The sequence below is a fragment of the uncultured Sphingobacterium sp. genome (assembly GCF_964277905.1).
Classification (GTDB): Bacteria; Bacteroidota; Bacteroidia; order Sphingobacteriales; family Sphingobacteriaceae; genus Sphingobacterium; species Sphingobacterium siyangense.
This window is the reverse complement of record NZ_CAXYKD010000043.1, coordinates 173,014-230,684: the sequence shown is the minus strand read 5'-3', so window position 1 is coordinate 230,684 and position 57,671 is coordinate 173,014. Positions and strand designations below refer to the sequence as shown.

The following is a 57,671-nucleotide window of genomic DNA, read 5'->3' as shown; positions in this document are numbered from 1 at the left end:
AAAGCTACTTCTAAACCATATTGCAGGGCTAACTGTTCCACAAAAACCTTTGTTTCATTATACGCTGTCCTCAAATTCACTGAAACTTCAGGAACATGATTTACAAAAATATTGACTGCAAAAGGCTTCTTTACATATGCAGCGGTTGAACGAATAAGCGCACTACAGCGTTCTGCTGGTAGATCACCCAACGATAGCGACCCGAGCGCTCCGGCATGCGATGCTGCAATGACCATTTCTGGTGTGGTAACACCAAACATGGGTGCCTGGATAATCGGATAATCAATGCCTATTAATTGTGTAATTTGATTTGACCATTTCATATCGGAAGTAATTAATATGCTTAAGATTCAACTAAAATAGCTTTCATGTGATTGTTCTAATTTAAGCTATTTTAAAACAAATTATACTATAAAACTAGAAAATCATCCTGCATTTCGGTTCCAAATAAGCGATTTATACCGTATATTTATTCTATAGTATTACGTAACAAACAATTTTATGAAAATCGCTTTCTTTTCGACAAAACCATACGACAAATTATTCTTTGAGCAAGAAAACAGCACCTATGGCTTTCAGTTCAATTTTTATGAAACGCATTTAGGTCCACACATTGTCAATGCTATTGAAGATGAGAAGGTAGTCTGCGCATTTGTCAATGATAAACTCAACAGACAAGTTATTGAAGTACTTGCTCAAAAAGGTGTTGAGCTGATCGCCTTACGCTGCGCTGGCTTTAATAACGTTGATCTGGAAGCTGCCAGGGAATTTGGGATAAAAGTTTGTCGGGTGCCCGCCTATTCCCCTGAAGCGGTCGCTGAACACACCATGGCCATGTTATTGACATTGAATCGTAAAACACATAAAGCCTATAATCGCGTACGGGAGCAAAATTTTGCATTGAATGGACTTTTGGGATTTAATCTCCATCAGAAAAAAATTGGCGTTATTGGTACTGGAAAAATTGGAAAGGCTTTTATCAAAATCGCATTGGGATTTGGGGCAAATGTAATTGCCTATGATTTATACCCAGACCAGCAGCTTACAGCACAAGGTGTTAATTACAGATCGTTGGATGAAGTCTTCAAAGAATCAGATATTATTTCTCTTCATTGCCCGCTTACTCCCGAGAACCACTATCTCATTAATAAGGAGTCATTGGACAAGATGAAAGATGGGGTGACAATTATTAATACAAGCAGAGGCAATCTAATCAATACCAATGATGCTATTAAAGCGCTTAAAGAACGAAAAATTGGCTTATTAGGTATTGACGTTTATGAACAAGAGGAAAAGCTGTTTTTTAAAGACTTATCGACAACAATTATTGAAGATGAAACAATACAATTATTGATGAGTTATCCGAATGTTTTGGTTACGGCGCACCAAGCTTTTTTCACAACAGAAGCATTAACAGAAATTTCTCAAAGAACGCTTCGGAGCATCTCCGACCTATCAACCAAAGGGATCACTGACGCAGAAGTCTTGTTATAGCAAGACTTAATATCAAATTTATTTCGGATAAAACAATGAAAAACCATGTTTTGAAAGGATTTCTCTTGGCAATCGGGGCGGCTATTCTTTGGGGTGTATCGGGTACTTTTGGCCAATTTCTTTTTCAAAAAAGGGCAGTTAACGTAGAATGGCTTATTACGGTAAGAATGCTTGTGACAGGCATTGTATTATTACTTTTGGCCGGAATACACAAGAAAAATGAGATTTGGCAGATTTGGCATCATCGTAAAGATAGTTTAGCACTTCTTCTATTCAGTATTTTTGGTGTATTAGCCGTCCAATATACTTATTTTGCCGCCATAAATTATTCCAACGCTGCTACCGCAACAGTGCTACAATATACAGGTCCGGTCCTGATCGCAATCTATATGGCGTTGAACAAGAGAAAATTCCCTTCGAAAGTTGCCTGCCTGGCCATACTTTTAGCTATACTGGGCACATTTCTTTTAGTCACACATGGGAGTTTTGGTTCCCTGTCGATTTCTCCGCTCGCATTATTTTTTGGTTTAATGTCAGCTGTTACGCTTGCTTTTTATACACTACAACCAATCCACTTGTTAAACAAGTATAATGCGGCAATAGTTATCGGTTGGGGAATGCTATTGGGAGGTCTCGTTTTTTGCTTTGTCAAACCTCCTTGGGAAGTTGATGGAATCTGGGATATATATACCTATAGCTACACTGCTTTTATTGTTGTTTTCGGTACACTAATCCCTTTTTATGCTTATCTAACAGCAGTTAAGCTTATTGGTGGACAAAAGACAAGTCTTCTAGCTTCTGCCGAACCCTTATCGGCAGCCCTATTAGCTGTTTTGTGGTTAAATACACCATTTAGAGAAACAGACTGGATCGGCACTTTTTGTATCATCGGTACAATTGTCTTATTGGGCATCACAAAAAATGAGGAACGAAAAGAGATAAGCTAAATGCCTATCCCCTTTCGCGCTTGTAATCTGACCACCACTCATCAAGTCTTTCAATGACGGGTAGTAAAGTTTTTCCTAATTCGCTAAGTTTATATTCCACGCGTGGTGGAGATTCAGCGTAAATCTGTCTACATAAAATACCATCGCGTTCGAGCTCACGGAGCTGAACAGTCAATGTCGTTTGCGCCAGATCTTCCATTTCCCGTCGTAGCTCACCAAATCTTTTGGGGCATTGTTTAGCAACAGCCTTAATGAGCAAAACTTTCCATTTTCCACCTATTATCTTAAAAATTCCATTGACATCACAGCAGGAGCCAAAATTTTCACTTTTTTTTTCATTCATAATCACCTCATACTGACCATTAGTTCATAAAAACATACCAAGTACATAATTTATAACTACTTGATTGTAGAAAATATCCAAGCTATTTTTAACCATAAAATTATCAAAAACTTTCTATATGCGCTTTCAAATTAAAGATTTACTTCATATTTTCCTCCTTTCAACTGGTATATTTCTATTTGTCATAGATCTCTTTATTATTAATGTTTCCCTTCCCACAATTCAACATGGACTACATCTACGAGACAGTGATACGCAATGGATTATAATACTTTATATTATTGGGTATGCAAGTCTTCTAATCAATGCTGGGAATGCCGGAAATCATTATGGAAAGAAGAAATTATATTTAATTGGGATGGCTTGTTTTACTGTAGCCTCCCTTGTATGTGGCTTAGCCAATAATCTTTACATTTTATTGGCCGGAAGATTGATCCAGGGGATTAGCTCTGGACTTATGGTTCCACAGGGCATCGCATTGATCACGTTACTTTTTGAAAATCCGGAGAAGCGATCTATGGCTTTGGGCATCTATGGAAGCATAGCAGGTATTGCCTCAGTAATAGGTCAATTATTAGGCGGAATTCTTCCGGATCAGACTTGGATACATGAAAGTTGGCGTCTTATTTTTTTGATCAATGTTCCCATTGGGGTACTTGCCTGCTTTGCTGTCTATCGCTATACATTCAATGATCAAGTTACTGGAAAATCTAAGATCTCTTTTATCCCTATGATAACGTTGTTTATCCTTTTAATGGGAATAATTTTTCCTTTAATCATGGGACCTGAGTTGAAATGGCCATTCTGGTCATTACTGCTATTGGGAGCAGCAATTGTTCTCGTCCTGTTCTTTCTAAAAAAACAACGTAAATTAGAACAAACGGGCCGTTCTAGTCTACTCAATTTCTCCTTATTTAATAATCGGGTTTTCAATTTAGGCCTTCTAGCGGCTTTAGCCTATTATATGGTCCAAGATGCTTATTTTATTATTAACTCCAATTACCTTCAAAATCAAAAGAATTATACGGCAACAATGACAGGAATTGCCTTTGTTTTTCAGGGTATTGGTTACGTATTGGCAAGTGTTATTGTCAGCAAGTTAATACAGCGCCACGGAAAGATCATTGTCCTATATGGATTAGGAATAATGATTTTGGGTTTGCTGTCTCATCTTTTAGTTTTCAATACGATGATCATAGATAGCAAACAAATACACGCGCTCTTCTTTTTTTATGGTATTGGCTGCGGTAGTGTACTGCCGGCATTAATGACACTTGCGTTAAAAGACCTTAACGAAAAACTAATCTCCGTAGGATCAGCCATCTATCTTACTGTACAACAGTTATCTATATGCTTGGGAATCGCTTTTATTGTCGGTATATTCCTCCATCTGAAAGAGACTAAATTTCTTATTTTGCAGAACATCTCATCTGCCTATGGCTACTCGATCGTACTATCGGTCATATTACTCTTATTTGTCGTATGTACAATAGCTTATTTACCCTCAAAAAAGTAAAATAGCAGGTAATTCGTTCATGATTTCGCTGGGTCTATCATACTTTCTCTCAGGATTAATGTAGCTAATTTGCTGCCTCATACTTGTCTACTAAAGCGTAGTCGTAAGGAATACGAATGCTCAGCGGGCTGGCTTCCCATAAGTCTGAACCGCTGGGCAAATAAAAATCATAGGCATTACGCAGGAAATTCTCCCCATTGGGAGCTTCTTGCCAGTTTTTCTTCTCCCTATTGTAAAGTAATATCATACAACTCACGCAGGTGCCCTTATCTTTCATGGTCGAATTTTCATAACACTTCCCTATTTTTACAGTTAATTTTTGCTGAATAATAACATCAGTCAACCGCCCATTAGTAAGGTGAATTAGAGCGATCTGTGCATCTTCATCCGTTGGTGAATGTTTTGCTGCTTTTAATTGATTGAACTGAGCCCGATGTATTCGCGCTATTTCGGCCTGCCTCACATCCAATGGTAAGAGATTTGTATCTACGGGATGGAGGTCTTCAACATCACCCACCCGGGTAACACCAGCACTTAATACAATATTTTGTTTGGATGTATCAGTATCAGCGGCAGCTGAGCCTTCATTTTTATCGAATAGCTGCGTAAGTTCTGAGATATGATGCCCTATTTGATTAAAACCCACAACGTAATTTAAGATAACGAAAGCCAACAGAGCAAGGACTGAAAAGATAAAAAGTGCCTTCCAAATACTAGTTCGCCCACGCTCATTTGTTTCTACTTCCAAAAAAGAAGATCCTTTGTGATCTGCTTCTTGAGAATCGCCGCGATGTTCAACCAGATCATAATCAGCCAAAAACAGGTCTTTACCATCAAAAAGATCAATATGGTCTTCTTTAAACATCTCTACAATATCCCGAGCAGTTTTATACTTTACATTTGCCTGGATGGCAATCAGGTCAATAGCAGCATTTACATCACCCTGTTTAATGAATTCACGAATAGTTTCTTTATCAATTTCGATCGTATTGACGAGAATATTTTTGGTCATATCTTTTAATTTTCTATGAATTAGAATGCTTTGCTACCTACGCAAAGTAAAAGCATTCTACTTCAAAAATGAGATTAATAAATGAGAGATCAATGAAAATTTCTTCCCCCATGAAAAATATCCGCAGCATGATCTCCGTCTGTGGTCAGATCTTTTAACAAACCTGACATATCAAAGCATCGTTGCGCTATTACATGAATAACTTCACCTTCAACTTGGATTTTACCCGCAACCATAAGGAGTTTTGCCCGAAGGATTTCTTTACGATATTTTTCAAATACATTACTCCAAACGACAATATTTGAAAAACCAGTATCATCTTCAATAGTGATAAATAAAACACCTTTGGAGGTTCCTGGTCGTTGTCTAACAGTAATCAACCCGCATACTTTCACAGGCATATCATTTTGTATCAAGCCCAATTTTGCTGTGGGCACTACATGGAGAAGATCGAGCTTTCCGCGCAAGAAACTTACTGGATGTGCTTTAATGGATAGCGAGGTCCTTGCGTAATCAGCCACAACATGCTGGCTTTTTGTTAGCAATGGTAATTCAATTTGCCCCTCCATGATACTTTCAGATGCTTGGCCTTCAAATAATGCAATCGGCCGATCACCCAATGCTGTAATTTCCCAAAGCGCTTGCCGACGATCAATACCTAATGATGTAAAGGCATCTCCATCAGCCAATTTCTCCAACGCAATAAGAGATAGTCCAACATCCATCATACCAGTAATGGATGAATAGGCAGACTGCCGACCTTGAGTCAACACAACGGCCTCTTCCCTTGAAAATCCTTTGATCTGACGTAAACCCAATCGAAGAGCATGTGGTTTTCCAATTTCTCCCTCTAAGGTGTTGTCCCATGAAGAATGATTGATATCAATAGGACGTACTTTTACGCCATGTTTCTGCGCATCAATAACAATTTGAGCAGGTTGATAAAAGCCCATGGGCTGACTATTGAGTAAGGATGCCGCAAAAATATCAGGATAATAATACTTAAGCCATGAGGACACATACACCAGTAAGGCAAAAGACGCTGCGTGACTCTCTGGAAAACCGTAACTGCCAAAACCTTCCAGTTGCTTAAAAACTCTATTGGCAAATTCTTCCGTATAGTTTTTCTTTACCATACCATCGACCATTTTTTTGTGAAAAGCAGATACCTGTCCTTTTGCTTTGAATGTAGCCATGCTACGCCGCAATTCGTCGGCTTCCGCAGGAGTAAATCCGGCAGCGACTATGGCAATTTCCATGGCCTGCTCCTGAAAGAGAGGAACCCCCAAGGTTTTTTTAAGAATGGTTTGGATCTCAGTGCTGGGATAATCAACAGCTTCCTCTTTATTTCGACGGCGCAAATAGGGATGCACCATATCGCCTTGTATCGGTCCAGGCCGAACGATAGCTACTTCAATGACCAGATCATAAAACTCTCGTGGTTTTAATCGCGGCAACATCGACATCTGGGCCCGGCTTTCGATCTGGAATACACCTAGAGTATCTGCATGGCAGATCATATCGTAAACCTTTGGATCGTCTTCTGCCCCAATATCAGCCAGAGTAAGCTCTTTTCCATAATGCTTTTTAGCGAGATCAAAAGCTTTGCGAATACAGGTCAACATCCCCAAAGCAAGTACATCAACTTTTAGAAAGCCGAGTGCTTCAAGATCATCTTTATTCCATTCGAGATTTGTCCGATTATCCATGCGGGCATTTATTAAAGGACAAAGCTCATGCAAATTACCTTGCGTAATAACAAATCCGCCTGTATGCTGCCCCAATTGACGTGGAAAACCAATATACTGATGTGTCAATTCGAGAACTTTTCGCAAATGTTGGTCTTCAGGATTAAAGCCCTGTTCAACCAAACGTTCCAAATTGATATAATCGTCCCAATGGCTGCTCACAACCCCTGCTAAACGTCCTACAGCATCCATGGAAAGTCCCATGGCCTTGCCAACATCACGTATAGCCCCTTTGGAGCGTACCTGTGTGACAGTTGCTACAATAGCAGCACGATTGCGGCCATATTTCTCATAAATATACTGGATGACTTCCTCACGGCGCTCATGTTCAAAGTCGACGTCTATATCTGGTGGTTCATCTCGTGCATCGGACATAAATCGCGCAAATAAAAGCCTGTATTTTGACGGGTCAACAGAAGTAATACCTAAGCAGTAACATACGGTTGAATTTGCTGCAGATCCACGCCCTTGGCATAAAATTCCCTTTTCCTTCGCAAATCGAACATAATCATACACCGTCAAAAAATAAGAAGCATAGTTTTTGCGTTCGATAAAATCAAGTTCCATTTGAATCGTTTCGCGAATTGCATCCGGGATATCTCCGTTAAATCGTTTACTGGCACCTTCCCAAGTTAAATAACTTAATTCTTCCTGTGTGGTCCGACCATGAGATGATAATTCATCTGGATAGATGTATTTCAAATCATCTAAGGAAAAACGACAAGCATTGGCAATTTTTACACTCTGTTCTACAGCTTCAGGGTACAGTCTAAACAAGCGTTCAACTTCAGTTATTGATTTTAGATAGCGCTCTGCATTGGGATATAAATTAAATCCAGCCGTATGTATTGTGCATTTTTCACGAATACAGGTTAAAATATCCTGCAATTCACGCCTTTCGGGCACATGATAATATACATCACCAAGTACAACAAGAGGAATGGCAAGGTGTTCACCCAACTGATTAATTCTGAACAATAATTTAGCATCATCACCACGATAGAGTTTTTTTATTCCTAGATTAAGACAACCCTGGAGACGCTGTTGACATTCCTGTACAAACGCTATAAATGACTGCTCCAGCTCAAAACCGACCACTAATTTTTCAGGTGGACAAATAATGAATACAATCCCCTCAGCATGTTGAAACACATCATTTTTGTACAATTCGCATTTTCCTTTTTCCGTCCTTAGATTTCCCACAGTTAACAATGTTGAAAGCCGCCCGTAAGCCTCTTTATCTGTCGGGTATGCCAATAAACTTGGTCCATCCTGTAAATCTAGACGACAAGCAGGAATCAGTCGTATACCGGCTTTTTTTGCAGCCATATGTGCACGGACTATTCCAGCAAGGCTATTGCGGTCAGTTACTGCAACAGAATTATATCCCAATCGCGCCGCTTGCTCGATCAGCTCTTCCGGATGAGAGGCACCTTCGAGAAAACTAAAATTACTTGTTATCTGTAATTCACAATATACCATACACTAACTTTATGCAAAAAAACCATGTATAAACCATTGATCTGCCTGTCCGTCATAATGCCCGGCGCGATATAGCCAAAAGCGCCGACCTTGCAGATCTTCCACGGCATAGTAATCCCGATGTTCACCAGGATCAATCCACCATTCGCGTTCAATACGTTCGGGGCCATCTGCTTTCCTTATAGTATAGGTATCTCCCTTATAACGGAACAGTATGGGTGGATAGTCGGGTATGGGTGCTGTGACTATAATACGTTCAGGGATCTTCAATAGTCGTGTTGGACGTGGCCTTGCAGTTTGCCAGTCAACAGCTGCAACCTCATCCATTTTAGTCGCTATTTTCATGGATCGTTCCGGCCAGTAGTGCGCAGATGGCACATAGCGTGAAATCTCACAATTGGCGTCCCTACTTTTCAAGCGATCTAAAAGTTCGGTAACCGTCGGGTTTTTGAGACCAATTCTATTGTTCCAAAGATTTTCCTGAACTGGATCTGCCGTCTCAACTTTGGATACGCCCAAGGTAAATAATTCAATTCCCAATGCCGGTTCAATTTGCGGAATCTTTAGGACAAATAATTGAAGGATATGTTTAACCTGAGCAGTAGCACGATTAGTCTCAATAGTAATGGTCTCTATTTTTCCATCCACGCGATGACAATTCAATTCGGCTGCACGTAATCCTTTACCCTCCCCCGACAAACGCTTACACAACTTGTTTAATAAATCTTCCAAAGCCAGTTCAATACCATTTGCTGTACAGATAGGCTCCAAACAAGGTAAACGCTCTTCATACGGTAAGATGGGTTTTATAGAAATAACAAATTCATCTTCCAATCCCATGGCCTGGTCCAGTCGGAGCAGTAAACTATCGCCAAACCTTCTACGCAACACTGAACGTGGCATTTTTGAAAAACTTCCGATTGACCGTAATCCAAGAGATTGTAGGCGCTTCAATTGAACATCTTCCAATCGTAATGCAGCAGGACTTAATGGAAGAAGCGTTTCCGACTGCGCCTGTTCATTTATAATGATATCTTCGTGTCCAAAATGTGCTACCGCCCATGCGGCCCCAATGGTATCAGCAATCCCCATACGTACCTCATAACCATGTTGTCTAAATTTCGAGACAATACTTGTTAAGTAGGCCGCCTCCCCGCCCCAAAGATGAGCACAACCACTAATATCCAAGATGATACCGTCGGGCGTATCTAATGCCACTTGTGGTGTGTACCTGATGCACCACTCTGCTATCGAATGGAGTAACTTTTCAGCCAATCCAGCTTGCTCATTGATTATTTTAAGTGATGGAATAAATGCCCGTGCATCCGCTATGGCCATACCTGAATGCACCCCCACTTGCTCCGCTAATAAGTTACTCCCACTGACGATTAATCTTCCTTGAGCGGCGATGGACAATACAAAGGGAATATTTTGCAAATGTGGTTTGCAAACAGTGAGCCAATCTGTTTTCAGATGAGGAAACCAAAGTGAGGCAAATCTTTTTTTCATGACTAGCCAAGATTTTGGTAGTTATAATTCCAGTCTTTTACCTGTATCTCCTTTTTAGAAAATGTTTTAAACCCTTGTGGAGACCAGGTTATTTGCTCTTTAGCTGGACTACCATTCCTTACTTTGAGCAGCTCTACATCCCAACAGGGATAGCCAATACCAGGTAATCCATCATCCGATTGACTAGGTAAAGAAGTGACTTTCCAACGTGCCGCACAACTTGTCGCCAACAAGATCTTTGGGTTATGTTGAAGTATAAACCCTGTAACTCGGCTTTTTTCTACGGCAAGTTGAAGGCGCCTTGACTGAACAAAATCCAGCTGATGTATTTCGGCCAATACAGCTGTTATGCCATGACATTTCAATGCTTCTTCCATCGCCCATAACACATCCTTCTCCCGTTGCATAGAAACAAAAACAATCGATGCTGGATCGACCCCAAATGATCTGATTGCCGCTGGAAATACTGTTTGAATGGAGCCTATCCAAATACAAATCCCATCAGCTTGCATTAGTTTTCCAAGAAGACCACCAATAAACCCACAGGATGCAGCACTATCCATGCGGTTAAAGCTCACAAACTCGTGTATTACCCCTTTAGGAAAAACTCCATTCGGAAAAGCTTTCTCCAATGGCCCCAAACCCATCGTGCTTTCATCATTTGACCTTTGAGGTACCCCTTGCCAGGCAAGCAAGTCCTTTTTAAGTTTGCTGATCAAAGCCTGTTTATCTTCTAACATCATAGCCCCTCGTATTTAATATTACACACAAATATAATACTAATTATTTTAGCAATAAAAGAGAATACTATATTTTTTAGCACAAACAGCAGAACTTCGAATCGTAGGGCCTTTGTTTCTTCAAGCCTTATATATCATTCAAGAATTGCTGGATAACATCTTTTTTTCTTGTCGCAACAGGAATCATTTTACCATCGGACATTTCTATCTGGCCATCCTTGAAATACTTTTTTATATAGTTTGCATTGATTAAATAAGATTGATGACAACGAATAAATTCGGATTCAGGAAGCATAGTTTCAAAATGTTTGAGGACTTTCGAAACCATCATCGGTTTATTGTCTTTAATATAAAATGTGGTATACCCCTTATCTCCATGGCAATAAAGAATATCATCGATATTCACAATCTGGGTGTATTCAAATGTACGTAGTGCTATTTTCTTTGGTCTAACTGGTGACTTCAGATAGCTTTCGGCCATACTTAATTGTATACTATTGAATCTAAACTCTGTATTTTTCTTATAGCATTTTTCAATAGCCTCTATAAATTGTTCCGGAACCAAAGGCTTTAATAAATAGGCAATAGCGCCAATATTAAGGGCTTCTATAGCATATTGGTTAAATGCGGTTATAAAGATTGTATTTATGTCCAATTTCAGCTCGGAGAGGAAAGATAAGCTTGATCCATCTTTCAATTGAATATCAGCTAAAATAAGATCTGGATTAGATACAAGTAACTCACGTTCTGCCTGGGCGATTGATGGACTATAACCAACGATCTGAACATAAGGAATAGCATCCAATAAAGACTTAATGTACAAATAGATATTATACTCATCTTCAAGAATATAAACTTTCATAATTTCACGTATTTAATTAAAATATAAAACGAGTGGGATATAGAGTTCTACGCGATATCCACTTTTATCTTCTCTATAATTGGGCTTTATTTCAATCCTTGCTTTTTGCTGAGGATCATTAAACAAAAGCTCGAGGCGCTCTTTCGTGATAACTTGTGAAAGAGAGGTCTTGTGTGCATTATTTTTCTGATAAGATTGCATTCCCCAACCATTGTCACTGATAACAATATGCAATTGATCTGCTTCCTGATTAAAGAGAATTTGCAATTGTCCACGATAATTCAAATTTTTGAAAGCATGTTCAATAGCGTTTTCAACAAAAGGCTGAATCAACATAGGGGGAATCATGACATCATCAACATCCAAGTTACCGCTCTCAATTTCAAAATCAAATACATCTTGATAGCGCATCTGCTGTAAAAGTATATAATTCTTTAATGATTTAATTTCTTGATCCAAAGAAATATACTCTTCCCTATTTAATTCGAGTATATCACGAATTTGACGGGACAATAAGATGAGGTACTGATTTGCCTTTGCTTTTTGCTCACTACTGATCAAACCTTGCAAATTAGCTATAGCATTATAAATAAAATGGGGATTAAGCTGGTTTTGTCGGGTCTTCTGCTCTAAAATTAATTGTCTATTTTCGGCAATAATACGCTGATTAATATTTTTCAATAGCTTTTGTTTATTCCGGTAATAAATGAAGAATGCAATGCTAAAGATCAGCGCAAATAAAATAACAAAAATCCAGCGCTGTTGGACCATAATCTTATGGTTGAATGCATTTGTTGTTTTTAAAAGCTTAATAGCCTGATCCTTTTTTTCAGTTTCATACCGTGTATTGATCTCATTGATACGTTCATTTTCAATACTTTTTGTACTATTTTTATAATCCTGATAGGCCGAATCCAAGGTAAAATAAGCCCGTTCATAATCTCCTTTTAATGCGTGCGCTACTTGTAGATTCTGATAATAGAATAATTTATTTTGCTTGCCTTTATGTGTTTTGATAAACTGCAATCCAGCATTAAAATAATAGATTGCCGAGTCAACTTGATGATTATTCAAAAAATTTTTTGCCAAATTCGCATACGCATAGGCATTGAGCGCCTTGCTTGAAGATAAATAATTAAAATATTTTTGGGATGCCTCTACCGCTTTTCGACTATTCCCTATGCTAAAGAAATATTGTGCCTGTAAATTATACATGCGCATAATAATAGCAGAATCAGCCGTTTTATTTGCGTAATATTTGCAGCTGTCCAGTGTTGCTTTTAACTTCTCAAAATCATGCAACTCAATATACTGCATAAATTTGATCTCCTGATACGCTTGCGCAACATGGGCGTCGGATCTGTTGGGATGATAATGATACCATGACTCGTTATCTTTGAGCGCCTGGTTATAGTCAGCTCGACGATAATTTGCATTAGCCAATAAATTGAAAAAAAGAAAGCTAAACCTACTCTTATTTCCTAACGCATATTCTTTAGCATCGATAATTTGTTCCATGATGCCAATAGTGGTCACATCATTAAAACCAAAATTAGCCCTTATTTTAAAGTAATCTTTCAGAACAAGCAAATCCGGAGACAGTTTTCTCCCATCAAGGTTTTTCAGCGCGATTTCTATTGAATCTATTTTATCGTCCAACAAATAGTTGTACGCCAAAAAAATCCAATTATAACCAGAATTATTAAAATACTTATCCTGAGCAAACTCCGCTATCTTCTTTGCTATAATAGATTGATCCCTAAAATCTTGTAAAGCGAGAAATTTTAATAACGTATCCTGATAGGTTAAATCAAGTGAGTTATCTTCGATATGCGTTTTATTTTTAGACGCCTGTTGGCTACTTTGATGACAAGAGAGTAACTGTGCCATGAGCACGAGAGATAAAAAACAAAAAGTAAATCTTGTCAAATTTCGTATCATCAGAATATAACTATCTGTTTAAATTTACATGAAGGTGCCTATATTTTTTCATAACCTCGTTCATTAACTATGATAAGCTTTAACAAGATGTAAGCAGCTATTAAAGAAATATGCAAGGTGCTGTCCATATCATGTTATCAATTGCCGAATATCGGAATATTATCAAAAAAACAAGATATACTTTCATAAGTATTTAACCCGGCTGATACTTATACTAATATTCTTCTCCAATAAAAACACAGATCGAAACCATTGAACTTGCTTATAGGTAATTTCCTTTTACTCCCCACAAACATACAAATTGGTCAAACAACGAAAACTTCATATTTAATAATCGCAGTATATGACTCAATATTTGCATCAATAAAGAGAATTTCGTGTTTTTTCATCAAAATGTGTAACGAAATGTCCCTACCACATACCTATACTATGGAGCATCACGCTAAAACGTCATATGGTAAATAATCTAATCTTAACTTACATAAACTGGAATATAGATAGTGACATCTTTGTTATTCCAATCATTGAACACCCTATTCGCTGGTACGGACTATTTTGGTTATTGGGCATTGTATTATGCTATAAGGTATTAGGTTCATTATTTAAGAAAGAAGGTCGGCCAACCGAGTTCTTAGATCAGCTAACCATTTATATCGTTTTAGGTACTGTTATTGGTGCTAGATTGGGGCACGTATTGTTTTACGACCCCAGTTATTACCTGGATCATCCCTTAAAAATAATGGCCATTTGGGAAGGTGGGCTGGCAAGCCATGGCGGAGGTATAGGTATCCTGATTGCGATCTATTTATTTGCAAAAAAACAGCAGCTTCCTTTTCTTTGGGTTGCAGATCGGGTTGCTTTGGTCGTCCCTATAGCAGGGGCTTGCATTCGCCTGGGCAACTTAATGAACTCTGAAATGATTGGCACAGCAAGTAGTTTACCTTGGGCCTTTGTGTTTACCCGTATCGATACGGTACCCCGGCATCCGGCACAGCTTTATGAAGCATTATTTTGTCTCCTATTATTCGTATTGTTATATCGTTTGTGGAAAGAAAAAGAGCTTCAACGTAACAATGGAAACTATTTCGCCTTACTGTTGGTTTTGCTGTTTTCGTTCCGGTTTTTGGATGAGTTTTTGAAAATCAATCAAGAGCATTTTGAAGACTCCTTATTCATCAATATGGGACAGCTGCTTAGTATACCATTTATTATTATTGGAGCTGGTCTATTTATTTTCAACCGTTTTCAAGAAAGAATACCCAAATTTAAGTAAGGGGATGCGCAGTACTTCCAAAGATCATCACCGATGACATGGCCACTAGGAACAGAAATTTTATCATGATTTTTTTAATAAACCATGTTGAAAAGCATATTTTACTAATTCCGCAGTGTTCTTCACTCTTGTTTTATCGATCAAGCTCTGCCGATATCCTTCAACAGTTCGCTTACTCAAAAAGATTTTATCTGCAATTTCTAGATTTGTAAACCCGTCCGCGATCAATTCCAATACGTCTAGCTCACGTTCGCTTATTTCCAAATCTAGGATAGTATTCGAGCCAGCATCCGTATAAACTTGACCCGAAGAAACTTGTTCAAGTAAGGCTAAGCTAATTTCTTCACTCATATACCGCCCGCCCTCAGCGACATGTTTTAATCCAAAAAGTAATTCATTATAACCTACATTTTTCAACAGGTAGCCTGAAAGACCATGCTCAAACCCTTCAACCACATAATGAATTTGACTAAGCATGGATAATATCACAACTTTGACCAGCGGATATTTTTGACTGATGATTTTTAAGAGCTCCATCCCGTCCATATGCTCCATACTTATATCAGTTAAGACAATATCGGGAGCTAGACCATTCGCCAATTTAGACAGGGCTTCCATACCATCAGATGCCTCGCCTATCACCGCAAATTCTCCATCGGATTCTAAAAGTAGTTTAATACCATTCCGTACGACCATGTGATCTTCAACCAATAGTATTTTAACCGTATTCATCTTCTTTAGCATTTAAATATAAACGTTCAATTCTATTTTCTTCCAACCATATACGACAATGATGGTGTATTGTATTTTCCGATTTGAAATAAAAAAGAAGCAGATTGCATAAACAAAATAAAGATACGAATTTCTATTCACTGTACTATTGATCTCATGACTCCATATTAAACAGCCTCTAGGATGATTAACAGATCAAAAAGCAGGTATTGCTAATGACCGACAACTGCTATCATTTATCGATAAAGAGAAAACTTATGAGAAAAGGAACAATATTTGTACGCTATTAAATCAAGCTATACATGATATCGCTTTAATCAACGCTTAATTTTTGATATGTTATGATTTGTTCAGATAAAGATATTTTAGCCGTTCTCTCCTCTTCATTGGATGCTTGCGCAATTTATGATAGCGCAGATCTCCGTATTTCTTATGCAAGCACTAACATGTTAAAATTGTGGAATTGTGATCACAGCGCGATTGGGCAATATCTTGAGAATTGTCTTCAACAAGAGGAATTAACGCCTTATATCCCTCTCTTGAAAAACGTTTGGGGAAATGAAAATACACAGCTGATCGACAAGATAAAGATTAAACTCAAAAGCGAACAACAGTCTTCACTCCGATATACGCACACGTTTGAATATCATCCGCTCATCAATGAAAAGGGTGAAATTTATGGCATATTTAATCAAATTAGACTGCTACCTGAAAATGAAGACAACCATCCACTTACACAAGAAAAAAATACCATTGAACGAAAACTGCTACAAGATTTATTAACTCAAAAATATACAGTAGCAGGAAATCACTACAAAATCCCCACGAATAATTACACCTTATCACCTAAACATACCGAAGATCTCAATGAAAAACTCAAGGGGGCACTAAAGAAAATCATAGAGAGTGAAGAACATTATCATTTTGCATTACAGTCGGCCGAGATGGGAACATGGAACTTAAATTGCAAAAATTACCTAGTCAATTGGGATGAACGGACTCGAGAACTCTTTGGTTTTGCGAAAGGTGAATATGTTCCATACAATGAGGTCCTCAAATATATTCATCCAGAAGATAGGAATAGAATCGATCAAGAAGTCAAAAAATCACTGACTTTTCAAAACAAAGGTGTATATGACGTACAATTTAGAACCATTGGAGCACAAGATCTTCAATTACGGTGGTTGCACTGTAAAGGAAGAGTATACTTTGACCAAGACCAACAGCCCGAATGGTTTGCAGGCACCGCTATAGATATTACCACCCCGCATCAAGAACATGAAAAACTTGAAGCAATTAATCAACTTATCGCCAAAAGAGATCAACAGTTCAGAATGATTGTTGAAGCCGCCGGTATTGGTATCTTTTCTATTGACATGGAAACCAAGAAAATGGAACTCAATGATCGCTGCCGTGAATTATTTGGCTTCCACCAGCATGACAACATAAAAGAAGCTGACTTTTTCGCCCAAATTCTACCTCAGTATAGAAATATCATTCAGCATGTTTTTCAGGAAGTAACACGCAAGCAATCGCCTTTCGATTGTCAATGTGAGATAAAAGATAAAAAAACAGGTAAGATAAAATGGTTAAGGTCAATAGGCGGAAGTCAATTGGAATCGGATACAACAAGACACATGATCTATGGCGCCATAATAGACAACACCAATGACAAGGAAGAAGAAAGGAAAAAGCTCGATTTTATTAGTATCGCAAGTCATGAACTCAAAACACCTTTGACCTCACTCATTGCCTATATCCAATTACTACAAGCCAAAGAAGGTACATTGAGCAGCGAAAAGCGCATGCAATATCTCCACCAATCGAATGAGCAAGCAACGCGTATGCGCGGCTTAATCGACGGCTTTCTAAATGTTACTCAACTAAATGAGGGTAAGTTGGTACTTCGCAAAAAGACATTTAACGTTTGTTCTTTACTCGATTATATTCAAAATATCTATTCTTTAAAATCTGTCAAGCACTTCATTCATTATTCAGGAGCAATAGATTCGAATTTGGAGATTATCGCCGATCGTGATAAAATCGAACAAGTGTTAATCAACTTCATGGATAATGCTATTAAATATTCGCCCAGTAATTCAACAATTACCATGCATGTAGCGATACATTCAGGTTATTTTGAAGTCGAGATCAAAGACCAAGGAAAAGGCATCAATCATAAGGATCAAAAACAAATATTCAATAAATTCTATCGTGTAAATGACGATGCGGATCGTTATGCATCGGGATTTGGCATAGGACTGTTTATTTGCAAAGAAATTATTCAAAAACATCAAGGAGAAATTGGGGTCGACAGCCAGATCGGCCAAGGGTCAACCTTTTGGTTTAAAATTCCGGTCAGTGTATAAATAACAGCGCTAATTACCACCGATAAAATTTTCGACGGAAAAAAAAAGCAACAGTTGCGAATCAAATCACAACTGTTGCTGAAATATGAATTCGTCACCTATTTCTTTTTCAAATCGGCTCCGGCAATATCTTCCCATCGATAATAATGGAATGTTTTATCGTCACTCATAACAACAAACAAGCCATGTTTGAAGGTTTCATTTAAATTAAAAGAGGTAGTTTCTGAACCGTCACTTTGTGTTGCCATAACTGGCACAGTCTTCAGATATTTATGTTCGAAAGGATTGCTTTTGGTTCCTTCCCGACTAAAAACCTGAAAACGATTTGCACCCTGGTCCGACACCAAGATATATCCAGTACTGTCGGTCACTTTATAAATCGAAATACCTTCATGATCTTCTTTAAAACCTGCTGTAGCAAACAATGCCAACTGTTGGTTTCCCTTTGCTGGATCCGCATAGTATTGTTTTACGCCAGTCTGTTCGTCCGAATAGTAAATATATCCAAGCTCATTGTCCACCGCTATTGCCTCAATCTCTTTCTTTCCACTAAATGAACCAAATTTGCGAACCAGTGTAGCTTTTACTGAACCAGAGCCATTATCCTCCAATAAATATTGTCCCAAATAGCCTTCTTTTGGTCCATTTTTTCGTCCAACAATAGCATAGATTTCTCCTTTTGGAGAAGTATATAGGGCAATCCCCATTAGATCTCTGAATTCAGGTTCAGTTTCACCAACAAACATATCTAATCCCCCTTGATCGATCGGCTTCATGTCAGGTAGTGAAAAAATACGCAATTTATGGGTCATACGCTCTGTTGTGACAGCGATATCAACAGGTTCCCCCCCCAATACCAATCCGTAAGCTACATCGACATTGTTTGGCCGTTTTAAATTGGAAACCACTTTTTCTTTGACCGTTTTACCCTGTAAATCGTACACGAATAAAGCTCCATCGGCATCTTTATCCGTTGCTATAATCAGACTCTTGCTCGGATCGTTCTTATTAATCCAAATTGCAGGATCATCCGAATCATAACGTACAGCATCGGTCACAATAACAGGTTTAACTGAGTTTACCGTATTTGTTTGCGCATTTTTGCATGCTATTTGAAGCAGGGTTGATGCTCCCAAAGTTAGTGTTAGTATTGTTTTTAAATTTGTCATTATATGAAGTAAATTAGAATTTGGAACCAAATGCCCCAACATAAGCTGCAGGCTGAGGAGAATTATATGTTAGGCCGTTTGACATCACCAGGCCGCTCGTAAAATGGGGTTTAAAAGCCAAAGTACCGGCCTTTAATGCAGGTGAATTCCCCTGAAGATGAAAATCCCAGGTTGAATCAAATACGTAATTGTCAACTGATGTTTCTAAAGGATAAGAAACAAATTTAGGATTATTCTCCCCTGCCACTTTACCTCTAACATCATTACTACCGCCTACAATATCATTTTTACCGACCTGAAACTGATCTACAGTCAATTGACCGTAACCATAATACCAATTATTACCTGACACAGAACGGCTATCTTCTGGTTTTTTAGGATCACGTTTGACTCCAAAACGTGTATTGGCAAAAAGATTATTATAAATTTCTGCTCTGACAGAGGCTTCTAGCCATATGGAACCTCCTTTGGCTGTAGGTCTACGCCAGCCTGTATTGAGCATGGTATTATTATAAACAATAATATAAGCCTGAGGTGTACGGTCTCCCGAATTGGATAGTTTTAATGCATTGGTATTTACACTATACACTAGGTTATAAGCAACATCTGCAAGACATCCGGATTTGAAATTCATCGCTTCTCCACCTGTCACCCCATTAGAAAAGAAACGATTGTTAGCGAAAATGATTTTTCCTCCTTCAATATACGTACAGTCTTCGTGAAAATGACTTACAGTACTATTTTGAACAACTAGCTTTCCGTCTGGATTTGAGAACCACAAAGCTGGCAAAGCTTCACCAGACACTTTTTTATACAGGCCCATTTTTACAGAAGTCGACGCATCCGATGTAATTGCACCACCATATTCAATGACGGTATTGTCCAAAACAAGTTCCTGGCAGCTTGGAGCGGCTAAAATTCCTCCCCATAACTTACCAAATTCATTCGTCTTCGTCTTATACCCATCTTCAACTGTAAACTTTACAGGATTTTCAGCTGTACCTAGTGCATACAAATTACCCAAAACAACAATTTCAGGCTTATTGACAGAATCCATCAATACGGTTACACCTTCCTCAATCGTCAGGCTCTTGCCTTCGGGAATAATAATATCTCCCTTGATATGCTGCACACTCCCTTTGCTCCACACACCGGAGACTTCACCTATAGCACTTCCATCAGCATCAGAAGTATCAACATCTATATTTGCTTTTTCACAGGCACTTAGCACCACAATAAAAAACGCTAGAAGCGATAAAATACATTTATTTTTCATCTGTATATATTTAATTTTTAATGATGAAGCAGATTTCACTTATCCAAAACATTGGCTTTCCAAAAAAGTGAAAGCTTCACCGAAACAAACTGTTCTTATTTAACGTCGCACATGTTCAGATTAAAACATGCCCTGTTTTACGCGGGTCTATTATTTACTAAACGAATAACGTAAACCAAGGATATAGTTCTGCCCATACAAATCCTTTCTAATCAATGTATTTCCGCCTTCAATAAGCTTTTCGGCGATCTTCTCATTTTCGGGATTTGTTCCTTTCACATACAATTCCATTGGTGTATTCAAGATGTTGTTAGCTTTGGCAAAAATGGCCCAGCCAGCTTTAAATTTCTTCTCAATAGAAGCATCTAACTGAACAAATCCTTTTTGCCATAAATCATCGTTCAAAAATTGCGACACTGTATTGATTCGTGAGCCGGTATAAGATCCAGCTAACTGTCCTTCCCAGCCATTATTAGCATCTTTGTAAAGTAGTGATAGATTGGCCACATGTGCAGCTTGCCCATATAGCGGCCTCGTTTGATCCACGATAATCGCTTCAGGGTCCTGTGTGGTTTCATTGATTCTACGTGACATCTTGGCGGTCGTTATACGTGAATGTGTATAGGTATAATTGGCCTTAACACCAAATTTTTGGATATACTTGATATAATCAACCTCGAGACCAAAGTTGTTGGCGTTACCAAAATTACCGGGGGTGTAGTATACATCCTGCTTACGAACCTCATCCGGTTGAAAGGTATATTCAATTGGGTTTTTGATTTTCTTGTAAAACATACCCACAAGAAATTGAGAGGAAGCTTCAGGGAATAATTCATACCTTAAATCGAAGTTATCTGCTAAGGCATGTTTTAAATCTGGGTTTCCTTTTTCTAAAAACTCTTCATTAACCACACTTGAGGGTACAATTTCATAAAACCCAGGTCGGTTTAACGCACGATAATAGGCCGCATGAAGCTGTTGTTTTTCGTCCAAATGATATTTCATGGTCAAACTTGGCAGCCACTCTGTATAAATTTGAGATCCTTCTGGTCTTTTTTCTCCTGCAGGAAACAATAATTTATAATTCTGATTGGTATGCTCCATCCGGATCCCTCCGATCATCTGCCATTTGTCATTCTCATAATTGAACATGCCATACAATGCTGTTGTCTTCTCACCGGCGTCGTAAGTTAATGGATTTGCGACAGCTCCAGTAGGATTGGTAACAGTCAAATTGAGATCGGTATAGCGCTGAAAATCCACGCCGTATTTATACTTTGCCTCTTCTGCCGAAGCTGGTGATAAGTTGTAGTTATTGTAAAAACTACTACGCTGTTTATCACGATACAAACCTCCGGTCGATAGCTCCAGCTTACTGTTTTCCATTGGAACTTTATAAGCTACATCCCAATAGCCTGCATGGTCATTATCGGTATTCCGCTCCCAACGATAGGTTACAGGAGATTTATTCACGAGAGAAGTCCTTTTACGTTCAAAATTTTCTTCTACTCCATCCAAACTGATCATCGTATTTTGCGGCAATTGATTGCGCGCTGAAGAAAGCACACCTGACCAACGGACATTCAGACGATTATCTAAAAAATGATGATCCCCCTGTAGCGTACCATTGTAGATCTGTTGCTGTGTTTTTCGGCTTCTTGTCACATAGGTCAGTTCGGCTTTACCAATACTGGGATCATACTGGCCATTATATATCGTATTTACAGCATCACGCAATTGCATGTTATTTAAATTCACATACATTTGATAAAAGCTAATCCGATGATTTGGATTAAATCGATAGTCGATCTTGTTATGCAAACCTAAGCGTTGTTGCTGTTCATCATATTGACGATCACTCTGCTCAGTAATTACCGCATTGGGATTTACGCCAACGACAGCCGATTTGTAGAAAATAGAACGACTACCTCGATGTAAATTTTGATAACTCGCACCCAAAATAACACCCAATTTATCATCCAAATACCGATTGCCTATTGTCAAATTGCCTACAAGATCTGGAAGGGGCTTTTTATAGGTATAATCTAATGCTCCCTTATTAAAATCAGCAGCGGTTGCATTGTAATTCTTCCCATGCTGTTCGTAGGGAGATTTAGCTGAGGTTCCGCCTGTTGAAAAGCTTCCAAAATCACGATTAAAATAACGTTGGCTGTAGCCTGTTGCCAAATTTGCTTGAAGCAATAATTTAGTCGGCGCCGATTTCATAACCATATTGACAACTCCACCCACCGCGTCGGCTTCCATATTTGGTGTTAGCGACTTATAGACTTCTAAGCGTTCCAACATATCTGAAGGAAATAAATCCAAAGGCACATAACGGTATTTATTATCCGGACTTGGAACCTTTACACCATTCACTAAAGTGGTATTGTAACGTTTATCCATCCCCCTCAGAATAGCATATTGTCCCTCGCCATTCGAATTTCTTTCTATAGATACACCCGAAACACGCTGTACAACATTTGCAACGGTGATATCCGGAGAAATCTCTATTGCACGCGCCGAAACAACATTCATAATTTGTGACGCATTCTTTTCCAAACGCCTTGCACTAGGATCATCATCCCCCCCATTCCGACGTCCTTTTATGGTTACTTCCATTAATGTCTGTTCGGTAGACGTAAGCTGAAAAATAAAATGAGGTGTATTTTCTTTTTGAATTTCGATTTCTTTAATTAATTCGGCATAGGCCATATGCTTGATATGAACCCTATCCACACCTGCAGATAATCCTTTGAATTCAAACGAACCATCCAATTGTGTTTTGGTCGATAGCCCACTCTGTTCCAAGAACACTGTTGCACCAGCAATGGCTTCACCAGTCTGACCATCCAATACCTTACCTTTGATTTTGGTCGCATAAGCAGCGCTGACCGAAATACTGGAGGCAAGTAATACCGTTAAAAAGTTTTTCATTTTGCTTAGATTATTATGAATCTTTGATTGTTGTCGCAAAGATGGCAGCCAATTTTAATCACACAAAATATCTAGCGTTACAACAAGGAAACAAGGTAAAAAGAGCACTATACAGCAAGGAAACAAGAAGATATAAAACACTATCAAACAGCAACTTAAAAACAAATTACACGCCATTAACATTCTATTACTCCTGTGTTAAAAAATTATGAAATACCAACGAGATAACCCGTCAGATCCTCTCCTTGTTCCAATCTTAATTTTTTTCGCAATCGATGTCTGGCAACACGAAGGCTATCTTGTGATATGCCCAATAAGACGGCAATATCGATATTATTCAAATTTATTTTAAGCAATGCTATTAACCGCATATCCGCTGCCGTCAAATCTGGAAATCGTTGAATAAGTTTTTCAAAAAAGCTGTGATGTACCTTTTCGAAAGTTCCCATAAACTCTTTCCAATGGATGCCCTGCGTAATATTTTCATTGATTTGCAACACCAACTTCTGCATTTGTCGTTTTTGATCCCGGCGTTCGTCCTTAACCATTCCTTTTAATTCATCACGAAGTTCTTCCAAAAATTGATTGTTACGGATTAGATTTAAGGTATGGGATGTCAATTCCTTTTGCTTGAGCGACAGTTCTTGTTTGAGCTGCTTATCTTCAAGCAACTGGTTTTTAAGGGCTACTTCAGTCAACTCACGTTCGGCCTCCTGTTTTCGCGATTCAGTAATCTGATTTTTGATCTTAATTTTCTGACGACTATGCAATACATAGGATAATACAATTAACAAAATTAAAACCACGATTGTTCCCCACAGCATGATTAAGTTGATTCTTTTTGTTACCTGCAATTTTTCAATCTCCTCAGCTTTTTGATTCATATCGTAGAGCGCCTGAAAAAAAGCGGTATGTCGAGCACCATCTACGCTATATAGTTCAAGCACCAACTTACGGCTCTTTTCTGCATAAAAATATGCGCTATCCATCTGCTCACGCAAGGCGTAGGTCCTACTCAAATCTTTTGTCGTAGCAGCCATTTGATACACATCACCCAAATTTTCCGCCATCTGATAGGCCAATTGCGTGAGTTTGATACTTTCTGGATATTTATTGGTCTTTCTAAAAATATCGCCCATATTATTTATGACCACAATTTTTCCATAATTGTCTTTTGTTTCCGTATAGAGGGTACTTGCTTTTTCAAAATGAAAAAAGGCGCTGTCATACCTTGCAAGATCTTCATAAATACTGCCCAAATTTTCATGGATCTTGGCTTCTCCATTTTTATTACCCGCACTGCTATAAATGGACAAAGCAAGATTCTGGTAGACAAAGGCGGAGTCGTAGTTCGCTTCCTTTTCAAATAAATGACCTATATTCCCTAATGTACCTGCCTCTCCATTTTTATCCCCCTCTGTTCGGAAAGAATGTAGCGCCTTGTTAAAATAAACTTTCGCTACATCATGTTGTTTGTTGAAAATATTGAGCTCCCCGATATCACTCCAATTCGAAGCAAGATGCTGTTTTGAATTTAATTGCGTATAGATTCGATCGGCTTGAAAATAGTAGTCCTGCGCCTGTCCATAATGTCCCTGATTAACACATAACCATCCAATCGCCTGTAAACAATTGGCTTGTAATAATAAGTCTTTATCCGTAACAGCTTTTGCATAACGTTTTTTGACGAGCATAATTGCAGAATCAGGATGGTTTTGACTTAATCCTCTAATATCCTTAAAGGATTCAACCTGCGCAGTACCCGGGTGACACAAAAAAAGCTGTATAAAAAAAAGTAGAAACAAAATAATTTTATCAGAAATCCTCATATTTAACGTAAATAATCGAATTGCAAATGTACATGAAACATGTTAACACAATATTAAATCACATAAAGCAATACGAGTTTTAACATAAGGAAGGCTGACTTATTTTTATCCGCCAAGCTCACCAATATACTATTAAAAAAGCCCTTTTATTGACGATACACATCAATAAAAGGGCTTGAAAATAGACAATCCCAAAACCGGTTAATTACTCGATTTCAATTCAATGAGCGGAGTGATCCGTTCTAATATATCAAATGCCACCTCTGCCATTTTATTACCTTTATTGTCCAATAACGGATTAACTTCAACAATTTCAAAACAAATCACCTTTCCAGATCGGATAATCTCTTCTAAAATCAACACAATCTCCCTTGGCAAAAACCCCTTAGGTACTGGTGTTCCCGTGCCATCCGAGATCAATTCACTATCCATGCTATCCACATCAAAAGAGATATAAACCATATCACATGCTTCTAGGATTTTCAATGCTTCAGCCACACAATCGGTTATTCCGCGCTGTCTCGTATCTTCCACACGATAGTTCTTAATGCCAAGTCGTTCAATGACCAGATCTTCCGGTTCTTCCGTATCCCTTACACCAAAATAAATCAAATGATTGGATAGTATTTTACCTACTGGGCCAGCTATTCGTTTTAGTTTATTCCAAAATTCTTGTGTCGATTCGTCTATTTCATTGATTTTACATGGGATATTATCCTCATTCAACATCGCCGCTAAAGGCATTCCATGCATATTACCAGAAGGTGTTGTGTGCGGAGAATGAATATCGGCATGCGCATCTACCCAGATCACACCAAGTTGTTTATCAGGATAAGCGGACTTTATACCACTGATCGTCCCCATTGCGGAGGAATGATCCCCTGAAAACACCAATGGAAAATTGCCGGAAGATAAGCTATCTTCAACGGTGGAAGCTACTTGTTTGCATTGTTCATAAATCTGCTGAATATGTTTCGCAAAAGGATGATTATCATTCTGATAAATGGAGCTATTTCGAGTTGGCACATCAACAAATGGATAGTTAATGAAATATTGACTTCCTTTATTAATTGCAGCTATCTCGATGGCGTCGATGCCCAGATCTGAACCCCTAGTCCCTGCTCCTATATCCGATCTGTTTTTGATCAATTCAATCATTTTCTCCATACACTATTTCAAATTAGTCAACGATCGCTCAATGATCCATAAGCAAGTCTCGACTTGCTCTTTTGTAATAACCAGCGGCGGAGCCAATCGAATTTTGTTACCATGTGTAGGCTTCGCTAAAAGTCCATTTTCTTTAAATTTGAGACAGATATTCCAGGCCAAATCACTTTCTTCATCCGCATCAATTACAATGGCAGTCAAGAGCCCCTTTCCTCGCACTTCTGTAATTAACGAGCACTTAGCAGCAATCTGACGCAATCCATCCAAAAACAATGCCCCCATCTGAAACGCCCGTTGCGTCAAATTTTCATCCCGTACAACATTTAACGCTTCCATAGCCACTGCACAGGCCAATGGGTTTCCACCATAAGTCGAACCATGTTCGCCCGGTTTAATACACAACATAATGGAATCATTTGCCAACACTGCCGATACCGGCAATACACCGCCCGATAAAGCTTTCCCCAAAATCAGAACATCTGGTTTGCTTTGACTATGCGCAGCATCGATATCATAGGATGCCAACATACTTCCCGTCCGAGCAATACCTGTTTGGATTTCGTCTGCAATAAACAATACATTGTATTTTGTACATAACTGTCTCACACGCATCAGATAATTCTCATCAGGAACGACAATACCCGCTTCGCCCTGAATTGGCTCAACGATAAAGCCAGCAATATTTTCATCTGCTTTGAATAACTGTTCTAGCGCATCAACATCATTATAGGGAACGAGTACTATGCCATCTAAAAAGGGACCAAATTCATGTGTTGCAGTACGATCATTGGATGCCGATATAACAGAGATTGTCCTACCATGGAAATTGTCTTCGGCAAAAACAATTTTCGCTTGATTGGTTGCTACACCTTTCACCTGATAGGCCCATTTACGACAAAGCTTCATTGCCGTTTCTACCGCTTCAACTCCCGAATTCATCACCAAAGCCTTATCAAACCCAAATAACTGACAAAGCATTTCTTCAAAATCGCCCAATTTATTATTATAAAACGCTCTCGATGTAAGTGTCAATTTCGCAGCTTGCTCTTTTAAAGCATCTATAATTCGCGGATGGCAGTGTCCCTGATTGACAGCAGAATATGCAGACAAGAAATCAAAATAAGATTTTCCATCAACATCCCACACCATGACTCCTTCAGCTCTTTCCAATACGACTGGAAGCGGATGGTAATTGTGCGCTCCATATTTTTCTTCTTTGGCAATGAACATCTCGCCCTTACCATGTTTAGCTACTGTACTCATAATTCAGATTTTTTCTAATAATAACAAATATACAATATTTACTTTTTTATTGACTGAAAAATAAAATTTAACACTAAATTAGCATATAAATATTAAAATTAACTTTTAAACCACTTTCTACAATGAATAATATCGATGATTTTGATTTACAAATTTTAAAATATTTAGACGAAGATGGACGGATGGCCTACTCTGCGATAGCAACAGCTATGGGCGTATCCAATACGATGATCCATCAACGAATCAACCGATTGACGGAACAAGGAATACTAGCGGGTATAAAGCCTGTATTAAATGAAAAAAAGCTAGGCTATGATTGGGGTGCTTTTACAGGGCTAAGTTTAGAAAAAGATCATGACTCGAGCCGAATTATTGAAGAACTTAAGAAAATACCAGAAGTTACAGAATGCTATTACATTACGGGCAATTACACGCTATATGTAAAAATTATTGCTAAGAACCACGAACATATGCGACAATTGCTTTATGAAAAAATCGATAGCATTCCAGGAATTGCAAAAACAGATTCCCTTATTGAATTAGGCTGTGCCTTCAAGCGAAATATTATATTCTAGCACAAGGCAACAACCGACGGGATCCTGAATATGATTTTTCAGGGTCTCCACGTTATTTACCGATATTTGCCAACTCTTCTTCCGTCCAATAGATCAATTCGCGCAAAACATACACATTTTCATAACTTCCCAATCCATCGATATAATCCCACAAATCACCTTCAACTTTCACAGGTCTTCCATGATGAAGTATGTCATAACCATTGTCCAACCAATTTTGTATCTGCTCTTTATCCATCGTTATCAAAACTTATTGTTAATTATCTTTAAAATGACTATTTCAAATATAATGTATTTTACGATGGCTACCCACATCTGTCTAAAAGAAACTCAAATTTCAACAACTTTTTGACATAGCCTTTATCACAATTCAATAAGTTCTCGCGCTAATTGACAAATTTTAAAAAGAAAAAAAGTATATTCGTATAACATCAAATATCATTGTTATGGCAGATTTTTTCTACGTTGGATACGAAGGTGAAGACGAATTACTCGAACTGGTGGCTGTATCTACTATTCAATCCCTCCTCTATTTTCAGGACGCCGATCAAGAGGATTTTACGACAATAAAAACCGCTATTGATCAAAATTTTATCGTCGAAGAAGACTTAATTACCGTCGCAGACACCCTCCGATTGGATCAATCTATTGTTCGCTTTACTCCTGGCAAGCCTAATTATAAAGATTAATTGCATGCTCAATCATCTCGGCAAATAACGCTCAGTAAAGCAATTAATACAAGATAATTAGTAAAGAAAAGAAGTAAGGAAATAATGAAGGTAGTTTTAATAGGCGGTTCTGGCGCTACAGGAAGGGCGCTCGTTCAATTGATGTTAAAATCTAAGGAAATTACGGAAATCGTAGTGCTTTTAAGACGTGTCTCGTTTAAGGAGCACATTAAATTGAAACAGGTTATCGTAGATTTCGAAAATCTAACGGATTTTGAGCAAGTGATACAGGGCAATGTCGCAATTTCCTGCCTTGGCACCACATTAAAAGACGCAGGCAGTAAAGATGCACAATGGAAAATAGATCATGATCTTAATTTGCAATTTGCGGCATTGGCTAAAAAAAATGGTTTTCCTACCTTTCTCTTATTATCGGCTGTTCTTGCGGATCCTGCATCAAAAATTTTTTATAACCGCATGAAAGGAAGCCTTGAACAGGATGTTAAGGCACTTGATTTCAATCGGCTTATTATTTTCCAGCCTGGAGGACTAATCCGACCAAATACAGATCGCTTGGGTGAAAAAACAGCTATAGCTGCCCTTCGTATCTTTAATACAATAGGATTATTCAAAACATACGAGCCTCTTTCAGTAGGACAAGTTGCTATGGCAATGTTACAGGCGATAAATCACTACACAACAGGTATCCATACAGTAACCGTGAAAGATATCCAGAAATTAGCAGCAGAAACCAGTTGAAACAAGTAAAAAAACAATTCATAATATTGAATTAACAGTAAGCTAATCCTAAGGCTGTAATTTGTGTTTTTTTAAAATAACAACCATTCAAATGAAAAAACACGTTTTATTTCTGTTTCTCCTCGTTTTTGTACATGTTTTCCCCTCTTTTGGCCAAGAAGCAAAATACATCTTTTACTTAATTGGTGATGGCATGGGCCTCAACCAGGTTAATCTCACCGAAATTCATCAAGCTGAAGTACAGCATAAAGATAATCCCATCCCACTTGTGTTTACCCAATTTCCTCATGTTGGATTTGCCTCCACACATTCACTCTCCAATGGCGTAACGGACTCAGGCGCTGGAGGTACCGCATTAGCCGTTGGAAAAAAAACCAAAAATGGCGTTATCGGTATGGACAGTACAGGAACTGTCCCCTATAAGAGTATAGCTTATGCCGCAAAGCAAAAAGGAAAGAAAGTCGGTATTATTACAAGCGTCAGCATAGACCACGCTACCCCAGCTTCATTTTATGCGCACCAAGCAGACCGCGACATGTATTATGAAATCGGTAAAGAAATTGTCACTTCCAATTTTGATTTTTTTGGCGGATCCAATTTTCTCAAACCCGAAACAACATTTGATCATAAAAAGGCGCCATCGCTTTTCCCCATATTAGAAAAAGCCGGCTATAAAGTGCTTAAAGGAAAAGATGCTTATGCACAACTACCAAATAAATCAGATAAGATCATATTGATGAATTCAGATGGCAGTCCTATAGATGCCCTTAAATATGCCATAGACCAAAAGCCAAGTGATTTAAAATTGGCAGATATCACATCTGCAGCTATCACTTCACTGCATAAAAACAATACAAATGGTTTCTTTTTAATGATTGAAGGTGGAAAAATTGATTGGGCATGCCATGCAAATGATGCGGCTACAACAATTCAGGAAGTATTGGATTTCAATGCCTCCGTGCAACTCGCCTATGATTTTTATAAAAAATTCCCAAATGAAACACTTATAGTCGTTACAGCGGACCATGAAACAGGAGGATTAGGTGTCGGTAATGGAAGTTCTTCGCTGAAAACAAAATTCTTGTCCCACCAAAAAACCTCGCATGCAGAACTTTCGAACGCAATTGGCGCCCTTCGTAAGAATAATCCAAATGCAACATGGGACGATCTCAAGAATCTCATTGCTGCTCAAACTGGTTTATTTTCCAAAATTACAATCCATGAAACTGATCGTAGTGCTTTAGAAGCTGCCTATCAAAAAAGCTTTGTCGATCACGAAAATGAAACCGCAAAAAGCCTTTACGCAAGCGACGACAAAATAGCCGCATTGAGTATTTCAATCTTAAATCGGATGGGATCAATAAGCTGGGCCTCTAACAACCATTCGGCCGCCTATGCACCGGTATATGCGATCGGAGTTGGCTCCGAGCAATTCAGTCAGAAAATGGATAACACAGATATACCAAAGAAAATCGCTACAGCAGCAAAACTTAGTTTGGACTAAACAAAAAAAGATCCCCAAGAAATCTTGGGGATCTTTTTTATGAGCCTCTTATCGGAATCGAACCAATGACCTACTGATTACAAGTCAGTTGCTCTACCAGCTGAGCTAAAGAGGCTTTCAAATGAATTTTAATGAGTGTCGCTCAAAGAGCCTCTTATCGGAATCGAACCAATGACCTACTGATTACAAGTCAGTTGCTCTACCAGCTGAGCTAAAGAGGCTTTTTAAAGAAGTTTAATGCATGTTGCTTAAAAGAGCCTCTTATCGGAATCGAACCAATGACCTACTGATTACAAGTCAGTTGCTCTACCAGCTGAGCTAAAGAGGCGTTACTTCTTTTCAATCTTACAACGTCTGACCGTTTTAAGATGCTGCAAATATCGAAAGCTTAAACCAAAAATGCAAGTCGATTTCAAGAATTTTATACCCTGCTAAGCCAATTATTTAAAAATCAAGCGCATTATTTTTGATAACTGAAAATTTGTCATGATTCAATAAAAATTATTGCCATTTTTTCCGAAGTATAGCTTAAAACCCGAATGGCACTTCAATTGTTATAACCAATATGTATCAACGAAACTTTAAATAAGAGAATAAAAATGAATTTTAACAACTATACAATTAAAGCCCAAGAGGCTATACAAAAAGCTTCCGAAATTGCGGCTGGCCATCAACAACAGGCGATTGAGACAGCGCATATTTTAAAAGCTTTACTCACAGTGGATGAAAATGTTGTCAGCCACTTATTAAAAAAGTTAAATGTCAACATCAGCTATCTCGGAACTGAACTTGACAAACAAATTGAAGGTTTTCCTAAGGTTAGTGGCAGCAATATTTATTTAAGTAGCGATGCCAACAATGCACTTCAGAAAGCACAGGGCTATCTCAAAGAATTCAATGATGAATTTGTCTCGGTAGAGCATTTATTATTGGGTATTCTGGCAACTTCTGATAAGACCTCAACATTACTTAAGTCACAGGGCGTTACAGAAAAAGACTTAAAGACCGCCATAAAAGAATTGCGCGGAAACAGTCGGGTAACCGATCAAAATGCGGAGGCCACCTACAATGCTTTGGGAAAATATGCCCGAAATTTAAATGAATATGCCGAATCCGGCAAATTGGATCCTGTGATTGGCCGTGATGAGGAAATTCGACGTGTGATGCAGATACTCTCCCGTCGTACCAAAAACAACCCGATACTTGTCGGTGAGCCTGGGGTTGGTAAAACGGCTATCGCGGAAGGTATTGCTTACAGAATTATTAAAGGCGACGCACCTGAAAACTTAAAATCTAAGATTGTATTTTCCTTAGATATGGGCGCTTTGGTTGCCGGAGCTAAATATAAAGGTGAATTTGAAGAACGTCTAAAAGCGGTTGTAAAAGAAGTTACCGATTCAAATGGAGACATTATACTCTTTATCGACGAAATCCATACATTGGTGGGTGCTGGAGGTGGTGAAGGCGCAATGGATGCGGCTAATATCCTCAAACCGGCGTTAGCTAGAGGTGAACTACGTGCAATTGGAGCGACAACCTTAAACGAATACCAAAAATACTTTGAGAAAGATAAAGCATTGGAGCGCAGGTTCCAGAAAGTTATGGTTGAAGAACCTGACACGCAAGATGCCATTTCCATTCTCCGTGGCCTCAAAGAACGCTACGAAACACACCATAAGGTACGCATTCTGGATGAGTCTATCATTGCTGCCGTGGAATTGTCACAGCGCTATATTGCCGATCGTTTTCTACCCGATAAAGCGATTGATTTAATTGATGAGGCAGCATCCAAATTGCGCCTTGAAATGGATTCTGTACCGGAAGCTGTCGATGAGCTTGAACGTCGTATCATGCAATTGGAAATCGAGCGTGAAGCTTTGAAACGTGAAAATGACGATAAAAAAGTTGCAGAACTATCGGAAAGTATCGCTAATCTATCTGCAGAAAGAGATACGCTGAGAGCATCGTGGCAAGAAGAAAAGAGTCTTGTTGACAATGTCAATCAAGAGATTGAGAATATTGAAAACTACAAACTCGAAGCTGAGCAGGCCGAACGTTCCGGAGACTATGGAAAGGTAGCAGAACTTCGTTATGGGCGAATTAAAGAAGCGCAAGAAAAAGTGGACAAACTAAAGGCTGAACTCGCCGAAAAACAAGAAAGTAAGCGTATGCTCAAAGAAGAAGTTACTTCAGAAGACATTGCTGATGTTGTTGCAAAATGGACGGGAATACCTGTGAGTAAAATGATTCAATCAGAACGCGAAAAATTATTGAATCTAGAGGAAGAGCTTCATAAACGTGTCGCCGGTCAGGATGAAGCAATAGAAGCTATTTCCGATGCCATTCGTCGATCACGTGCTGGATTAAATGATGCGAAACGGCCAATAGGATCGTTCATATTTTTGGGGACTACCGGAGTCGGAAAAACCGAACTTGCAAAAGCACTTGCCGAGTTCTTATTTGACGACGAACAATCCATGGTTCGTATTGATATGTCGGAATATCAAGAACGACACGCAGTGTCTCGTTTAATCGGAGCGCCTCCGGGATATGTCGGCTATGATGAAGGCGGACAGTTGACTGAAGCAGTCCGAAGAAGACCTTATTCTGTTGTTTTGTTAGATGAAATTGAAAAAGCTCATCCCGATGTATTCAATATCCTATTGCAGGTATTGGATGATGGCCATCTTACAGACAACAAAGGTCGTACGGTAAACTTCAAAAACACCATTATCATTATGACCTCCAATACGGGGTCAGCCATTATACAGGAGAATTTCAGTCATCTGACCGATGATAATAGGGATGAAATTATCGCCAAAACACGGAATGAGGTCTTCGATCTTTTAAAACAGTCGATTCGTCCCGAGTTTTTGAACCGTATCGATGAAGTGATTATGTTTACGCCATTAAGTCGAGACGAAATTGGAGATATTGTTCGTTTACAATTTGCACATGTTCAGAAACAGCTGGCCGAACAAAATATATTCATTACGGCTTCTGATGAAGCAATGGATTGGTTGGCACAGCTTGGTTATGACCCTATTTATGGGGCTAGGCCATTAAAACGTGTTATTCAAAAACGAATTTTAAATGAATTATCAAAGGAAATTTTATCCGGAAAAGTAAATCGCGATTCGATTATTCGTCTGGATGTATTCGACGGTAAATTTGTGTTCATCAATAAACAAGAACAATAAAAAAAAGAACGTCCGATAGTACTATCGGACGTTCTTTTTTTTATTGCTAATTTTTAAACATTTAACCTGTAATACCTAAAGCTTTTAACAACTTGTTTACATCGTCTTCGCCGTCCAAATGCTGTACCAATACTTTGGTTTTTGCATCATAGATATAGAGCGAAGGGTAATTGCTTGGTTTAAATTTTTCAATAAATTGAGTTCCAGCATCAAACAAGAATTTGACATTTGGGGCACTTTTCAATGCCTTCGCATGCATATTAATAAATCCATCGACATAAGGCTTGTCATTCATGGAGATAAAATAGAAGGATACATTCTTGAATTTGGACAAGTGCTGTGCGATACCAGCGCCCATTTTCTGACAATGGCCACAACCCGGATCGTAAAAATCCAACACAATATAGCCCGATTTTGGAAGCTTGTCCGAATTAAACTTGTTAGCCTGATAGACCTCATCAAAAGTAAATGATGGAAGTGTTTTGGGTGCCTGTGCAAAAACAGGTTGAAATAAGAAAAATACACTTACAAAAAATAGGGAACAAAGGAACCTCATGTTAAAGAAATTTAAACCAACAGTGACTATTCAATTAATTTTAATCAATAATACTTAAAAATGCGCTTCAGTCAACTATTATTTTAGTTTTTTTACAAAAAATCCGTAAGTTTGGGCTAATTTTTAAATCGATCAAATCTATTAATACTTATTAATCGTGAAAAAACGAATTGCTATTTTTGCTTCAGGTTCAGGGTCCAATGCTCAAAAAATAATGGAACATTTCAAGTATTCAGATGAAGCTGAGGTTGCCTTGATTTTATCCAATAACCCTGATGCTTACGTTATTCAACGAGCCGACAATTTTGAAATACCTGCACATATATTTGATCGTGACGAATTTTACAAAACCGACAACGTTGTCAATATTCTTAAAAACTTAAATATTGATCTGATTGTTTTGGCGGGTTTTCTTTGGCTCGTTCCCAATAACCTTCTGAAAGCATTTCCAAATCAAATTATAAATATACATCCTGCTCTCCTACCAAAATATGGTGGCAAAGGTATGTATGGTGACCATGTACACAAAGCCGTTTTGGCCAATAAGGAAGAGGAACATGGCATTACGATCCACTTCGCAAATGAACATTTTGACGAGGGGGAAATTATATACCAAGCACGATTCAAAGTGGATCCCAACGATACTTTAGACATTATTAAATTTAAAGGGCAGCAACTCGAACATCAGTACTTCCCTAAAATAATTGAAAATCTTATCAAAAAAATGTAAAAACAATTCTATTATTTAGAATTGTTTTAAACAAATTGTAACTTTGTATTATGAACGAAGTTATTGAATCTGTGTTGGAGATCGATGAGTCAGAAAATAAAGCTGGGTTGTTTCAGTTTCGGAATACGGCTATGAACCCTTTTTCTGACTTTTCTTGTGCCTGCTTTAAAAAGTGTTGCAAAAAATATAAAGAAGGCAAACGCTGTAAAAAATGTCCTGGACGAAAAAAATAGCTATTTATTGACTACTCTTCCAGGTAGTCTAAATCTTTATCAAAGCTTTCTTCTAACTGGGTCAACGAATAAATTGCTATACCCGAAAGAACGACAACCATTGTAATTGCTGCTGGCACAATTCCAAATGCATTTACTAGAAGTCCATATAGCATTGTTGACGGAATGAGTGCACCCCGTACAAAATTGGGGGCCGTCGTTGCAACAGTTGCTCTGAGATTTGTACCAAATTGTTCCGCTGAGATAGTCACAAAGGTTGCCCAATACCCTACTCCTAAGCCCATTATAAAAGCAAGGCTTAAAAACTTTGTCGCTGTAATACCATCACTCAATAAATACCATAGTGAGCTTCCAATGATAATTAATTGACATATAAACACCACTTTTTTGCGGGATTTTAAAATCTGTGCGAATATTCCTGCCAGTACATCCCCGATAGAAATACCGATATAGGTAAACATCACCCCTTGACCAGCACTCAGTGTACCTGTTGCCCCCAAGGCCTTGCCAATTTCCGGAGCCTGTGTGACCAAAACACCGACAACAAACCAGATTGGAAGACCAATACAGAGACAGTTAACATACCGTTTTAACCGGCTTTTATTTGTAAAAAGCATACGGATATCTCCTTTCACAACACCCGATTTATCTTGATCCTTAAATAATCCTGATTCAAAAGAGCCAATGCGCAACAGTAGCAACAGTAAGCCCATTCCACCACCGACAAAGTAGGCCGTTCGCCAGTCAAATTCTTCCGATACAAAATAGGCCAATATAGCGCCTAAAACACCGACACCGGCAACCAACATGGTCCCATAACCGCGTTTTGATTTATGCATACTTTCAGAAACCAAGGTAATTCCCGCCCCCAGTTCTCCGGCCAAACCAACGCCCGCTATAAAACGAATAATACCATACATAAGCACATCATGTACAAAACCATTTGCAATATTCGCTACAGAGTATAAAAGAATCGATCCAAAAAGCACTTTTAAACGTCCAAATTTATCCCCTATAATCCCCCAAAGAATTCCACCCAACAACAAACCGCCCATTTGCATATTGAGCACAAATTCACCTTTTACCCGCATTTCTTCCGCAGGGACGCCAATATCAGTGAAGGACTGAATACGAACTATGGAGAAAATAATCAAATCGTAGATATCGACGAAATAGCCCAGTGACGCAATCATAACCAGTAACCATACTTTTCTGCTGGATTGTTTTTCTTTTATTGTTGACATTTTAGGTTTTTTGATCTGTAAAAATACCATAGTGAAGCTATAAAACCAAGATTTCGAAAAATAATCCGACACATTGTTTTATTTTTGCATCATGAGATATAGTCCAATTGCCTTAACATGGCTATTACGTATTTACCCACCATTTCTATTTCAGGGAATCTGGGTTAAAAAAATTAGCCCCGGCTTCCAAGGCGCCAAAGTAAAAATTTATAAGACACCATTCAATATCAATACCAACAAAACATTATTTGGCGGAACGATCTTTTCTGCAGCAGATCCAATATTCCCCATCCTCATTGATCAGTATCTTCAAAAGATTGGTTTTAAGAAAACGGTGGCCTGGTTAAAATCATCACAGATCACCTTTAAGAAACCCGGCAAAACCAGCGTGGAATATTCTGTGCAACTCTCCGAGGAAATCCTTGAAGAATGTGCTCATATTATCCGCACAAAAGGCAAAGTAGTAAAGGATTTTACACTGGAAATTAAAGATAAGTCTGGCGATCTCTGTGCCACGGTACGTTGTGAAACCTATATTCGTGACTTGAATTTTACATTCCCTTCCAGAAATCGAAATATTGAGCCATAAGAAATTAATATATTTGTCCAATTACCAAAAAACAAAAAACATGAATAAAATCGCGTTTGTAGCTATCGCATCCTTGGCAATAGCAGCATGTGGAACTCAGGGAAATGGTGCAACAGGTGTAAAAGCCATGCAAGATTCAACTATTAAGATACATGATGAAATTATGCCTCAAATCGCTCATTTCGACCGCGATGCTGTTAAGATAGATTCTATTTTGGCAAATTTAAAAAACCTAAAAACAACTAAGGCTGATTTAGACACCAATTTAACAAGAAAAGAGCTAAGCACATTGAAAGCTAATTTAGAAAGTGCTACAGACCATATGATGGACTGGATGAAAGGATATAACCCAGATTCAACAGATGTTAAATATTTTGAAACAGAGCTTCAAAAAGTAAGTGATATGAAAAAAATATTTGATAATGTTTCTAAAGAAAGCCAAGACAAATTAAAGAATTTTTAAATCCAAAAATTCAAATAACACAGTCCGATCCTCTTTAGGTTAACATTAAATTGTTCGTGTAAAGATGGAATCAAGCTTTAACAAACAAAACTATTAAACACATGAGATCCATAACTAAATTTTACTGCGCAACTGGCCTTTTACTCGGTTTATTTTCCTGTAAAAACAATAGCCAGACAAGCTTACCCATCTATGGCGAAAGAGAAGCTGTAGAAAAAACAGTTGATGGAAAACAAATCGTAGATACAGTCTATCATACTATTCCACCTTTTAAACTGCTCAATCAGGATAGTACAATGATTTCAGACAAAGATTTTGAGGGCAAAGTATATATCGCCAACTTCTTCTTTACCCATTGTCCAAGTATCTGTCCGACGATGAATCGCAACCTATTAAAGATATACCAGCAATACAAGGATAATGAAGAAGTTCGTTTCCTGTCCCATAGCATAGACTTTAAATACGATCAACCCTATGTACTGAAAGATTATGCCAATAAATTGGGTGTAACCAATAATCACTGGCAATTTGTTTCGGGGACTAAAGCAGAAATATATGGTCTAGCCAATCAATACCTGGTTTATACCGCTGAAGATAAAAATGCACCTGGAGGTTACGATCATCAAGGATACCTTGTCTTAATAGATAAGGATAAAAGAATTCGGGGTGCCTACGACGGCACAAACGATGAGCAGGTAAAAAAATTGATGAACGATTTACCTTTACTCTTGAGTGGGGCTAAAAAATAACATGCGCATTCTCTTAACAACAAGTATAACGATCGGGGTTATTTTATCGATCTTGATTGGTTGTCAGCAGGAAGTTGATATCAAAACGGCACAATATGCGGTTAATGGTCAAAAGGTATACCGGACACATTGTCAAAATTGTCATGGAGAGAAAGGCGAAGGATTGGGAAATCTCTATCCTCCCCTAACCGATACCACCTTTCTGCAAACCCATCGTCAAGATCTCGCTTGCATTATCAAGAACGGAACTTCAGGAGAGCTTGAAGTAGCAGGCAAAAAGTTTAATAATACCATGCCCGCTTCAAATCTTTCTGCAATTGATATCGCTTATGTATTAACATACATCAATACCAAGATCAATAAAGGAAAGAATCTATATCCTCTGGAAGAAGTGGAGAAAAATTTAAAAAATTGTAAATAGAAAAAAGCGTTGGTTTTATAAGCCAACGCTTTTTTTTCTATGCAACCGATCCACCTCCTCTAAGAAAGATCTTCGGGCCAATCTGCAAGCGACAGTCAAGCTACAACCCTGGCACTCTTGGCACTACTTCCCCTCCGCCCATCAAAAAAAATAAAAAGTTGAAAACAATTTCACCTTTTTTTCCTTATTGTATTATTGGTTCAAATCGTTTTATATTTATTGATTTATAACAATATTCTGACATTTTGGATCCAAATTAATCGTTAATTTTGCAACCGAATGAACGTTCGATTGATGAATTCCAATGAAAAAATTGCGGCAGTACTTGCCAGCACACTAAAACTTATACAAACAAACGGCTTCCATGGAACGCCGATGAGCAAAATCGCACAAGATTCTGATGTAGCAATAGGAACTATCTACCATTATTTTCCATCAAAAGATGACCTAATCTTTGCACTGTTCAAGCATTGTAGAACATTACTGAATGATTACATTTTTGATGGTATAAAAGATGATTTCGATTATAAAGATTCCTTTATTCATATCTGGCGCAACTTTGTCAAGTTCTATTTAGAAAATGGGCATATCTTCAGTTTTTTTGAACAGTTTTTTTCGTCTCCTTATTACGAGAAAAACAAAGCTGAGATACAAGAACCTGTAGGTGGACAAAATAAAGTTGTTGATTTTTTACAAGAAGGCATTGACCGAAAAATATTGAAACAGGTAGACGTCCATCTTTTGGTGGCCAGTTATATTGGTGTAGCCTTATCGACTGTTCACAGTATCAAATTTAAAGATCTCAAATTCTCTGAACAGAATGTAGAAGATTTAATTGGGATTATTTGGGATGGAGCTATTAATAGAGAAAAAAATAATTAATTACATATATGAAGTTTAATAGAATCGTTTATTCCTTGGCGGCCCTGTCGCTTTTGAGTAATACAGGATTTGCACAACAGCAATCTGAAAACTTGCCGGCAAATGCAACACTTCAGCAGCTGATTGATTACGCCTTACGTAATCAAATCTCTGTAAAACAAGCACAATTGGACGAGGCCATCGGTGAAAAAGATATTGACATCTCCCTTTCAGGTTGGTACCCACAATTGGGTCTAAAAGGAAGTTATAATTATAATGTCATTGTTCCATTAGCAAATATTGGCGGAAATAATATCAAAATGGGGCAGAACAATGCGAGTGCCTTAACGCTTCAAGCAGACCAACAGATCCTTAATCCAGAGCTAATGCAGGCAAAAAAAGCCGCTGAGCTGGTACGTCTCGGTAATAAACAAAATACGGAGAACAAAAAAATAACAGCTGTTGTGGAGGTCAGTAAGGCCTATTATGACATCCTTACCTCGGAAGAGCAGATCAAGATTGTTCGCGAAAATATTGCTCGCCTTCAAAAACAATTGAAAGATGCAAAGTCACAATATGATGTGGGTTTAGTTGATAAAACTGACTATAAGAGAGCGCAAATTGCTTTGGCAAATTCGAATGCTGACGAGAAAAGAACGGTTGAGCTTCGTAAATATAAATACGAATACCTTAAACAATTGCTAGCTTTGGATAAAAGCAAAAATTTGACGCTTTCATTTGACAATAGCAGTATGGAATCAGAGATTCTACTTGATACAACTGCAGGAATAAGTGTCTCTAATCGAATTGAATTCCAACAATTGGAAACATCGAAAAAGATTCAACAGTTGAGCACACAGTATTATAAATGGACATATTTACCAAGCGTAAGTGCTTTTTATAATTACGCATTCAACTATAGAAATGATAAATTCAGTAAACTTTATTCCGACAATTTCCCGGGTTCAGTAGCTGGCCTAAATGTTTCTTTTTCAATTTTCGACGGATTTAAACGTAAAAAACAAATCAATAAATCCAGATTGCAGGAAGAAAGAATTGACTGGGATATCAAAAATTTAGAAAACAGCATTAACACAGAATATTCGTTGGCAAAGGCAACCTATAATGCGAATTTAAATGACTGGAAAACAGCTAAAGAAAATGTGGATCTCTCCAAAGAAGTATACGAGACAATCAAACTTCAATATGACGAAGGTATCAAAACTTACCTCGATTTAATGACAGCAGAGACTGATCTCAAAACAACACAGCTCAATTATTTGAACTCCCTTTATGCGCTATTGTCAAGTAAATTGGATGTTCAGAAAGCAGTTGGGGCAATCCACACAAATTAATCAATAAACGGAAACTAATACAAATCATGAATAAAAGACAATTATTATTCGCTTTCTTCCTTGGGACGGCATTAGTATGGACCTCTTGTGGAAATAAAGATGCAAAAAAGCAAGGTGCAGCACAGGCTCAGGCTGAAAAAGTTGTCCCTGTCAGCTTTGGTGTCGCATCGCATGAGACTGTTACAGGTACAATCAGCTATCCAGCAACAGTCAAACCGTTGAACGAAGCAGATCTATATGCGGAAGTAAGCGGCTATATCACAAAAATATATGTTTCTGACGGTGCAGTAGTTTCCGCAGGACAAGCTCTTTATGAAATTGATGGAACACGCTACAACGCAGCTGTCCAACAAGCTAAAGCAAGCTTACAGGTCGCACAGACTGATTTGGAACGACAAAAAAGAGATTTAGCACGTTACCAGACATTGGCCGATAAAGACGCGATTGCGAAGCAGGTTTTTGACAATGCAGTATCAAATGTAGCGGCTTCTCAGGCACAGGTAGAGTCGGCTCGTGCGGCATTGGTCACTGCAAATACAAACTTATCACGGTCGACGATCCGCGCTCCTTTCAGTGGTACTGTAGGGATATCACAGGTGCGTTTGGGAGCTTTAGTTAACCCAGGCACAACCCTATTGAATACCTTGTCTTCAACCAGTCCAATTGCTGTTGAGTTTCAGGTAAACGAAAAGGATATTGCCAAATTTACCCAATTGCAAAGCAGCCATTCCTCTTCGGACCTTTCTCTTTTATTGCCAAATGGAAGCACTTATGAAGGCAAAGGAACGATCACAACCATTGACCGCGCAGTTGACCCTGCTACCGGAACAATCAAAGTGCGGGCTACTTTCCCGAACAATGCCAACGAATTGCGGGCTGGTATGAATATTACGATGAATGTATCAACAACCTCGGCTACAGAAGAAGTTGTTGTACCTTACAAAGCGGTCTTTGAACAGCTTGGGGTATTTAACCTTTATGCGGTGAATGATAGCAGTAAAGCCGAAATACGTCAAGTAAAATTAGGTATTAAAGCTGGTGATAAAATTGTGATTAAAGAAGGTGTCAAAGACGGTGAAAAGATTATCGTCGACGGTACCATGAATGTCCAAAATGGAGTTAAAGTAGTTGATGCTGCTGTCGCTGCCCAACAGGCTGCCAAAGGAGCACCTCAAGGAAAATAACACCATTAATTTTTTAAAGAGAATCTAAAAGATATAGAATGATTTCAGAAGTATTTATTAAGAGGCCAGTTACCGCAATCGTTATTTCGATATTGATTTCAATTATCGGGATCATTGCAGTATCCACGTTGCCAATTAGCCAGTATCCTTCTATTGCACCTCCAACAGTAACGGTTACGGCCAATTACACCGGAGCTGATGCACAGACGGTTGAACAAACCGTGACAACTCTTATCGAGAGTCAGATCAATGGTACACCTGGCATGATTTATATGTCGTCCAATAGTACGTCAAATGGTCAAGCAACAATTACGGTGACATTTGAAGTAGGTACGGATATCGATATTGCGACCTTAGACGTACAAAACCGTGTGGGAATCGCTGAACCAGCCCTTCCCGAAGCTGTGAGACGTCTGGGAATTACAACCCGTAAAGCCAATAACGATATCCTGATGTTGGTTGCCTTAACTTCACCAAAAGGAACGAGAGATGAAAATTTCTTGGCCAATTACAACAACTTATACGTTAAAGACGCGCTCTTACGTGTGAAAGGTGTCGGTGACGTAACCGCTTTTGGTCAGCCGTTTTCAATGCGTGTATGGCTAGATGCAAATAAATTGGCTAATTTAAGCATGACTCCGGCTGATGTATCAACAGCAATTGCGGAACAAAACTCCCGCATACCTGGTGGTAGTGTGGGTGGACGTCCACAAGAGTCTTCGACAGTATTTGAATATCCAATCATTACCGATAGTGACCTTTCGAATCCGGAAGACTTTGAAAACATCGTTGTAAAAACCAACAAAGATGGATCTATCGTACTTTTAAAGGATGTTGCACGTGTTGAATTGGGTCAATTCAATTATGGTACATCATCTACCGTAAATGGTATGACCTCATCTGCGATGATGATTAACCAGACCCCGGGAGGAAATGCCGTAGAATCCGCAGAAGGTATTGTGACAGCATTGGAAAAACTAAAAAAATCTTTTCCAACTGACGTAGATTATACCATCAGTTACGAGACAGTTTCGGTAGTAAATGCCTCAATTTCTTCGGTTATCCATACCCTAGTTGAAGCATTGATCCTGGTAACAGTGGTGGTATTTTTCTTCCTTCAAAGCTGGAGGGCAACATTAATCCCCGTATTGGCAATTCCGGTATCCATCATCGGTACATTCATCTTCTTCCTGATGTTTGGCTTTTCGGTCAATAACCTGACCATGCTCGCCTTTGTATTGGCCATCGGTATTGTGGTGGATGATGCCATCGTTGTGGTGGAAGCTGTCCAGCACTATATCGACCATTATAAGCTGGATGCAAAAGAAGCGACACGTCGCGCCATGGGCGATATCACTGCTCCGGTTATTGCAATTGCATTAATTTTGGCTGCCGTATTCGTTCCCGTAGGTTTTATCCCTGGGATGGTCGGTAAATTGTACCAACAATTTGCCATCACGATCGCTGTGTCCGTTATGTTGTCTGCATTTATTGCCCTTTCGTTAACTCCAGCATTATGTTCGATTTTATTAAAACCAACAGCAGTACATGAAGGTGCCAAAGGTTTGAATAAATTTTTCTACAAATTTAATGTATGGTTTGAAAAGGTGACCATCAGATACTCCAATGGTGTAAAACAAGCAATCAAAAAAGCACCACTTGTATTGATCATTCTGTTGTGTATTTTTATCGGAACAGGCTGGATGTTTACAACCAAACCGACAGGGTTTATTCCTTCGGAAGATGGTGGTGCATTTTTTGCAGGTATTACTTTGCCGGAAGGTTCTTCTTCTGCACGTACCAATGAAGTCCTTAAAGAGATTGAAGCCGATCTACACAAGACTTTCCCTGAAATCAAATATGTTACCGCAATTTCTGGTATCAATATCCTAAACCGCGCGTTTAAATCCAATGGTGCAACAGTATTCGTTTCTCTTAAACCTTGGGAAACCCGTACACGTACTGCAAACGATATCGCGGGAATGATTATGGGTAAATACATGGGTTATACCAAAGCACGGGTATTGGCGGTAACGCCACCGGCAATTCCGGGTCTAGGTACATCTGGTGGTTTCTCTATGCAGGTACAAGATTTACAAACTGTAAATATCAAAGATTTCGAAGCAACAGTAGGTAAATTCTTGATGGCTGCCAACCAACGTCCAGAAATTGGAATGGCCTACACGATGTTTAATACCAATTCTCCAAACTACAAATTGGAAGTTAATCGTGAACAGGCAAAACGTATGGGCGTGCCCATCTCAAGTATTTATTCGACAATATCATCCTATTTAGGAAGTAGCTATGTCAATGACTTTACAAAGTATGGTCGTAGTTACCGTGTTGTAACACAAGCTGATATTCCGTACCGTATGAATATTGAAGACATCAACAAATTGTATGTCAACAATGTTTCCGGTAACCCTGTACCGATGGGTACACTGGTCAAGTACGAATTAATGACAATGCCTTCAATCATCAACCACTACAATATCTTTAGAAGTATCGAGATCAATGGTAGTTCGGCTCCTGGTTTCTCATCCGGAGATGCATTGAAAGCTTTGCAAGAAGTGGCTGCACAAACATTACCAGAAGGCTTTGACTATCAGTTCTCCGGTCTATCTCTTCAAGAGATGCAATCCGGGTCAAAGACCATTCAAATTTTTGCGTTGTGTATCCTATTTGTATTCTTACTATTGGCTGCCTTATACGAAAGTTGGTCTGTACCTTTCTCCATTTTGTTATCTGTACCACTAGGTGTATTTGGGGCTATATTAACCCTAACATTAATCCCTACATTGGATAATAACATCTATGCACAGATTGGTCTGGTCACCATCATTGGACTTGCTGCCAAGAATGCGATTCTAATCGTAGAGTTTGCTAAGGAACGGGTTGATATCGGGATGAACCTTTATGAAGCGACATTAGATGCTGTAAAATTGCGTTTACGCCCAATTATCATGACTTCCTTTGCCTTCATCTTGGGGATTATTCCATTGATGCTATCTCATGGAGCTGGAGCAATTTCTCGCCAAACAATCGGTTGGACGGTATTTGGTGGTATGACTGCAGCCACACTCCTAGCGATCTTTATCGTTCCGGTGCTATTCGTTGTGATTACACGTATGGCATATGGTAAGAAAAAATTGGCTGAATTAGAAGCTAATTTCGATGAAGAGAAAGCGAAAAATTTAAGTTCACACTAATTATACGCTGCCTCTGTGAAGAATCCACACGGAGCTAACAGCAAGAAGCCTTTCCTTGTAACAAGGGAAAGGCTTCTTTTTTGCTCGTCCAATTATATTTTTTTATTTTTACCGCTCACTATTAAAAGTATATGTCACCTGAATCACAACGAAAATTTGAATTACTAAACCTTCTTGCCGAATCCTACGACGCACTATTATTTGATGTCGATGGTACCCTGGCAGATAATATGGACGCACATAAACAAGCCTATAAAGCTGCAGCCAAACAATACGGAGTCGAGTTGGACGTCAATTTGATTGATGAAACTGCCGGATGGCCCACTGTGGCTGTTGCAGAGGAAATCAGCAAACGCTATGAGGTAGATTTCGATTATCAAGAATTTTCCACACTAAAGTCTACTATTTTTCGAGACGAGTATGTTTTCAAGACTAAGCCTGTAGATTACGTTGTTGAACATCTAAAATATCAGAAAGGTAAAAAACACATCGCTGCCGTTTCAGGAGGAACCAGAACAACCTTATCCATGACATTAACCACCATTGGTGTATGGGATGATTTGGAAACACTGGTTTGTGCTGGAGATACAGCTGAGGGAAAACCTTCACCACAACCCTTTCTTTTGGCAGCTGCTCAATTGAATATTGCTCCGGAAAGATGCCTGGTCTACGAAGACGGGACCCCAGGAGTTGAAGGTGCGAAAGCCGCAGGAATGGGTTGGGTTCGCGTTGATGAAATTTAATAAACCCCAATTTGCAGACTATAAAAAAAGCCGCAGTAAACTTCAAGCTTACTGCGGCTTTTTTTATAGCATTATGCTATTTAAAAACTAGTAATTATTTTCACTCCCCCGTTGCTATAGTTCAAATCGGATGATTTCAAATTTCCGATTGGAGCTTTATAATAAGGCTCTACAGAAATGGATAATTTTCCAACTTTCTGTTTCCGACCAACTGAAAAATTAATAAAGCCGTTCACACCTTTATCATCAACATTTTTGTCTTGAGATTTTTGTCTGTACTCCGTATTATTTGTTTCATAGATCGTTGCCCGTTCCTGATCCAATACACCAACATAGGATACACCGACTGAGGTATAGAAATTCTTGTTTATCGCGTATCTAACATCCAATGGGATATCAACTGTTAGGATTTTACCTGAAACCCGTTCATTACTCTTTGCATCTTTTGCATCTGCTGCCCGCATCGCAAAGGAATTATTCAAATTCGATTGAGAAATATAATTTGGCGCATCTGCATTAAGAGAATTTGATCCCATTGCAGGAGTAATGGGTGAATTACCCGAAACAGCTCCATAATGTTGAATGGAAGCTCCCGAACGAAGACTTACCTTACTCGAAATATTATAGGCTAGTGCGACCCCGCCCCCCAACGTTATACTTTCCGACGTAGAAGCAGGTGATACAAAAGCGCCCATTTCCCATTTCTTATCTTGGTTAACGTTCGTGTGTACAACACTATTCCTTGCCCCCCCCTGTTGTGCAGCATACAATTGTGATAGTTTTGCAGCATCGCGTTGCGTTTGATTAACAGGCGACATAAACCCTGAATTGGCCGAAGCAATAACCCCACTATTCGTTACAGTGGTATTTCTTGACGCGCTTACTCGTTCCACTTCACTTTCCGTTAAACCAACCTGCGCTGAAAATGAATTATTTTTCAATTGCATGGACTGCAGCCTTCTTAAATCGACTGATACAGCCACATCGTGGCCCCGCATTAATTGCCCAGTGCTCAATACCAAGTGGTGATTGTCCAAATTTTCAGTTGAATGGTCCGCTGGCACAGAATAGGTATAGGGCTTCTTCGCTGATAATACCTCTGCACTTACAATCCTATCGCCCGTAACATCCGATAACGAACGCTGTATCGATTCTTTTAAATCCTTATGATCACCTAACACATCTTCTCGTTCTGGCAGATGTGTTAAAACGACTGCAGGTGAATCAGTCTCCACATTCGTCTTTAGCCCCCAATATCCTACACCAAAACACACTAACACAGCCGCAGCAGCACTCCAATACTTCCAATTAGAGGAACGATGTGCTGAAACGCCATAATTTGAGGCAAATTTCTCCCAGGAACCTTCTTTATAAGGTAGTTCATGGTCTTTTAATTGTCCAATGATCTCTTCTATCAATTCCTTTTTCTTATTGTCTTTCATCGTAACAACAATATTTATCTTATTTCTTGAACTACGCCTGTATAATCCAAGTATAATTTTCTAAGTTTTTGTTTCGCTCGCGTCAGATAAGTCCTTGATGTACTATCTGGTATATTAAGCATCTGGGCAATTTCATCATGTGAATACCCCTCAATTTCATAGAGATTAAAAATAGTTTTTTGAATTTCAGGGAGCTGATCGAGCAGACGCATAATCTCATTGACCTCCAGTCGACTGTCCAATTGTACTGCCGGTGTATGCATATCCCCTTCTCCCAAATCTTCAACCGAATAAAACTGCTTTTTACTTCGTAAAAAATCAATCGAAATATTGGCAGCAATTCGTCCTATCCATGCTCTAAACGATTTTTCGAGATTTTCATCATCAATATCCCTATTAAATGATTCCAATTTTCGAAATATCCGAACAAAGCTTTCATTCACGAGCTCTTCGGCGTCCACATCCTGTTTTACATAACGAATAATAATAGCCATGAGATAACCATAATACTTCTTATAAACGAAGGCCTTGCCGTCCTCACGATCGCGCAAGCAACGTTCTAAGGCATCATGTAAAGATGATAGCTTCTTGTTATAAAAATATGACCGAATTATACCCACTTAAACCATTTAATTATTAAGTTTCAAACTTAGACAAATTGCCTTTCATATGCAATCAATAACACATGCCATGTAAACAATCTATCGAATTCTCCCCTTCATTATGAACGTTTTTTTCGAGGAGATAACGAAATTAAAATTATAAAACTCAAAATCAAATAGTCGAATGTCCCCTTGTAATAATATCACTATTTAACTATTTTTATCCCATATAACGGAATGCCATTTCCTTTCGCTACAGTGTTTTCAAAAAAAATCCATAAAAAGAATTGAAAAAAATGGCTATTTTTGCGTGATTTTCACATTTTAAATATTATTCATACCGAATGAGTACTGTATTATCCGAACAGGAACAACTTAGAAGACAAGCGATGCAATCGTTGTTGGATATGGGAATTGATCCATTTCCAGCAAACGAATTTGTCGTCAATGCACATGCTGCTGATATTTTAGAAAATTACGATAGAGATAAATTGAATTATAAGAACATTACCATTGCTGGACGTATCATGAGTCGTCGTGTGATGGGTAGTGCTTCATTCTTTGAAATTCAAGACTCTACCGGACGTATTCAAGCTTATATTAAGCGTGACGATGTATGTCCTGATGAGAATAAAGACCTATACAATGTCGTTTTCAAAAAGCTATTGGATATCGGAGATATCGTTGGTATCAAAGGCTATGTCTTCACAACACAAACCGAGGCTATTGCAGTACACGTAGAAGAACTTACCGTTTTATCCAAATCGCTACGTCCCCTACCTGTCGTTAAATCTGCAGAAGGTAAAACTTTTGATGCCTTTACAGACCCAGAGCAACGCTATAGAATGCGTTACGTGGATTTGATCGTAAATCCAAGTAACAAAGACATATTTATCAAACGTACGAAGCTTTTCAATGCGATGCGTCAGTTCTTTAACGACGCGGGTTATATGGAAGTAGAAACACCTGTCCTGCAATCCATTCCAGGCGGTGCTGCAGCACGTCCGTTTATTACACACCATAATGCTTTAGATATTCCATTATATCTTCGTATCGCCAACGAGCTTTATTTAAAAAGACTAATCGTTGGTGGATTTGATGGTGTATACGAATTTTCTAAAAACTTCCGTAATGAAGGAATGGACCGTACCCACAATCCAGAGTTCACCGCAATGGAAATTTATGTAGCCTATAAAGACTACAACTGGATGATGGACTTTACAGAACGTCTGTTAGAACATTGTGCGTTGGCTGTAAACGGTACAACTGAAGCTACCTTCGGAGAACATAAAATTGACTTTAGAGCACCGTATAAACGGATATCGATGACAGATTCCATTAAGGAATTCACTGGATTTGATATTACTGGAAAATCTGAAGACGAAATCCGTATTGCCGCCAAAGGAATGGGCATCGACGTAAACGAAACCATGGGTAAAGGCAAATTGATCGATGAAATTTTCGGCGCAAAATGTGAAGGAAACTACATCCAGCCAACATTCATTACAGATTATCCAAAAGAAATGTCTCCTTTAACGAAGAAGCACAGAGATAATCCTGATTTAACCGAGCGTTTTGAGCTGATGGTTTGTGGAAAAGAGATTGCCAATGCTTATTCAGAGCTTAATGATCCAATTGATCAACGTGAACGATTTGAAGATCAATTACGTCTTTCTGAAAAAGGTGATGATGAAGCCATGTTTATTGATCAGGATTTCCTACGTTCATTGGAATATGGAATGCCGCCGACCTCTGGACTTGGAATCGGTATGGACCGTTTAATCATGTTCTTGACCGATAATGCGTCAATCCAAGAAGTTCTTTTCTTCCCACAAATGAGACCTGAAAAAGTCGCCAAAGTAGCAGAAGTAAAAGATTATGAGGAACAAGGCATTCCTGCGGCCTGGGTTCCTGCTTTACAAAAAATGGGTTTTACAACCATTGAAGCTTTAAAAGAAGCGAATCCGAACAAGGTTTTTAATGATCTTGGTGGTATGCGTAAAAAACTGAAACTAGATATCAATATGCCAACGAAAGACGAAGTATTTGCTTGGTTCAATTAAATCGGTATCTATACTAGCTAAAAAAGCTGCCTCAATAAAATTTTGAGGCAGCTTTTTTTGTTTTTATGTGGCGTATCAGCTAATACCAAACTCCTATAATCTTCTCATCAGCTCCTACACTAACAGGGAGATTACAGGGGGTTAACAGGGGGTTAGCAGGGGTATAACAGGGGTAAATCCTTGTTAACCCCCTATTACCCCCCTACAATAAGTATGGTAAATCCCCATTAATTCAGAAGCTGTTTAGCGCATAGCACAATGCAATACAAAGTAAGGCTGCTAAAAAGATGTGCTATGCATTTAAGCACAGGATGTAGGACACATTTGTCACTAATATATGACTCCTGTCAATTGAAGACATTTATTATATTTACATATCGTTAACTAAATCAGTTTTTGGCATATGAAGAATATTCTCGCGCTTGATGGTGGTGGTATCCGGGGTATCATTCCTGCAATGGTTCTCGTCGCTCTGGAAGAGAAGTTACAAAAGCAGACCATGGATCCCAATGCGCGGATTGCCTCCTACTTTGACTTTATTGCGGGCACAAGCAGCGGTGGAATTCTGACAAGTATTCTTTTGTATCCAGAAGAAGGCAATCCCACCCATCCTAAATTTTCCGCGCGAGATGCATTAAATTTATTTGTTAATCATGGTACTGAAATTTTCAACGCTTCCAAATGGCGACGCTTTTTAGGTGGATTTGGTCTTGTCAGCGAACTCTACTCGTCCAACACATTATCAGACGTTTTGGATGAGTACTTTCAAAATGCACGATTGAGCCATCTTATCAAACCCTGTATCATCACTGCGTATAACATTGAATTGCGGAAGAATCATTTTTTTAGACAACAAAAGGCAATTACGCACGGGGAAGCACGGGATTTCTACCTTAAAGATGTCTGCAAGGCTACATCTGCTGCACCCACATTTTTTCCTGTTGCAGAGATCTATTCGCTTTCAAAAACAAGATACCCTTTGATTGATGGCGGTGTGTTTGCTCAAAACCCCTCCATATGTGGTTTACTTGAAGTTTTAAAGGCTTTTAACAGCACGCAGATAAACGACATGTTTATGGTATCCTTAGGTACCGGAATGTCAAAAACAGCTTATAATTACGAACATTTTAAAAAGAAACTTGCTATACAAATCGGTCCAGCTTTAGTTGACATTATGACAAGTGCCTCTTCTGAAAGTACCGAATTTTTTATTCGGCAACTATTTCAAAGTAACGGTAAGCAACAGAATTATCTACGCATAGAACCAGCCAATCTGTCGAGCATCAATGCATCATTAGATGCAGCCTCGCCCAATAATATACAGAAGTTGATCTCCTTATCCGATAAAATGATCAGTGAGCATGAGGATACATTGGATTATATCGTTGCGCATCTCATTAAAGAAAAGAGTCAAAATAAGAAGAAAAATCCATGGAGCCAGTTGATGGATAAGTTCTAAAAGATTACTTTTACGCATATTTTAAATCTATATGGCATTAAACTACGTTTGGGTTGCATTTTTCTTAATCACATTTGCCGTAGCCCTTGTAAAACTAATCTTTTTCGGAGATACGGAAATCTTTCAGCAAATTGTAAATTCAATCTTTGACAGTGCAAAAACAGGAGCAGAAATCTCTTTAGGACTGATCGGCATGATGAGTTTTGCACTTGGGATTATGAAAATTGGCGAAAAAGGCGGTATGATCAATATCTTCGCAAAAATCGTGGGACCTTTTTTCCATAAACTATTCCCAGAGATACCCAAAAATCACCCTGCGCTTGGTTCTATTCTTATGAATTTCTCGGCTAATGCACTAGGGTTAGATAATGCGGCAACGCCATTGGGGCTTAAAGCCATGAAAGAACTCCAGGAGCTCAATCCAAATAAGGAAACAGCTACCAACGCACAAATCATGTTTATCGTGCTCAATGCATCTAGCTTAACCCTCTTGCCTATTTCAATTATGGCTTATCGGAAAGAAGCTGGTGCACCAGATCCTTCAGATGTATTTCTGCCAATTCTGATCGCAACCTTCTTTTCCACATTGGTGGCATTGATTCTCGTTTCCATCTACCAAAAAATAAATTTATTTAACCGTGTAATTCTAGGATACCTGGGAGCAATGGGACTATTTATCGGTGGACTACTTTATTACTTTTCGGGACTGCAACAAACAGAAATTGAAATATTCAGTAAGGTATTCGGCAATCTTATTTTATTTAGCTTATTCACCTCTTTTATAGGTTTGGCTCTTTTCCGTAAAGTGAATGTATACGATTCATTTATAGAGGGTGCCAAAGAGGGCTTCGAAGTCTCTGTAAAAATAATACCCTATCTCGTCGCGATGCTTGTCGGTATCGCTGTATTTAGAGCATCAGGAACCATGGACTATATGGTCGCTGGAATTTCCAAAGCTATCGCATTATGTGGTCTAGATACATCGTTTGTAGACGCTTTACCTGTTGCCTTTATGAAGCCGCTCAGTGGATCCGGTGCACGTGGACTTATGGTCGATTTGATGAATGCCAAGGGGCCAATGGACTTCGCTGCCAGGGTTGCTTGTGTTATTCAGGGATCAACAGAAACTACTTTTTATGTCCTCGCGGTATATTTTGGTGCAGTAGGAATAAAGCGTACACGGCATGCATTACCCTGCGCTCTGCTAGCTGAATTGGCTGGTGTGATAGCCGCAATTATTATATCCTATATATTTTTTAAATAGTATACAAAACGGATCTAGAAAGGTTCTGTTTTTAGATTTGAGCCGATTCTTTTACATATAATTATATACTGATGAAAAAAACAATTGCACTAATAGCCCACGACGGCAAAAAACCTGAAATGGTCGCATTTGTCAAAGACCACCAGGAATTATTGGAGCGCGCCAATATCATTGCCACAGGTACTACGGGCTCTTATGTCAGACAGACAGGCTTGCCTGTGGAATTGAAATTGAGCGGCCCCATGGGTGGTGATGCACAAATCGCAGCTTTGGCGGCCGAAAGAAAAGTTGATGGTATTATTTTCTTTCGCGATCCACTAGGAAAACATGCACATGAACCAGATATTCAGATGCTCATGCGTGTATGTGATCTTTATAATGTCCCTTTGGCAACAAACCCTGCAACAGGAAGCCTCATCATTGAAGGACTATTAGAAGACGTGGAATCATAATTTTAATCGCTTATGGACAATGAAGTAATCGTTTCAATAGGGAAAACACCCTATACAACTACAGTACAATACGGCAAACATCAAATAACGGTTGATGAACCCGAAGATGTAGGCGGTAAAGATCAGGGCATAAACCCTACTCCACTATTACTATCCTCTTTAGGGAGCTGCAAAGCCATTACAGTCAAAATGTATGCTGACCGCAAAAACTGGTCCCTGGAGGAAGTGCTGGTGCGTTTATCTTATGAGGTACAAACAAGTGAACAGCAGCAAACGACCTATATACAATGCTTTATTAGCTTTAAGGGAGATTTAGATGAGGTTCAAAAGCAGCGTTTGTTTAAAATAGCTGAAAAGTGTCCTGTTCATAAAATATTATCAAATCCTATTGTAATAACTTCAAATCATTTATAATGTTTCTTGGGATAACAGATAACACTATTTATATTTGTCCGCGCAAAAAAGACCTTTAATAGTCGATAGAATCGAATAGTAAAGGTTTACTTGTCCTGCAATATAGATATTTGTAATAAAAATAAAGCAAACGATGCAATTGGATCCGCAAATAGCAATAGACTCGCCTTTTAGATCGATCAAACGGGAAGATTGGAAAAATTTAAATGGGAAGGTATTGCACAATTTCAGTGTCGAAGACCTGGAAAATCTACATGCACTGAATGAACCTTTGACAAATCAGGAAATAGAAGAAGTCTACTTTCCCTTAAGTCATCTACTTGAGATTCATATTGATCGTTTCCAGAGCCTTCACCAGCGTACAAACCGGTTCTTTGGCAAAGAAGAGAGCAAACTGCCTTATATCATTGGTATAGCTGGGTCGGTCGCTGTCGGAAAAAGTACTACTGCCCGGGTTTTGCAGCGTGTCCTAAGTTTACTCCCATCCAAACCGAAGGTTGATTTGGTGACCACAGACGGTTTTCTATACCCCAACCAACAGCTTATCGAACGTGGTATTCTAAACCGAAAAGGCTTTCCTGAAAGCTATGATGCCAAAAGATTGATTCATTTCCTTTCAGCAGTGAAATCAGGGGCTCCAAAAATTGCGGTACCAGTATACAGCCACTTGGTCTATGACGTCTTACCAGACGAACAACAACAAGTGATTGAACAACCCGACATCCTCATTGTAGAAGGGATAAATGTATTACAAGTCAATTCCCAACGACCACGAAAGGGACATAGCGTATTCGTTTCCGACTTTTTTGATTATTCAATCTATGTACATGCCAGCGAGAAAAATCTTATTGAATGGTATACCAATCGATTTGAATCACTGCGTGCTACGGCATTTCAAAATCCGGCTTCATTTTTCCATAAATATGCAAATATGACAGCTGATGAAAGCCATGCCATGGCTGTGAATATCTGGAACGAAATTAATAAACCCAATCTACTTAAAAACATTTTGCCGACTAGATATCGCGCGGATCTCATTTTAGAAAAAGGAAGCCACCACTTTGTTAAAAATGTCAAAGTAAGAAAGATTTAACCCTGCATTCTTGTAAACTGGAGGATTTCATTTAATATGTTGCTCTGGACCTGCTGATGTATTTTGTTGCTGGACGAGATTGTACTAACCTCAACTTTATACTTGATATAGTCTTTAGCCATATCAGCGACCTTAATTGTAAAGCCTTGGGAATGATCTAAATTTGGGTTTTTCTGAAATAATGGACTTAAATACTGTTCCAATTCCGCCACTGCAAATGAGCGATCAATCGGTAATTCAAACTTTACAACAATTTTATTTGACTTTTGAGAAGTCTTATTGACCAAAGTCGCTGTAAATACCAAATTATTGGGAATCATCACAGCATCATCATCTTCATCGCGCACAACCAGATTGGCCAATGTGATATCAACAATTTTCCCCTGATATTCACCTATTTTTATGCGATCTCCTACGGAAAATTGATCCGAAAACATAATAATCAAACCGGATATCATATTCGTGATATATTCTCTAAAAATTACCGCAATTGCCATTGCGACAATTGTCATGCTGGTGATAAAATCTTTTGGATTAATACCAACCGCTATCATTAGGCTGACTATAATAAAAAAAACATTACCTACTGTAGCTACACGTGTAATTCCGAGCACAAAATTACCCCGGACAACCTGCTGTTCATTTCGACTGTTGTATAGTTTTACAAGGATAAAATGACCGATTGAGATCAGGACACTAGCTGTTAGAAAAGTATTTAAGCCGTAAGCCATATTCCGGATGACCTCCCGCTGCATATAAAAGGTTTCAAATTGAACAAATGATGCCGTTAACGCAATCAGCAGTATAATTCGTACAATAAAAGAAATTGAAATTGGTTTTGTCATTTTTTACACAAGCTTAAGTTGTCTGTCTAGTCAAATTTTAATGTTCTCCCATTCGCTATGCACGATAGTTCATGTAAAACGGCCACAAACAGGCTTGCTAAACTAAACAATTTTACTTTACGTAAAAAGCATTATCAGGAAATAGCTATCTTTGCCTAAAGACATTACATGCTATTAAATGAAGGAATCGAACGTGCAGACTGAACTTAACGTAAGCGGAATGCATTGTGCAAATTGTGCTATTTCAATCCACAAATACCTAGAAAACAACGGCGCTAAGGATATCTACGTCGATTTCGCCTCAGATGAAGTGAAATTTTCAAAGATCCCCCTGGAACAAATACCTGTGCTGGTCAAAGGTATCGAGTCTTTGGGTTACAAAGTTATTTCGGGTAAGGATAAGAAGCCTAGCTTTTGGAAATCTATTGATTTTAAGTTCCTTTGCTGCCTCATCTTCACCATACCCCTGTGGAGCCACATGTTTACAGACTTGCCCATTCTGCATGATCCCTATATCCAACTTGCGCTATGTGTCCCAGTTTATATCATTGGTTTTTCCTATTTTGGAATCAGCGCATTCCGTTCCATCTGGAACAAAATGCCCAATATGGATGTACTCATCTTTGTTGGATCTACAGCTGCTTTTAGCTATAGCCTCATTGGAACATATTATAATTTAGGGCATGATTACCAGTTCTACGAAACATGCGCAACAATTATAACATTGGTATTTCTGGGGAATGTCCTCGAAAAAAGAGCCGTTACCAAAACCACATCAGCAATCAAAGAGTTAGTTAAATATCAGGATATACCTGCTATTAAAATTGAAGACGACCAAGAAGTAGAGATATTAGCCCGAGACATTAAATCAGGTGATATTTTAAAGGTAAATTCCGGAAATCAGATACCTGCTGATGGCGATATTTTGGAAGGACAGGCTTGGGTGGACGAATCTATGCTAACCGGAGAAAGTCTACCTATTGAAAAACTCAAATATGATGCTGTCATTGGTGGGACGTTACTAACTGAAGGAAATATCAGAATCGTGGCGACCAAAGTTGGGTCTAAAAGTGTACTGTATCAAATTATTCAATTAATTAAAGATGCGCAAAGTAAAAAGCCACCTATTCAAAAATTCGGTGATAAAGTAGCCGCTTATTTCGTCCCAATCGTCGTTACGATATCATTCTTCACTTTTTTTATTACTTACTTTATTGCACAATTACCGCTCCAACAATCCCTCATGAATGCGATAGCTACACTTGTTGTATCTTGTCCATGCGCCATGGGGCTAGCAACGCCTACAGCTGTCATGGTTGGTCTGGGAAGAGCTGCAAAAAAAGGAATACTGATCAAAGGCGGAAGCACCATTGAGGAGATGTCCG

At 38.7% G+C, this 57,671-nt stretch carries 48 protein-coding genes and 3 tRNA genes (2 of these 51 only partly in view); 27 read left to right on the top strand and 24 right to left on the bottom strand.

Annotated features, from left to right (window positions below; all coding sequences use genetic code 11):
* Nucleotides 1–323, bottom strand: the 5' portion of a protein-coding gene (locus ACHWSC_RS19465) for an NAD(P)H-dependent flavin oxidoreductase (protein ID WP_394677851.1). Its footprint begins 757 nt before the window's first position; 323 of the gene's 1,080 nt are visible here — the first part of the coding sequence; it begins with the start codon at nucleotides 321–323; its stop codon lies off the left edge, out of view.
* Between the two features lie 178 nt (nucleotides 324–501).
* Here ACHWSC_RS19465 and ACHWSC_RS19460 point away from each other — a divergent pair, with 178 nt between their 5' ends.
* Nucleotides 502–1,494 (top strand): 2-hydroxyacid dehydrogenase, encoded by a 993-nt coding sequence (locus tag ACHWSC_RS19460; protein WP_145326796.1) that lies wholly within the window; start codon nucleotides 502–504, stop codon nucleotides 1,492–1,494.
* A 35-nt stretch (nucleotides 1,495–1,529) separates the two neighbouring features.
* Nucleotides 1,530–2,441: an EamA family transporter gene (locus tag ACHWSC_RS19455; RefSeq protein WP_394677850.1), complete on the top strand. Its 912-nt coding sequence runs from the start codon at nucleotides 1,530–1,532 to the stop codon at nucleotides 2,439–2,441.
* Nucleotides 2,442–2,445: 4 nt separating this feature from the next.
* On the opposite strand, the gene ACHWSC_RS19450 is transcribed toward ACHWSC_RS19455, so the two are convergent.
* Nucleotides 2,446–2,784, bottom strand: a complete 339-nt coding sequence (locus tag ACHWSC_RS19450; protein WP_333886933.1) for a helix-turn-helix domain-containing protein — start codon at nucleotides 2,782–2,784, stop codon at nucleotides 2,446–2,448.
* Between the two features lie 118 nt (nucleotides 2,785–2,902).
* Between ACHWSC_RS19450 and ACHWSC_RS19445 the strand changes: the two genes are divergently transcribed.
* A complete protein-coding gene (locus tag ACHWSC_RS19445) occupies nucleotides 2,903–4,300 on the top strand; it encodes an MFS transporter (RefSeq protein ID WP_394677849.1) in 1,398 nt (465 codons plus the stop codon).
* Nucleotides 4,301–4,364: 64 nt separating this feature from the next.
* Here the strand turns inward: ACHWSC_RS19445 and ACHWSC_RS19440 are convergent, their stop codons facing one another.
* From ACHWSC_RS19440 to ACHWSC_RS19415, 6 genes are all read right to left on the bottom strand, one after another.
* Nucleotides 4,365–5,312 (bottom strand): hypothetical protein, encoded by a 948-nt coding sequence (locus ACHWSC_RS19440; RefSeq protein ID WP_394677848.1) that lies wholly within the window; start codon nucleotides 5,310–5,312, stop codon nucleotides 4,365–4,367.
* An 89-nt stretch (nucleotides 5,313–5,401) separates the two neighbouring features.
* Nucleotides 5,402–8,542: an error-prone DNA polymerase gene (locus ACHWSC_RS19435; protein ID WP_394677847.1), complete on the bottom strand. Its 3,141-nt coding sequence runs from the start codon at nucleotides 8,540–8,542 to the stop codon at nucleotides 5,402–5,404.
* Between the two features lie 9 nt (nucleotides 8,543–8,551).
* Complete coding sequence (locus ACHWSC_RS19430; RefSeq protein ID WP_120334313.1) at nucleotides 8,552–10,051, bottom strand: DNA polymerase Y family protein; 1,500 nt, start codon at nucleotides 10,049–10,051, stop codon at nucleotides 8,552–8,554.
* Nucleotides 10,052–10,053: 2 nt separating this feature from the next.
* Nucleotides 10,054–10,794 (bottom strand): ImuA family protein, encoded by a 741-nt coding sequence (locus ACHWSC_RS19425; RefSeq protein WP_147420905.1) that lies wholly within the window; start codon nucleotides 10,792–10,794, stop codon nucleotides 10,054–10,056.
* 124 nt (nucleotides 10,795–10,918) lie between these two features.
* Complete coding sequence (locus ACHWSC_RS19420; protein WP_394677846.1) at nucleotides 10,919–11,653, bottom strand: LytR/AlgR family response regulator transcription factor; 735 nt, start codon at nucleotides 11,651–11,653, stop codon at nucleotides 10,919–10,921.
* A 12-nt stretch (nucleotides 11,654–11,665) separates the two neighbouring features.
* Nucleotides 11,666–13,543 carry a sensor histidine kinase gene (locus tag ACHWSC_RS19415; RefSeq protein WP_394677845.1) on the bottom strand — a complete coding sequence of 626 codons (1,878 nt, stop codon included), beginning with the start codon at nucleotides 13,541–13,543 and terminating at the stop codon, nucleotides 11,666–11,668.
* 505 nt (nucleotides 13,544–14,048) lie between these two features.
* Here ACHWSC_RS19415 and lgt point away from each other — a divergent pair.
* On the top strand, nucleotides 14,049–14,867 hold the full coding sequence (lgt, locus tag ACHWSC_RS19410) for a prolipoprotein diacylglyceryl transferase (RefSeq protein WP_394677844.1): 819 nt from the start codon (nucleotides 14,049–14,051) through the stop codon (nucleotides 14,865–14,867).
* A gap of 63 nt (nucleotides 14,868–14,930) precedes the next feature.
* Here the strand turns inward: lgt and ACHWSC_RS19405 are convergent, their stop codons facing one another.
* The gene (locus ACHWSC_RS19405) at nucleotides 14,931–15,599 is read right to left on the bottom strand and encodes a response regulator (protein WP_394677843.1); all 669 of its coding nucleotides are present in this window, start codon (nucleotides 15,597–15,599) and stop codon (nucleotides 14,931–14,933) included.
* Between the two features lie 341 nt (nucleotides 15,600–15,940).
* On the opposite strand from ACHWSC_RS19405, the gene ACHWSC_RS19400 reads away from it, so the two are divergent.
* Nucleotides 15,941–17,968: an ATP-binding protein gene (locus ACHWSC_RS19400; RefSeq protein ID WP_201668274.1), complete on the top strand. Its 2,028-nt coding sequence runs from the start codon at nucleotides 15,941–15,943 to the stop codon at nucleotides 17,966–17,968.
* Nucleotides 17,969–18,066: 98 nt separating this feature from the next.
* Here ACHWSC_RS19400 and ACHWSC_RS19395 read toward each other — a convergent pair whose 3' ends face one another.
* From ACHWSC_RS19395 to rocD, 6 genes are all read right to left on the bottom strand, one after another.
* Nucleotides 18,067–19,137, bottom strand: coding sequence for a phytase (locus ACHWSC_RS19395; protein WP_201668273.1), 1,071 nt, complete (start codon nucleotides 19,135–19,137; stop codon nucleotides 18,067–18,069).
* 13 nt (nucleotides 19,138–19,150) lie between these two features.
* A complete protein-coding gene (locus ACHWSC_RS19390; RefSeq protein WP_394677842.1) occupies nucleotides 19,151–20,413 on the bottom strand; it encodes a right-handed parallel beta-helix repeat-containing protein in 1,263 nt (420 codons plus the stop codon).
* 150 nt (nucleotides 20,414–20,563) lie between these two features.
* The gene (locus tag ACHWSC_RS19385) at nucleotides 20,564–23,350 is read right to left on the bottom strand and encodes a TonB-dependent receptor (protein WP_120334307.1); all 2,787 of its coding nucleotides are present in this window, start codon (nucleotides 23,348–23,350) and stop codon (nucleotides 20,564–20,566) included.
* A 206-nt stretch (nucleotides 23,351–23,556) separates the two neighbouring features.
* Nucleotides 23,557–25,179 (bottom strand): tetratricopeptide repeat protein, encoded by a 1,623-nt coding sequence (locus ACHWSC_RS19380; RefSeq protein ID WP_394677841.1) that lies wholly within the window; start codon nucleotides 25,177–25,179, stop codon nucleotides 23,557–23,559.
* A 201-nt stretch (nucleotides 25,180–25,380) separates the two neighbouring features.
* Nucleotides 25,381–26,346: an arginase gene (locus tag ACHWSC_RS19375; protein WP_394677840.1), complete on the bottom strand. Its 966-nt coding sequence runs from the start codon at nucleotides 26,344–26,346 to the stop codon at nucleotides 25,381–25,383.
* Nucleotides 26,347–26,349: 3 nt separating this feature from the next.
* Nucleotides 26,350–27,609 (bottom strand): ornithine--oxo-acid transaminase, encoded by a 1,260-nt coding sequence (gene rocD, locus ACHWSC_RS19370; protein WP_394677839.1) that lies wholly within the window; start codon nucleotides 27,607–27,609, stop codon nucleotides 26,350–26,352.
* A gap of 122 nt (nucleotides 27,610–27,731) precedes the next feature.
* Here rocD and ACHWSC_RS19365 point away from each other — a divergent pair, with 122 nt between their 5' ends.
* The gene (locus ACHWSC_RS19365) at nucleotides 27,732–28,184 is read left to right on the top strand and encodes an Lrp/AsnC family transcriptional regulator (protein ID WP_075992742.1); all 453 of its coding nucleotides are present in this window, start codon (nucleotides 27,732–27,734) and stop codon (nucleotides 28,182–28,184) included.
* Between the two features lie 52 nt (nucleotides 28,185–28,236).
* Here ACHWSC_RS19365 and ACHWSC_RS19360 read toward each other — a convergent pair whose 3' ends face one another.
* Entirely contained in the window at nucleotides 28,237–28,422 is a 186-nt protein-coding gene (locus ACHWSC_RS19360) for a hypothetical protein (RefSeq protein ID WP_046673540.1), read from the bottom strand.
* Between the two features lie 208 nt (nucleotides 28,423–28,630).
* Between ACHWSC_RS19360 and ACHWSC_RS19355 the strand changes: the two genes are divergently transcribed.
* The 3 genes from ACHWSC_RS19355 to ACHWSC_RS19345 all read left to right on the top strand — a co-directional run bounded on the left by ACHWSC_RS19355 (nucleotide 28,631) and on the right by ACHWSC_RS19345 (nucleotide 31,115).
* On the top strand, nucleotides 28,631–28,873 hold the full coding sequence (locus ACHWSC_RS19355) for a hypothetical protein (protein WP_046673541.1): 243 nt from the start codon (nucleotides 28,631–28,633) through the stop codon (nucleotides 28,871–28,873).
* Between the two features lie 84 nt (nucleotides 28,874–28,957).
* Nucleotides 28,958–29,611, top strand: coding sequence for an NAD(P)H-binding protein (locus ACHWSC_RS19350; RefSeq protein ID WP_394677838.1), 654 nt, complete (start codon nucleotides 28,958–28,960; stop codon nucleotides 29,609–29,611).
* A 91-nt stretch (nucleotides 29,612–29,702) separates the two neighbouring features.
* The gene (locus ACHWSC_RS19345; protein ID WP_394677837.1) at nucleotides 29,703–31,115 is read left to right on the top strand and encodes an alkaline phosphatase; all 1,413 of its coding nucleotides are present in this window, start codon (nucleotides 29,703–29,705) and stop codon (nucleotides 31,113–31,115) included.
* A 42-nt stretch (nucleotides 31,116–31,157) separates the two neighbouring features.
* Here the strand turns inward: ACHWSC_RS19345 and ACHWSC_RS19340 are convergent.
* The 3 genes from ACHWSC_RS19340 to ACHWSC_RS19330 all read right to left on the bottom strand — a co-directional run bounded on the left by ACHWSC_RS19340 (nucleotide 31,158) and on the right by ACHWSC_RS19330 (nucleotide 31,443).
* Nucleotides 31,158–31,230: transfer RNA gene (locus ACHWSC_RS19340), tRNA-Thr, on the bottom strand.
* Between the two features lie 33 nt (nucleotides 31,231–31,263).
* Nucleotides 31,264–31,336: transfer RNA gene (locus ACHWSC_RS19335), tRNA-Thr, on the bottom strand.
* Nucleotides 31,337–31,370: 34 nt separating this feature from the next.
* A tRNA-Thr gene (locus ACHWSC_RS19330) sits at nucleotides 31,371–31,443 on the bottom strand.
* 271 nt (nucleotides 31,444–31,714) lie between these two features.
* Between ACHWSC_RS19330 and clpB the strand changes: the two genes are divergently transcribed.
* A complete protein-coding gene (gene clpB / locus ACHWSC_RS19325; RefSeq protein ID WP_394677836.1) occupies nucleotides 31,715–34,315 on the top strand; it encodes an ATP-dependent chaperone ClpB in 2,601 nt (866 codons plus the stop codon).
* 61 nt (nucleotides 34,316–34,376) lie between these two features.
* On the opposite strand, the gene ACHWSC_RS19320 is transcribed toward clpB, so the two are convergent.
* The gene (locus ACHWSC_RS19320; protein ID WP_088161680.1) at nucleotides 34,377–34,871 is read right to left on the bottom strand and encodes a thioredoxin family protein; all 495 of its coding nucleotides are present in this window, start codon (nucleotides 34,869–34,871) and stop codon (nucleotides 34,377–34,379) included.
* Nucleotides 34,872–35,028: 157 nt separating this feature from the next.
* Here ACHWSC_RS19320 and purN point away from each other — a divergent pair, with 157 nt between their 5' ends.
* Nucleotides 35,029–35,601 carry a phosphoribosylglycinamide formyltransferase gene (gene purN / locus ACHWSC_RS19315; protein WP_070563826.1) on the top strand — a complete coding sequence of 191 codons (573 nt, stop codon included), beginning with the start codon at nucleotides 35,029–35,031 and terminating at the stop codon, nucleotides 35,599–35,601.
* A gap of 244 nt (nucleotides 35,602–35,845) precedes the next feature.
* Here purN and ACHWSC_RS19310 read toward each other — a convergent pair whose 3' ends face one another.
* Nucleotides 35,846–37,078: an MFS transporter gene (locus ACHWSC_RS19310; RefSeq protein WP_120334433.1), complete on the bottom strand. Its 1,233-nt coding sequence runs from the start codon at nucleotides 37,076–37,078 to the stop codon at nucleotides 35,846–35,848.
* A gap of 91 nt (nucleotides 37,079–37,169) precedes the next feature.
* Here ACHWSC_RS19310 and ACHWSC_RS19305 point away from each other — a divergent pair, with 91 nt between their 5' ends.
* The 9 genes from ACHWSC_RS19305 to ACHWSC_RS19265 all read left to right on the top strand — a co-directional run bounded on the left by ACHWSC_RS19305 (nucleotide 37,170) and on the right by ACHWSC_RS19265 (nucleotide 46,652).
* A complete protein-coding gene (locus tag ACHWSC_RS19305) occupies nucleotides 37,170–37,667 on the top strand; it encodes a PaaI family thioesterase (protein ID WP_394677835.1) in 498 nt (165 codons plus the stop codon).
* Nucleotides 37,668–37,707: 40 nt separating this feature from the next.
* Nucleotides 37,708–38,130 (top strand): transposase, encoded by a 423-nt coding sequence (locus tag ACHWSC_RS19300; protein WP_394677834.1) that lies wholly within the window; start codon nucleotides 37,708–37,710, stop codon nucleotides 38,128–38,130.
* A gap of 101 nt (nucleotides 38,131–38,231) precedes the next feature.
* Nucleotides 38,232–38,879 (top strand): SCO family protein, encoded by a 648-nt coding sequence (locus ACHWSC_RS19295; RefSeq protein WP_120334303.1) that lies wholly within the window; start codon nucleotides 38,232–38,234, stop codon nucleotides 38,877–38,879.
* 1 nt (nucleotide 38,880) lies between these two features.
* On the top strand, nucleotides 38,881–39,300 hold the full coding sequence (locus ACHWSC_RS19290) for a cytochrome c (protein ID WP_112376500.1): 420 nt from the start codon (nucleotides 38,881–38,883) through the stop codon (nucleotides 39,298–39,300).
* Between the two features lie 294 nt (nucleotides 39,301–39,594).
* Complete coding sequence (locus ACHWSC_RS19285; protein ID WP_158638758.1) at nucleotides 39,595–40,182, top strand: TetR/AcrR family transcriptional regulator; 588 nt, start codon at nucleotides 39,595–39,597, stop codon at nucleotides 40,180–40,182.
* An 8-nt stretch (nucleotides 40,183–40,190) separates the two neighbouring features.
* A complete protein-coding gene (locus ACHWSC_RS19280; protein ID WP_075992752.1) occupies nucleotides 40,191–41,516 on the top strand; it encodes a TolC family protein in 1,326 nt (441 codons plus the stop codon).
* A 26-nt stretch (nucleotides 41,517–41,542) separates the two neighbouring features.
* Nucleotides 41,543–42,700, top strand: a complete 1,158-nt coding sequence (locus tag ACHWSC_RS19275) for an efflux RND transporter periplasmic adaptor subunit (RefSeq protein WP_394677833.1) — start codon at nucleotides 41,543–41,545, stop codon at nucleotides 42,698–42,700.
* 38 nt (nucleotides 42,701–42,738) lie between these two features.
* Nucleotides 42,739–45,909, top strand: a complete 3,171-nt coding sequence (locus tag ACHWSC_RS19270; protein WP_120334301.1) for an efflux RND transporter permease subunit — start codon at nucleotides 42,739–42,741, stop codon at nucleotides 45,907–45,909.
* A gap of 131 nt (nucleotides 45,910–46,040) precedes the next feature.
* Nucleotides 46,041–46,652 carry an HAD family phosphatase gene (locus ACHWSC_RS19265; protein WP_070568850.1) on the top strand — a complete coding sequence of 204 codons (612 nt, stop codon included), beginning with the start codon at nucleotides 46,041–46,043 and terminating at the stop codon, nucleotides 46,650–46,652.
* A gap of 80 nt (nucleotides 46,653–46,732) precedes the next feature.
* Here the strand turns inward: ACHWSC_RS19265 and ACHWSC_RS19260 are convergent, their stop codons facing one another.
* Together ACHWSC_RS19260 and ACHWSC_RS19255 are read right to left on the bottom strand one after the other, a co-directional pair.
* Nucleotides 46,733–48,094 (bottom strand): hypothetical protein, encoded by a 1,362-nt coding sequence (locus tag ACHWSC_RS19260; protein WP_394677832.1) that lies wholly within the window; start codon nucleotides 48,092–48,094, stop codon nucleotides 46,733–46,735.
* A 14-nt stretch (nucleotides 48,095–48,108) separates the two neighbouring features.
* Nucleotides 48,109–48,714: an RNA polymerase sigma factor gene (locus tag ACHWSC_RS19255; RefSeq protein ID WP_394677831.1), complete on the bottom strand. Its 606-nt coding sequence runs from the start codon at nucleotides 48,712–48,714 to the stop codon at nucleotides 48,109–48,111.
* 326 nt (nucleotides 48,715–49,040) lie between these two features.
* Here ACHWSC_RS19255 and lysS point away from each other — a divergent pair, with 326 nt between their 5' ends.
* From lysS to coaA, 6 genes are all read left to right on the top strand, one after another.
* Nucleotides 49,041–50,759 (top strand): lysine--tRNA ligase, encoded by a 1,719-nt coding sequence (gene lysS, locus ACHWSC_RS19250; protein WP_120334298.1) that lies wholly within the window; start codon nucleotides 49,041–49,043, stop codon nucleotides 50,757–50,759.
* A 403-nt stretch (nucleotides 50,760–51,162) separates the two neighbouring features.
* Nucleotides 51,163–52,218 (top strand): patatin-like phospholipase family protein, encoded by a 1,056-nt coding sequence (locus tag ACHWSC_RS19245; protein ID WP_075992758.1) that lies wholly within the window; start codon nucleotides 51,163–51,165, stop codon nucleotides 52,216–52,218.
* Between the two features lie 31 nt (nucleotides 52,219–52,249).
* Nucleotides 52,250–53,482: a nucleoside recognition domain-containing protein gene (locus ACHWSC_RS19240; protein ID WP_075992759.1), complete on the top strand. Its 1,233-nt coding sequence runs from the start codon at nucleotides 52,250–52,252 to the stop codon at nucleotides 53,480–53,482.
* A 71-nt stretch (nucleotides 53,483–53,553) separates the two neighbouring features.
* The gene (locus tag ACHWSC_RS19235; RefSeq protein ID WP_046673562.1) at nucleotides 53,554–53,934 is read left to right on the top strand and encodes a methylglyoxal synthase; all 381 of its coding nucleotides are present in this window, start codon (nucleotides 53,554–53,556) and stop codon (nucleotides 53,932–53,934) included.
* A gap of 12 nt (nucleotides 53,935–53,946) precedes the next feature.
* A complete protein-coding gene (locus ACHWSC_RS19230; protein WP_394677830.1) occupies nucleotides 53,947–54,348 on the top strand; it encodes an OsmC family protein in 402 nt (133 codons plus the stop codon).
* 133 nt (nucleotides 54,349–54,481) lie between these two features.
* Nucleotides 54,482–55,441: a type I pantothenate kinase gene (gene coaA / locus ACHWSC_RS19225; RefSeq protein ID WP_120334297.1), complete on the top strand. Its 960-nt coding sequence runs from the start codon at nucleotides 54,482–54,484 to the stop codon at nucleotides 55,439–55,441.
* Here the strand turns inward: coaA and ACHWSC_RS19220 are convergent.
* On the bottom strand, nucleotides 55,438–56,286 hold the full coding sequence (locus ACHWSC_RS19220) for a mechanosensitive ion channel family protein (RefSeq protein ID WP_120334296.1): 849 nt from the start codon (nucleotides 56,284–56,286) through the stop codon (nucleotides 55,438–55,440). The genes coaA and ACHWSC_RS19220 overlap by 4 nt on opposite strands.
* A 178-nt stretch (nucleotides 56,287–56,464) precedes the next feature.
* Here ACHWSC_RS19220 and ACHWSC_RS19215 point away from each other — a divergent pair, with 178 nt between their 5' ends.
* Nucleotides 56,465–57,671 carry the 5' portion of a heavy metal translocating P-type ATPase gene (locus tag ACHWSC_RS19215; protein WP_394677829.1) on the top strand. The gene runs 893 nt beyond the window's last position, so the window shows 1,207 of its 2,100 coding nt (coding positions 1–1,207); the start codon lies at nucleotides 56,465–56,467; the stop codon falls past the right edge of the window.

Excerpts from the sequence above, each read along its gene's own strand:
- ACHWSC_RS19460 (WP_145326796.1), top strand. The coding sequence starts at position 502 with ATGAAAATCGCTTTCTTTTCGACAAAACCATACGACAAATTATTCTTT.
- ACHWSC_RS19455 (WP_394677850.1), top strand. The coding sequence starts at position 1,530 with ATGAAAAACCATGTTTTGAAAGGATTTCTCTTGGCAATCGGGGCGGCT.
- ACHWSC_RS19450 (WP_333886933.1), bottom strand. The coding sequence starts at position 2,784 with ATGAATGAAAAAAAAAGTGAAAATTTTGGCTCCTGCTGTGATGTCAAT.
- ACHWSC_RS19445 (WP_394677849.1), top strand. The coding sequence starts at position 2,903 with ATGCGCTTTCAAATTAAAGATTTACTTCATATTTTCCTCCTTTCAACT.
- ACHWSC_RS19440 (WP_394677848.1), bottom strand. The coding sequence starts at position 5,312 with ATGACCAAAAATATTCTCGTCAATACGATCGAAATTGATAAAGAAACT.
- ACHWSC_RS19435 (WP_394677847.1), bottom strand. The coding sequence starts at position 8,542 with ATGGTATATTGTGAATTACAGATAACAAGTAATTTTAGTTTTCTCGAA.
- ACHWSC_RS19430 (WP_120334313.1), bottom strand. The coding sequence starts at position 10,051 with ATGAAAAAAAGATTTGCCTCACTTTGGTTTCCTCATCTGAAAACAGAT.
- ACHWSC_RS19425 (WP_147420905.1), bottom strand. The coding sequence starts at position 10,794 with ATGATGTTAGAAGATAAACAGGCTTTGATCAGCAAACTTAAAAAGGAC.
- ACHWSC_RS19420 (WP_394677846.1), bottom strand. The coding sequence starts at position 11,653 with ATGAAAGTTTATATTCTTGAAGATGAGTATAATATCTATTTGTACATT.
- ACHWSC_RS19415 (WP_394677845.1), bottom strand. The coding sequence starts at position 13,543 with ATGGCACAGTTACTCTCTTGTCATCAAAGTAGCCAACAGGCGTCTAAA.
- lgt (WP_394677844.1), top strand. The coding sequence starts at position 14,049 with ATGGTAAATAATCTAATCTTAACTTACATAAACTGGAATATAGATAGT.
- ACHWSC_RS19405 (WP_394677843.1), bottom strand. The coding sequence starts at position 15,599 with ATGAATACGGTTAAAATACTATTGGTTGAAGATCACATGGTCGTACGG.
- ACHWSC_RS19400 (WP_201668274.1), top strand. The coding sequence starts at position 15,941 with ATGATTTGTTCAGATAAAGATATTTTAGCCGTTCTCTCCTCTTCATTG.
- ACHWSC_RS19395 (WP_201668273.1), bottom strand. The coding sequence starts at position 19,137 with ATGACAAATTTAAAAACAATACTAACACTAACTTTGGGAGCATCAACC.
- ACHWSC_RS19390 (WP_394677842.1), bottom strand. The coding sequence starts at position 20,413 with ATGAAAAATAAATGTATTTTATCGCTTCTAGCGTTTTTTATTGTGGTG.
- ACHWSC_RS19385 (WP_120334307.1), bottom strand. The coding sequence starts at position 23,350 with ATGAAAAACTTTTTAACGGTATTACTTGCCTCCAGTATTTCGGTCAGC.
- ACHWSC_RS19380 (WP_394677841.1), bottom strand. The coding sequence starts at position 25,179 with ATGAGGATTTCTGATAAAATTATTTTGTTTCTACTTTTTTTTATACAG.
- ACHWSC_RS19375 (WP_394677840.1), bottom strand. The coding sequence starts at position 26,346 with ATGGAGAAAATGATTGAATTGATCAAAAACAGATCGGATATAGGAGCA.
- rocD (WP_394677839.1), bottom strand. The coding sequence starts at position 27,609 with ATGAGTACAGTAGCTAAACATGGTAAGGGCGAGATGTTCATTGCCAAA.
- ACHWSC_RS19365 (WP_075992742.1), top strand. The coding sequence starts at position 27,732 with ATGAATAATATCGATGATTTTGATTTACAAATTTTAAAATATTTAGAC.
- ACHWSC_RS19360 (WP_046673540.1), bottom strand. The coding sequence starts at position 28,422 with ATGGATAAAGAGCAGATACAAAATTGGTTGGACAATGGTTATGACATA.
- ACHWSC_RS19355 (WP_046673541.1), top strand. The coding sequence starts at position 28,631 with ATGGCAGATTTTTTCTACGTTGGATACGAAGGTGAAGACGAATTACTC.
- ACHWSC_RS19350 (WP_394677838.1), top strand. The coding sequence starts at position 28,958 with ATGAAGGTAGTTTTAATAGGCGGTTCTGGCGCTACAGGAAGGGCGCTC.
- ACHWSC_RS19345 (WP_394677837.1), top strand. The coding sequence starts at position 29,703 with ATGAAAAAACACGTTTTATTTCTGTTTCTCCTCGTTTTTGTACATGTT.
- clpB (WP_394677836.1), top strand. The coding sequence starts at position 31,715 with ATGAATTTTAACAACTATACAATTAAAGCCCAAGAGGCTATACAAAAA.
- ACHWSC_RS19320 (WP_088161680.1), bottom strand. The coding sequence starts at position 34,871 with ATGAGGTTCCTTTGTTCCCTATTTTTTGTAAGTGTATTTTTCTTATTT.
- ACHWSC_RS19310 (WP_120334433.1), bottom strand. The coding sequence starts at position 37,078 with ATGTCAACAATAAAAGAAAAACAATCCAGCAGAAAAGTATGGTTACTG.
- ACHWSC_RS19305 (WP_394677835.1), top strand. The coding sequence starts at position 37,170 with ATGAGATATAGTCCAATTGCCTTAACATGGCTATTACGTATTTACCCA.
- ACHWSC_RS19300 (WP_394677834.1), top strand. The coding sequence starts at position 37,708 with ATGAATAAAATCGCGTTTGTAGCTATCGCATCCTTGGCAATAGCAGCA.
- ACHWSC_RS19295 (WP_120334303.1), top strand. The coding sequence starts at position 38,232 with ATGAGATCCATAACTAAATTTTACTGCGCAACTGGCCTTTTACTCGGT.
- ACHWSC_RS19290 (WP_112376500.1), top strand. The coding sequence starts at position 38,881 with ATGCGCATTCTCTTAACAACAAGTATAACGATCGGGGTTATTTTATCG.
- ACHWSC_RS19285 (WP_158638758.1), top strand. The coding sequence starts at position 39,595 with ATGAATTCCAATGAAAAAATTGCGGCAGTACTTGCCAGCACACTAAAA.
- ACHWSC_RS19280 (WP_075992752.1), top strand. The coding sequence starts at position 40,191 with ATGAAGTTTAATAGAATCGTTTATTCCTTGGCGGCCCTGTCGCTTTTG.
- ACHWSC_RS19275 (WP_394677833.1), top strand. The coding sequence starts at position 41,543 with ATGAATAAAAGACAATTATTATTCGCTTTCTTCCTTGGGACGGCATTA.
- ACHWSC_RS19270 (WP_120334301.1), top strand. The coding sequence starts at position 42,739 with ATGATTTCAGAAGTATTTATTAAGAGGCCAGTTACCGCAATCGTTATT.
- ACHWSC_RS19265 (WP_070568850.1), top strand. The coding sequence starts at position 46,041 with ATGTCACCTGAATCACAACGAAAATTTGAATTACTAAACCTTCTTGCC.
- ACHWSC_RS19260 (WP_394677832.1), bottom strand. The coding sequence starts at position 48,094 with ATGAAAGACAATAAGAAAAAGGAATTGATAGAAGAGATCATTGGACAA.
- lysS (WP_120334298.1), top strand. The coding sequence starts at position 49,041 with ATGAGTACTGTATTATCCGAACAGGAACAACTTAGAAGACAAGCGATG.
- ACHWSC_RS19245 (WP_075992758.1), top strand. The coding sequence starts at position 51,163 with ATGAAGAATATTCTCGCGCTTGATGGTGGTGGTATCCGGGGTATCATT.
- ACHWSC_RS19240 (WP_075992759.1), top strand. The coding sequence starts at position 52,250 with ATGGCATTAAACTACGTTTGGGTTGCATTTTTCTTAATCACATTTGCC.
- ACHWSC_RS19235 (WP_046673562.1), top strand. The coding sequence starts at position 53,554 with ATGAAAAAAACAATTGCACTAATAGCCCACGACGGCAAAAAACCTGAA.
- ACHWSC_RS19230 (WP_394677830.1), top strand. The coding sequence starts at position 53,947 with ATGGACAATGAAGTAATCGTTTCAATAGGGAAAACACCCTATACAACT.
- coaA (WP_120334297.1), top strand. The coding sequence starts at position 54,482 with ATGCAATTGGATCCGCAAATAGCAATAGACTCGCCTTTTAGATCGATC.
- ACHWSC_RS19220 (WP_120334296.1), bottom strand. The coding sequence starts at position 56,286 with ATGACAAAACCAATTTCAATTTCTTTTATTGTACGAATTATACTGCTG.